Source organism: Pseudomonas flexibilis (genome assembly GCF_000806415.1).
GTDB classification, from domain to species: domain Bacteria; phylum Pseudomonadota; class Gammaproteobacteria; order Pseudomonadales; family Pseudomonadaceae; genus Serpens; species Serpens flexibilis.
In genome coordinates this window covers 1-56364 of sequence record NZ_JTAK01000009.1, presented here as the reverse complement: position 1 = coordinate 56364, position 56364 = coordinate 1, and the positions used below count along the sequence as shown (strand labels likewise).

Genomic DNA, 56364 nt, shown 5'->3' with positions numbered 1-56364 from the left:
GATTGTTCAGCCCGGCAAACACGCCCTGGTCCGCGTGGAACACCGGGCTGGTCTTGCCATGCATGGCTACCCGCGCGCGCACCACCTTGCCGCCGAACGCCTGGCCGATGCTCTGGTGGCCCAGACATACGCCGAGGATCGGCAGCTTGCCGGCGAAGTGCAGGATGGCCTCGATGGACACACCCGCCTCGGTTGGCGTGCAGGGCCCCGGCGAGACCACGATGCGCTCGGGCTGGAGCGCCTCGATTTGCGCGACGGTCAGCTCGTCGTTGCGGATCACGTGGACATCGGCACCCAGTTCGCCCAGGTACTGCACCACGTTGTAGGTGAAGGAGTCGTAGTTATCGATCATCAACAGCATGGCTCACGCTCCTTCCACGTCGGACGAGGCCAGCGCCACCGCACGGAACATGGCGCGGCGCTTGTTCAGGGTTTCTTCCCACTCCAGCGCGGGCACCGAGTCGGCGACGATGCCGGCGCCGGCCTGCACATGCAGCTCGCCGTCCCTGATCACCGCGGTGCGGATGGCGATGGCGGTGTCCATGTTGCCGTTCCACGCCAGGTAGCCCACCGCACCGCCGTAGATGCCGCGCTTGACCGGCTCCAGTTCGTCGATGATTTCCATGGCGCGCACCTTCGGCGCCCCGGACAGGGTGCCGGCCGGCAGAATGGCGCGCAGCGCATCCATGGCCGACAGCCCGGGTTTCAGCTGACCGGTGACATTGGAAACGATGTGCATCACGTTGGAATAGCGTTCGATCACCATCTTCTCGGTGACCTTCACCGAGCCGGTGTTCGACACCCGGCCCACATCGTTGCGGCCCAGGTCGATCAGCATCAGGTGCTCGGCCAGCTCTTTGGCGTCGGACAGCAGGTCCTGCTCCAGGGCGCGGTCGGCCTCCTCGTTGGCGCCGCGCGGACGGGTGCCGGCGATCGGCCGCACGGTGACCTCGCCGTCCTCGACGCGCACCAGCACTTCCGGCGAGGAGCCCACCACGTGGAAGTCGCCGAAGTTGAAGAAGTACATGTAGGGGGTGGGGTTGAAGCAGCGCAGCGCGCGGTAGAGATCGATGGGGGCGGCCTGGAAGGGAATCGACATGCGCTGGGAGATCACCACCTGCATGCAGTCCCCGGCCAGGATGTATTCCTTGATCTGCCGAACCGCCTGCTCGAAGGCCTCCTGGCTGAAGCTGGAGCGGAACACCGGCTCAGGCCCCTTCGCCCGGTCGAAGTCCAGCCCCGGACGTGGCGTGATCGGCTGGCGCAGCCGCTCGCGCAGGGCCTGCAGACGCTGCATGCCGGCGTCGTAGGCATCCGCCTGCGCCGGATCGACCAGCACGATGCAGTGCAGCTTGCCGGCGAGGTTGTCGAAGACGACCACCGAGTCGGACACCATCAGCAGGATATCCGGGGTGCCCAGCGGATCGGGATTCGGGCATTGCGCGAGCTTGCGCTCCACGTAACGCACGCTGTCGTAGCCGAAGTAGCCCACCAGGCCACCGTCGAAGCGCGGCAGGCCGGGCAGGGTCGGCACGCGATAGCGCGCCTTGAACTGCTCGACGAAGTCCAGAGGATCGTCGACCTCGGCCTCTTCGACCAGCGCGCCGTTGTCGTGCACCTGAACCTGGTGGCCGTGCACGCGCAGCACGGTGCGGCTGTACAGACCGATGATGGAGTAACGCCCCCATTTCTCACCGCCCTGCACGGATTCGAGCAGGTAGGTATGTGGCTGGTCGGCCAGCTTGAGGTAGAGGGAAAGCGGGGTATCGAAATCAGCCAGCGTCTCGAACGCCAGCGGGATGCGGTTATAGCCGTCGGCGGCCAAACGCAGGAATTCTTCGCGGGTCATGTCAGCCTCGTGGTCGGAGGGGCAAAACAAAAGGTCGGGCAAACGGGCCGGCACAGCCGGCAGGAGAAAGTCAGGCGCGCCAGCGCCAACGGGCCAGGGCCTTGATGACTTTCATCCACTGTTTGCGGGTGACCACCACGATCTGATTCTCTTGCGGGAGGTGACACAGTGCGGGCCACACTAGCGCAGCCCCGGAGCGCTGGCAACCAGCAGGCGCAGATCGTCGAGTACCCGGTCGGGCGATTCCTCGGCAATGGGCCGGCCGTGGTTGTAACCGTAGCTCAAGGCCACGCAGCGCACGCCGGCTGCGCGGGCAGCAAGCACGTCGTTGCGCGAATCGCCGATGAACAGGGCGTCGGCGGCTGGCACGCCGGCCTTGTCCATCACCCAGAACAGCGCAGCCGGATCGGGCTTCTGCACGGGCAGTGTGTCGCCGCCCACCGTCCAGCGAAAGTGCCGCGCCAGCCCCTTTTCCTCCAGAAGCGGCGCGACGAACCGGCTCGGCTTGTTGGTGATCACCGCCAGCGGGACGTCATTGGCGCTCAGCCATTCCAGGCATTCCGGCACGCCGGGGTAGACGCGGGTCAGCGTATGGCTGCCGGCGTAGGCCTCGGTGAACAACGCCAACGCCATGCTGGCGTCATTGGCGGACACCTCGGCGTGGTCCAGCCGCCCGGCCAGCGCGCGGCGCACCAGTACCGGCGCGCCGTTGCCCACCCAGTCACGCACCCGCTCGATGCCGGCGGGCGGCCGACCCAGCTGGCGTAGCATGCTGTCCACGGCGGCGGCTAGGTCCGGTACGGAATCCACCAGCGTGCCGTCCAGGTCGAACATCACCAGGCGCGGCAGCCGGCCGCCGAACAGCGCTTCCAGCAGGGTCATCGCACGACCTGCGCCAGTTCCGCGTGCATGGCGTCGATCACCGCCTTGTAGTCGGGCTGGTTGAAGATCGCCGAGCCCGCCACGAAGGTATCGGCGCCGGCCTCGGCGATGGCTCGGATGTTCTGCACGTTCACGCCACCGTCGATCTCCAGGCGGATGTCGCGGCCGCTGGCGTCGATCAGCGCGCGTGCCTCGCGCAGCTTGTCCAGGGTGCCGGGGATGAACTTCTGTCCGCCGAAACCGGGGTTGACGCTCATCAGCAGGATCATGTCGACCTTGTCCATCACGTACTTCAGGCAGTCCAGGGGGGTGGCCGGATTGAACACCAGGCCAGCCTTGGCGCCGCCGCTCTTGATCAGCTGCAGGGAACGGTCGATGTGCTCGCTGGCTTCAGGGTGGAAGGTGATGTAGCTGGCGCCCGCCTCGAGGAAGTCGCCGATCAGGCGGTCCACCGGCTTGACCATCAGGTGCGCGTCGATGGGCGCGGTGATGCCGTACTTGCGCAGCGCACTGCAGACCATCGGGCCGATGGTCAGGTTGGGCACGTAGTGGTTGTCCATCACGTCGAAGTGCACGATGTCGGCGCCGGCGGCGAGCACCTTGTCCACCTCTTCGCCGAGGCGGGCGAAGTCGGCGGAGAGAATCGACGGAGCGATGGCGAAGGGTTGCATGGGACGGACCTCGGCAGGGCAATTCCGGAAAAGCGCGCATTGTACTCCCGCTGGCGGGCTTGCGCTGTCCGCCGACACCTTGCCTGACAAGCCGGCAATTGCCCTTTAGACTGCGTGCGTCTCCCCATCGCCGGTTCGTTGCCATGCTGCGCCACCCTGCCGCCCTGCTTTCTCCTCTGACCCTGGCTGTGCTGTTGCACGGCCTGCCAGCCCTGGCCGAGGACAACGCAGCCACCGCCCCTGAAGCCGCGCCTCTCAGCGTTGAGCCCGCGCCACGCAGCGTGCCGCCGCGCCCCATGCTGGACAGCCGCAGCGAGGCGCAGCAGCAGGCCTTGCAGCGCCAGTTGCCGGCGCGCCAGCAACTTACCCTCGACGGTGGCGCCGATCCGTTCCTGTCCCTGTGGCTGCCGGCCAACCAAGCGCAGCCCGCCGGGCTTGTGATCCTCCTGCCGGGCGAGGGCGAAACCGCAGACTGGCCCACCGCAATTGGTCCGCTGCGCCGCCAGTTGCCGGACCTCGGCTGGAGCACCCTGAGCCTGACCCTGCCGGACGGCCCGAACGCCGGTGTGAAAGCACGCAAGGGCAAGCCGGTGACCGTGATGCTGGAAGGTGTGGAAAAAGTGGAAGCACCCGAAGCGCTGGAAACGGAGGGCGAGCCGGCAGCCGAAACGGCCCGCGCCGAGCAGGAGGCAAGCACCCCGACCGTTGCCGCCGAATTCACTCCCGACACAGCCAGCGCCAGCGCGGCGCTGGACGACCTGGCCCCGGCGGAACCGGACCACGCCCAACGTGTGCAGGCACGCCTGCGCGCCGCACTGGAGTTTGCGCGCCAGCAGCAGCCGCGCACGCTGGTCCTGCTCGGCCACGGCACCGGCGCCTACTGGGCCGCGCGCTTCCTTCAGGAGCAGCAGCCGGGCGAGGTGGCGCAACTGGTGATTGTCTCCCCCCGCGAACCCGGGGACGCCAAGACAGGACTCGACGAGCTGCTGCCGCAGCTGCGCCTGGCGACCGCCGATTTCTACTACCGTGACCAGGCGCACCAGTCGACTGCCGCCCGTGAACGCCTGAACGCCGGCAAGCGCCAGCAGCATCCGGCCTATATGCAGGTCGGCTTGCAGAGCCTGCCGAGCGACGCTCGCGCCGAGCAGGAGCAGTTGGTACGCCGCGTGCGCGGCTGGCTGGAGCTGGACGCACGCTCGGCGCAGCGCTGAACCAGGGCAGACCGCTTAGAACCCGTGGCGCTCGCGCACCAGCGTGTAGGCGCTGTGCAGTTCGCGGGTCTTTTCGGTGGCCTGGCGCACCGCGTCGGAGCTGGCGCCGGCGCCGGCCAGCTTGTCCGGGTGGTACTGACTGAGCAGGCGACGGTAGGCGCGCTTGATCTCCCCGGACTCGGAGGTTTCCCGCACACCGAGCAGCTGCAGGGCTTCCTCGTAGGGGTTACGCGCGCGCGGCGCCACCGCCGATTCACGCGCCTTGCCGGGATTGTGCTGGCTGGCGGTCGGCTGCAGATCCAGCACCTCGCCCGGTGTGCAGCCGGCCCAGCGGCCCCAGAGCAGAATCAGATTGCGCTTGCGCTCGCTGATCTGCGGCTCGGCAGCCGCCAGCCGCCAGCAGCTGGAAAGCACACTGCGGACCTTTTCGGGCCGCTTGCGCAGCCGACGCAACGGCAACAACAGGCCGTCGTCGCCGGTCTTACCACGATTGAACGCTTCGATGGCGCGGCGCTGCTGCTCGGTGTCCAGGCTCAGGCGGCGCATTTCCGCACGGGTCTGGGCGATGTGCGCCTCCTGGACCCGCCCGTCGCTCTTCGCCAGGCGCCCAAGCAGGATGAACAGCAGATCATTGTCATCCAGCTCGCCACCGCTCCAGCCCAGGCGCTGGATAAGGCCCTTCCAGGAGCGGATCTGCAGACGGCGATCCAGGCTATGGCCGAGCACGCCACCCAACAGCGCGCCGGGAATGCTCGCCAGCGCCAATCCGGCGGCTGCGCCCAACAGGGTGACAGGCCAACGCATGTTCAAGACTCTCCCGCCAGCAGGCGCTCCGCCTGCGCCAGACGCTCATGGGTGCCGACGTCGATCCAGCGCCCGGTGAAATGTTCCGCACTGGCCGCTCCTTCAGCCTGCGCGCGGCGCAGCAGCGGAGCCAGTTTGAAAGCTCCTTCCGGACTGCCCGCGAACAGCCGGGGATGCAGCACCGCGATACCACTGTAGGTCAGTCGCGCCACATCCTCCCGGTCCGCCACCAGCCGACCCGCGCGCCAGGCGAAATCCCCATCGGCATGATGCTCAGGGTTATCGACCAGAACCAGATGGACTGAAGCGACCTCAATGTCGCGCAGCCGGGCGAAATCGTAGTCGGTGAAGATGTCGCCGTTGACCACCACGAAAGGCTGGTCGCCGAGCAGCGGCAAGGCCTTGCGGATGCCGCCGCCGGTTTCCAGCGGCTCGCCTTCGGCGGAGTAGGCGATACGCACGCCAAAGCGCGCGCCATCACCCAGATACTCTTCGATCTGTGCGCCAAGCCAGGCATGGTTGATCACCAGCTCGCGGAAACCGGCGTGGGCCAGCGCCTCGATGTGGTACTCGATCAGCGGCTTGCCACCGACGCGCACCAGCGGCTTGGGGGTATGCAGGGTCAGCGGGCGCAGGCGTTCGCCCTTGCCGGCGGCCAGGATCATCGCCTTCATGCAGAACACCCAGCCGGTCGCCCCGACAGCTCTTCCAGCAGCTCGCGCAGTTCCGCAAGCTCCGGGCGCCGCGCCGTCACGGCATCGATATAGGCGAAGAAGCGCGGCACGTCGCCCAGGTACCTGGGCTTGCCATCGCGATGGCAGATGCGCGCGAAGATGCCGATCACCTTGAGGTGACGCTGCACGCCCATCAGGTCGCAGTCGCGCAGGAAATCCGCAAACCGTTCCGGCACCGCGATGCCGGTTTCGCGCGCCCGCAGCCAGTAGCGCTCCAGCCAGGCATCCACGCGGTCCAGCGGCCAACTGAGGAAGGCGTCCTTGAACAGGCAGGTGATGTCGTAGCTGACTGGGCCGTAGACGGCGTCCTGGAAGTCCAGCACGCCGGGATTCGGCTCGCTGAGCATCAGGTTGCGCGGCATGTAATCGCGGTGCACCAGCACGCGCGGTTGCGCCAGGGCACTGTCGATCAGCACGCGGCAGCTGCGCTCCCAGGCCGCCTGCTGTGCAACACTCAGGCTCACCTGCAGCTCGCAGGCCAGGTACCAGTCGGGGAACAGCTGCAGCTCGCGGCGCAGCAGGGCTTCGTCATAGGCGGGCAGACCGGCATCCTGCGGCAGCCGCTGGAAGGCCAGCAGCGCGCGGACAGCGTCGTCGAACAGGCGATCCGCGTTCTGCGTGTCGATCACCTCCAGGTAAGTCTGGCGGCCCAGGTCATCGAGCACCAGGAAGCCCTCTTCGAGATCGCTGGCCAGCACGCGCGGCACATGCACACCGGCAGTGGCCAACAGGCCGGCTATCTTCACGAAGGGGCGGCAATCTTCCTGCGGCGGCGGCGCATCCATGAGGATCAAGGTGCGCTCACCACCCTGCCAGCGGAAATAGCGGCGGAAACTGGCGTCGCTACTGGCCGGGGTCAGCTCACCCGGAATCACGTCTCCCCAGCCCTGCGACGCGAACAGTGCAGGCAAAAGCCGGTCGAACCAGGCACTCAGCCGCTGGAGGCGGACATCGTGATCAATCATTCGGGAGTCTCCGACGGCGCTGGCCGTTGTGCAGGTCATGTTTTATCATCCAACGCCTTTTATCAGCCCATCGAGAAGCATGCGACAGCTCTTCGCAGGCCCATCGCGCAAAGCAGTCGGACCCGAAAGATGGCCGTAAGAATCTTCGCATTTCGCAGGAAATTTCCCTTGCTGGCCGGCGGTCTGCTGGCGCTGCAACCACTGACGAACAGCTTCGGGGCGGAGGAACAATTCGATTGCCGAAGCGCCGAAGATGGCACCTGGGTCTGTGCCGCCGAGCCTGCTCCGGCCGACCTTCCGCCGCGGCCGGAGCATAGCAGTTCCGATGGCGCGTCGGCAGCTGCGCCAGCGCCGCAACGCGCGCCCTCCTCACGCCCGTCGTTCAACCCGCACCAGCATCTGGACTGGGTGCCACGTGACCAGCTGACGGCCGAACAGCAGGCCGAAATCGGCCCCTGGTGCCGGGGCGGCTATGTGGAGCCGGCGCGCCCGGGCATGGATGACCGCACCCCCGCCGACGAAGCCCCGACCTACGCCTCGGCGGACAGCTCCAGCTACGATCAGCGCAACGAACGCACCGTCCTGCAGGGCGATGTGGTGCTGCGCCAGGCCGGCCTGCAGGCCGAGGCACAGACCGCCACCCTCGACCAACAGACCGGCCAGGGCGAACTGGAGGGCCAGGTGCGCCTGCGCGACCGGGGCATGCTGGTGCTGGGCGATCGGGCCGAGCTGCAGCTCGACTCAGGCCAGGCCCGGGTGGACAACGCCGAGTACGTCATGCATCCCGCCCACACACGGGGCACCGCGCTCTATGCCACCCGCGACGAAAACGCGGTAATCCGCCTGAAGGACGGCACCTACACCAGCTGCGAACCGGGCGAGAACACCTGGGAGCTCAGGGGCAACAACGTCACCCTCAACCCGGCCACCGGCTTCGGCACCGCCACGAACGTCACGTTGCGGGTCAAGGACATCCCGGTCTTCTACACGCCCTACATCTATTTCCCGATTGATGACCGGCGCCAGTCCGGCTTCCTGCCGCCGAGCCTCAGCAGCACGGACGATAGCGGCATCGCGCTGCAGACGCCCTACTACTTCAACCTGGCGCCGAACTACGACGCCACCCTGTATCCGCGCTACATGACCGAGCGCGGCCTGCAGATGGAAGGCGAGTTCCGCTACCTGACCCGCGACAGTCGCGGCCAGATGGGCGCCGCCTGGCTGGATGACGAAAACGACGACCGCCGCCTGCAGTCGGAGTACGAAGCCACCCGCTGGCTGTACAGCTGGCAACACACCAGCGACTTCACACCGCGCCTGCGTGGAGAGGTGGATTACACCACCATCAGCGATCCCTACTATTTTCAGGATCTGGATACCAATCTGGGAATCAGCACGCCGGACTACCTTAACCAGCGCGCCGGATTGAACTGGCGAGGTGACAGCTACACCGCAGCTCTGAACGTCCACGCCTTTGAGCGCACCTCGGTAGAGGACGTCACCCCATACGATCGTCTTCCGCAACTCACCCTGAACGGCCGTCTGCCGTTCAACCCGGGCGGATTGGCGCTCAACTATGAAACGGAATATGTGCAGTTCCAGCGCAGCCTGCGCAGCGGGAATTTCACGGCGGAAGACGGCAGCACATCGCCCTGGTACGACAATAACCTGACTGGACTGAAGCGCGCCGAAGGCTCCCGAATCCATCTTGAGCCAAGCCTCAGTCTGCCGCTGGAGTGGACCTGGGGCTTCCTCAAACCAACCGTCAAATACGCCCATACACAGTACGACCTGGACCTCGATCAGCGCGGCTTCGACACACTGCCCGCCGGAACGGCTTTCAACGACTCCCCAGACCGCGGCCTGCCTATCGCCAGCCTGGACGCCGGTCTGTTCTTCGACCGCGACACCCGTCTGTTCGGCCAGGATTTTCGCCAGACGCTCGAACCGCGCCTGTTCTACCTCTACGCCCCCTACGAGGAGCAGGATGAGATTCCGATCTTCGATACGGGCGAGACAACGTTCAGCTACTCCTCGCTGTGGCGCGACAACCGCTTTGCCGGCAAGGACCGCATCGGCGACGCCAACCAGTTGTCCCTTGGCCTGACCAACCGCTGGATCCAGCCCAACGGTTTCGAGCGCCAGCGCTTCTCCATAGGGCAGATTCTGTACTTCCAGGATCGCGAAGTGCAGATGCCGGATATCGACTACCGCACCCGCGACGACGCACAGGCGTCGGTATCGCCCTACGCCCTTGAGTACCAGTACCGCTTCAATCAGGACTGGCGACTGACGGCCAACTTCAACTGGGATCCGGACGTGCACCGCACGCGCTCGGGCAGCGCATTCTTCCATTACCAGCCCGCCGATAACCCCAACAAGATCTTTAACCTGGGTTATCGCTACAGCAACGAGACCACGCGTCTCGATCCCCTGACCGGGCGCTATGTGACCGACCCGGACTACGGCACCCCAGGACAGGACAATTACATCAAGGACTACTACAAGGTCAGCCAGCATGATTTCTCGGTGGTCTGGCCGATCGTCCCGCAATGGAGCCTGCTGGCCCGCTGGCAGTACGACTACGGGCGCGAACGCACGCTGGATGCCATCAGCGGCTTCGAATACGACAGCTGCTGCTGGAAACTGCGCATGGTCTACCGCCAGTGGATCGACCGCGACGAAACCAGCCTCAATCCGGCGCTGAACGAGGAAACCGATCACGGTTTCTTCGTGCAGATCATTCTCAAGGGGCTCGGCGGCGTGACCGGCAACAGGTTAGAGTCCTTCCTCGATCAAGGCATTCAAGGTTACCGAAGACGTGAAGAACAAGCTCGCTGACTGTCTGCGCCCGCTGCTGCTGGGTGCCCTGCTGTTCACCGCCGCCGCCGGCGCCGAGGTACGTCCGCTGGATCGTGTGGCCGCCATCGTGGACGGTGATGTCATCATGCAGAGTCAGCTTGAGGCCCGCCTGCGCGAAGTGCAGCAGACCATCGGCCGGCGCGGCGCGGCCCTGCCGCCCGAGCATGTGCTCACCCAGCAGGTGTTGGAACGCCTGATCATCGAGAACATCCAGCTGCAGATCGGCGAGCGCTCCGGCATTCGCATCGGCGATGCCGAGCTCAACGAGGCCATGGCCAGCATCGCCCAGCGCAACGGCCTGAGCCTGGACCAGTTCCGTGCTGCACTGGCGCGCGACGGGTTGTCCTATGAGGACGCTCGCGAGCAGGTGCGCCGCGAGATGATCATCAGCCGCGTACGCCAGCGCCGCGTCGCCGAGCGTATTCAGGTCAGCGACCAGGAAGTGAAGAACTTCCTCGCCTCCGATCTGGGCAAGCTGCAACTGTCCGAAGACCTGCGCCTGGCCAGTATCCTGATCCCGCTGCCTGAAGGCGCCTCCAGCAGCGCCATCCAGAACGCCGAGCGCCAGGCGCGCGAGATCCATGCCCAACTGCGCCGTGGCGCCGACTTTGCCCAGCTGGCCATTGCCCGCTCGGCCGACGAGAACGCCTTGGAAGGCGGCGAGATGGGTTGGCGCAAAGCTGCCCAGCTGCCCCCGCCGCTGGACGCCATGGTCTCCTCCCTGAAAGTCGGCGAAGTGACCCAGCCACTGCGTACGCCGGGCGGCTTCATTCTCATCAAGCTGCTGGAGCGCCGCGGCGGCGAAGGCGAGCAGATGCTGCGCCAGGAAACCCGTGTGCGCCACATCCTGATCAAGCCCAGCGAAATCCGCAGCCTGGAAGACAGCCAGCGCCTGGCGGAGCGTCTCTACCAGCGCATCCAGAATGGCGAGGATTTCGCCACCCTGGCACGCCAGTTCTCCGAAGACCCGGGCTCGGCCCTCAATGGCGGGGACCTCAACTGGGTCGACCCGAATGCGCTGGTGCCGGAATTCCGCAGCGTCATGGGCAACACCCCGGTGGGCCGTCTGTCGCGACCGTTCCGCAGCCCGTTCGGCTGGCACATCCTCGAAGTGCTGGACCGCCGCTCGGTGGACAGCAGCGACCAGTTCCGCGAGCAGCAGGCGCTCAACGCCTTGCGTGGCCGCAAGTATGACGAGGAACTGCAGACCTGGTTGCGGCAGATCCGCGACGAGGCGTATGTCGAGATCAAGATCTAGCTGCCAGGCCGTTTCACCTCTCCCCCGGCCCCTCTCCCCCGATCAGGGAGAGGGGATTCTGCAACAGCCTGGCTCCGTCGGTCAGCGCCCTCCACTGAGCCCTGACGTCAATCCAAGCCGGCCGGCATCCGCTGGCCTTACGGGTATCCATCATGTCCTGCCGCCTCTTTGCCCTCACCCCCGGCGAGCCCGCCGGCATCGGTCCCGACCTCTGCCTGCTGCTGTCCCGCGAGGCGCAGCCCCATGCCCTCGTGTCCATCGCCAGTCGTGAGCTGCTGCGCCAGCGGGCCGGCGAGCTGGGCCTGGAGATCACCCTGCTCGACGTCGGCCCGGGGCGCTGGCCGCAGGAACCGGCCCCGGCCGGCAGCCTGTATGTCTGGCACACGCCGTTGCAATCCCCGGCGCAGCCCGGCCGCCTCGACCCGGCCAACGCCGGCTATGTGCTGGAAACCCTGCGCCGCGCCGGTGAAGGCTGCGTGGCCGGGACCTTCGCCGGCATGATCACCGCGCCGGTGCACAAGGGCGTGATCAACGAAGGCGGCGTACCCTTCTCCGGGCACACCGAGTTTCTCGCCGAGCTGACCCACACCGAACAGGTGGTGATGATGCTCGCCACCGAAGGTCTGCGCGTCGCCCTGGTGACCACCCACCTGCCGCTCAAGGACGTGGCGGCGGCCATCACCCCCGAGCGCCTGACGCGCGTCACGCGCATCCTGCATGCGGACCTGCGCGACAAGTTCGGCATCGCCCGGCCACGCATCCTGGTCTGCGGCCTCAATCCGCACGCGGGCGAGGGCGGGCACCTGGGCCGCGAGGAGATCGAGGTCATCGAGCCGACCCTGGAGCAGCTGCGCCAGGAAGGCATGGATCTCGTGGGTCCGCTGCCGGCCGACACCCTGTTCACGCCCAAGCATCTGGAGCACTGCGACGCGGTGCTGGCCATGTATCACGACCAGGGCCTGCCGGTGCTCAAGTACAAGGGCTTCGGCGCAGCGGTGAATGTCACTCTGGGATTACCGATCATTCGCACCTCGGTGGATCACGGTACCGCCCTGGACCTGGCCGGCAGCGGACGCATCGATACCGGCAGCCTGCGCGTGGCATTGCACACCGCCTACCTGATGGCGGACAGCCGGCCATGCTGAAAACGCAGCGGCGCTCTGGCGCCGCTTTTCCGTCAGCCGATCTCACCTGTTAAACTGCGCCCCTTTCGCTTTGCGCAGTCAGCTTCCGGAACCCTGTCATGTCCGACTACCAACACCGCGCCCGCAAGCGCTTCGGCCAGAACTTCCTGCATGACATGGGAGTGATCGACCGCATCCTGCGCGCCATCCGCCCGCGTGCCGGCGAGCGGCTCGTGGAAATCGGCCCCGGCCAGGGCGCGTTGACCGAGGGCCTGTTGGACAGCGGCGCCAACCTGGAAGTGGTGGAGCTCGACCTGGACCTGATCCCGATCCTCAACAGCCGCTTCGCTGGCCGGCCGAATTTCCACATCAACCAGGGCGATGCGTTGAAGTTCGACTTCGCCACCCTCGCCGATGGCCCGCACAGCCTGCGTGTGGTCGGCAACCTGCCGTACAACATCTCCACTCCGCTGATCTTCCACTTGCTGGATCACGCCCATCTGATCCGCGACATGCATTTCATGCTGCAGAAGGAAGTGGTCGAGCGCCTGGCTGCCGAGCCGGGTGGCGGTGACTGGGGCCGCCTGTCGATCATGGTGCAGTACCACTGCCGCGTGGAGCATCTGTTCAATGTCGGCCCGGGCGCGTTCAATCCGGCGCCCAAGGTGGATTCGGCCATCGTTCGCCTGGTGCCCCACGAAACCCCGCCGCACCCGGCGCAGGATCCGCGCCAGCTCGACCGCGTGGTGCGCGCGGCCTTCAACATGCGCCGCAAGACCCTGCGCAATACCCTCAAGGGGTTGCTCAGCGCCGAGGACATCGAGGCGGCTGGCGTGGAGGGTTCTCTGCGCCCGGAACAACTGGATCTGGCCGCCTTCGTGCGCCTGGCCGACCGCCTGGCCCTGCAGGCGCCCCGCGACGAAACTTCCTAGTCCCGACCACAGGCAGATATCCCACGCGCATGACCGAAAGCCCTCGCATCGACATCCAGGTCGTCACCCGCTACCTCTCCGATCGCTCGCAACCGGAGTCGCAGCGCTATGCCTTCGCCTACACCATCACGCTGCACAACAGCGGTCAGATCGGCGCCCAGTTGCTGGGCCGCCACTGGATCATCACCGACGGCGACGGGCAGGTTCAGGAAGTGCGCGGCGAGGGTGTGGTCGGCCAGCAACCGCATCTGCAACCCGGCGAGAGCTACACCTATACCAGTGGCACCCTGCTGCACACCGAGGTGGGCAGCATGTATGGCAGCTATCAGATGCTCGCCGACGACGGCTCCCGTTTCGAAGCGCCGATCCCGCCCTTCCGTCTCGCTGTTCCCGGAGCGTTGCACTGATGGCCCTGTACGCCGTGGGCGACATCCAGGGCTGCCTGGAGCCCCTCAAGTGCCTGCTCGAACGGGTGGATTTCCAGCCCGCAAGGGATCACCTGTGGCTGGTTGGCGACCTGGTCAACCGCGGCCCGGACTCGCTGGGCACCCTGCGCTTTCTCTACGCCATGCGCGATTCGATCACTACGGTGCTGGGCAATCATGATCTGCACCTGCTGGCTGCCGCCTACAACATCGAGCGTCTGAAGAAGCACGACTCGCTGCGCGAAATCCTCGAGGCGCCCGATCGCGATGACCTGCTCGACTGGCTGCGCCGGCAGAAGCTGCTGCACTACGACGCCGAGCGCGACATAGCGCTGGTGCATGCCGGCATTCCCCCGCAGTGGACGCTGAAGAAGGCCCTGCTGCGCGCCGCCGAAGTGGAAGAAGTCCTGCGGGACGACAACCGCATCCGGGAATTCCTCGACGGCATGTACGGCAACGAGCCCGCTAGGTGGAGCAAGAATCTGCACGGCATCGAGCGCCTGCGGGTCATCACCAACTACTTCACGCGCATGCGCTTCTGCACCGCAGACGGCACGCTGGACCTGAAGAGCAAGGAAGGCCTGTCCAGCGCACCGGCGGGCTTCGCCCCCTGGTTCAGCCACCCCAAGCGCAAGGCCCGCGGGCAGAAGCTGATCTTCGGCCACTGGGCGGCACTCGAGGGGCGCTGCGATGAGCCCGGCCTGTATGCGCTGGATACCGGCTGCGTATGGGGCGGCGCCATGACCCTGCTCAACGTCGACAGCGGCGAACTGCACCACTGCGATTGCCAGAAGCCGAAGCGGGAAAGCCACGACGAGCCTTCTGCCTCGCCACCCCAGCCGGAACAGGGCGAGGGCACCTCCCTGCTCGCGACCGGCCTCAACCACCTGTCCCGCCTCTTCAGGAGCCGTCCATGACCGACACCTTCCAGCGCATCGCCCCCGAGCAGGCCCGTGAACTGCTGGAGCAGGGCGCGCAACTGGTCGACATCCGCGATGCACAGAGTTTCGCCAACGGGCACATCCCTGGCGCCCGCCACCTGGACAACCACTCGCTGCACGACTTCATCGCCCAGGCAGACTTCGACCAGCCGCTGATCGTCAACTGTTACCACGGTATCTCCAGCCAGAGCGCCGCGAACTACCTGGCCCACCAAGGCTTCAGCCAGGTGTACAGCCTGGACGGTGGCTTCGAGCACTGGCGCAGCCTCTATCCGCAGGCGGTGAGCCGCGGCAACGACTGAGCCCTGCCCCCTTCCGGCCGCCCTCCCGGGCGGCCACCCGCCGACCGCTTCGGACGGCCCGCCATTGACCGCCACGATTACGAACTATCCTTGCTCCCAGACCATCGAAAAATGGAAGAGCCGGTCCACCGGCTCCCGGCGTAAGCGACCTTAGGTTCTGGGGGATTTGACCTGACCGAGTCCTCGGCAGGCAGCCAGCACCCGCAAGAACGAGCCGCGCCGGCTCTATCAATCGAGCGAGGTGACGTCATGAGCATTTTCAGCCACTTCCAGCAGCGATTCGAAACGACTCGCGAGGAAGAATATTCCCTGCAGGAGTATCTGGACCTCTGCAAGCGCGACCCCAGCGCCTACGCCAGTGCTGCCGAGCGCCTGCTGCTGGCGATCGGCGAGCCCGAACTGGTCGATACCGCCAGCGACCCGCGCCTGTCGCGCATCTTCTCCAACAAGGTCATCCGCCGCTATCCGGCCTTCGCCGACTTTCACGGGATGGAAGAAAGCATCGAGCAGATCGTCTCGTTCTTCCGCCATGCTGCCCAGGGTTTGGAAGAGAAAAAGCAGATTCTCTACCTGCTGGGTCCGGTGGGCGGCGGCAAGTCCTCACTGGCCGAGAAGCTCAAGCAACTGATGGAAAAGGTGCCCTTCTATGCCATCAAGGGCTCGCCAGTGTTCGAATCGCCGCTGAGCCTGTTCAACGCCAGCGAGGATGGCGCCATCCTCGAAGAGGAATACAACATCCCGCGCCGTCTGCTGAGCAACATAATGTCGCCGTGGGCCACCAAGCGGCTGCAGGAATTCGGCGGCGACATCAGCCAGTTCCGGGTGGTCAAGCTGCACCCCTCGATCCTCAACCAGATCGCCATCGCCAAGACCGAGCCGGGCGACGAGAACAACCAGGACATCTCCTCGCTGGTCGGCAAGGTGGACATCCGCAAGCTGGAGGACTTCCCGCAGAACGACGCCGACGCCTACAGCTACTCCGGCGCCCTGTGCCGGGCCAACCAGGGGCTGATGGAGTTCGTCGAGATGTTCAAGGCCCCCATCAAGGTGCTGCACCCGCTGCTCACCGCCACCCAGGAAGGCAACTACAACAGCACCGAGGGACTCGGGGCGATTCCGTTCAACGGCATCATCCTCGCCCACTCCAACGAGTCGGAATGGCACAACTTCCGCAACAACAAGAACAACGAGGCGTTCATCGACCGTATCTACATCGTCAAGGTGCCCTACTGCCTGCGCGTCACCGACGAGATCAAGATCTACGACAAGCTGCTGGCCAGCAGCACGCTGTCGCGCGCCCACTGCGCCCCGGACACCCTGAAGATGCTCGCTCAGTTCTCGGTGCTGTCGCGCCTCAAGGAGCCGGAGAACTCCAACATCTATTCGAAGATGCGCGTGTACGACGGCGAGAACCTCAAGGACACCGATCCCAAGGCCAAGTCGATCCAGGAATACCGCGACGCCGCCGGCGTCGACGAGGGCATGACCGGCCTGTCCACCCGCTTCGCCTTCAAGATCCTCTCCAAGGTGTTCAACTTCGACCCGCACGAGATCGCCGCCAACCCGGTGCATCTGCTCTACGTGCTGGAACAGCAGATCGAACAGGAACAGTTCCCGCCGGAGGTGCGCGAGCGCTACCTGCGTTTCCTCAAGGAATACCTGGCGCCGCGCTACATCGAGTTCATCGGCAAGGAAATCCAGACCGCCTACCTGGAGTCCTACAGCGAGTACGGGCAGAACATCTTCGACCGCTACGTGCTGTACGCCGACTTCTGGATCCAGGACCAGGAGTACCGCGACCCGGAAACCGGCGAGATCCTCAACCGCATGGCCCTCAACGAGGAACTGGAGAAGATCGAGAAGCCCGCCGGCATCAGCAACCCGAAGGACTTCCGCAACGAGATCGTCAACTTCGTGCTACGCGCGCGCGCCAGCAACAACGGCAAGAACCCCAGCTGGCTGAGCTACGAGAAGCTGCGCGTAGTGATCGAGAAGAAGATGTTCTCCAACACCGAGGACCTCCTGCCGGTCATCAGCTTCAACGCCAAGGCCAGCAAGGAAGACCAGAAGAAGCACAACGACTTCGTGGTGCGCATGGTCGAGCGTGGCTATACCGAGAAACAGGTGCGCCTGCTGTCCGAATGGTATCTGCGGGTACGTAAATCGCAGTAACGCAGCTGACGCCTGAAGCTGGACGCCTGTGCGCACCGCAGCGCACTGCCAGCTTCCGGCCTGCAGCTTCCCGCTAGCCCGGAGCGCGTATATGAGCTACGTCATCGACCGCCGCCTGAACGGCAAGAACAAGAGCACGGTGAACCGCCAGCGGTTCCTGAGCCGTTACCGTGGCCATATCAAGAAAGCCGTCGAGGAAGCCGTCGGCCGGCGTTCCATTACCGACATGGAGCACGGCGAGCAGATCACCATCCCCGGCCGCGACATCGACGAACCCATCCTGCACCACGGCCGCGGCGGCCGGCAGACCAGCGTGCACCCGGGTAACAAGGAGTTCGTCGCCGGCGAGCGCATCCCCCGTCCGCAGGAGGGCGGCGGGGGCGGCGGCGGCCGGGGCCAGGCCGGCAACAGCGGCGAAGGCATGGACGACTTCGTGTTCCAGATCACTCAGGAGGAATTCCTCGATTTCATGTTCGAGGACCTGGAACTGCCCAACCTGGTCAAGCGCCACATCACCGGCGCCGACAGTTTCAAGACCGTGCGTGCCGGCATCAGCAACGAAGGCAACCCATCGCGCATCAACATCGTGCGTACCCTGCGCTCGGCCCATGCGCGGCGCATCGCGCTGTCCGGCAGCAGCCGCCTCAAGCTGCGCGCCGCGCGCGCGGAACTGGAGCGCCTGCGCCGCGAGGAGCCGGATAACTTCAGCGACATCCAGGCCACCGAGGCGCTGATCGAAAAACTGCGGGCGCGCATCGACCGCATTCCGTTCCTGGATACCTTCGACCTCAAGTACAACCTGCTGATCAAGCAGCCCAACCCGACCTCCAAGGCGGTGATGTTCTGCCTGATGGACGTCTCCGGGTCGATGACCCAGGCCACCAAGGACATCGCCAAGCGCTTCTTCATCCTGCTGTACCTGTTCCTCAAGCGCAGCTACGACAAGATCGAGGTGGTGTTCATCCGCCACCACACCAGCGCCAAGGAGGTCGACGAGGAGGAGTTCTTCTACTCCCGGGAAACCGGCGGCACCATCGTGTCCAGCGCCCTGAAATTGATGCAGGAGATCATGGCCGCCCGCTACCCGGTGCACGAATGGAACATCTATGGCGCCCAGGCCTCCGACGGCGACAACTGGAACGATGACTCCCCCCTGTGCCGCGAGCTGCTGGAAGAGAAGATCATGCCGTTCGTCCAGTACTTCACCTATGTGGAAATCACCCCGCGCGAACACCAGGCGCTCTGGTACGAGTACGAGACGGTGCATGAAGTCTTCCCAGACAGCTTCGCCCAGCAGCAGCTGATCTCGGCGGCCGACATCTACCCGGTGTTCCGCGACCTGTTCCAGCGGAGGATGGCCTGATGAACAGCCGCAAACGCCAGCCGATCTCAACCGGCTCGGAATGGAGCTTCGAGCTGATCCAGGCCTACGATCGCGAGATAGGCCGGCTTGCCGCCGGCTTCGGCCTGGACACTTACGCCAACCAGATCGAGGTGATCACCGCCGAGCAGATGATGGACGCCTACGCCTCGGTGGGCATGCCCATCGGCTACCACCACTGGTCCTACGGCAAGCATTTCCTGGCCACCGAGAAGGGCTACACGCGCGGGCAGATGGGCCTGGCCTACGAGATCGTCATCAACTCCGACCCGTGCATCGCCTACCTCATGGAAGAGAACACCATGTGCATGCAGGCCCTGGTGATCGCCCACGCCTGCTACGGCCACAACAGTTTCTTCAAGGGCAACTACCTGTTCCGCAGCTGGACCGACGCCAGCTCGATCATCGACTACCTGGTATTCGCCCGGCAGTACATCAGCGAGTGCGAGGAGCGCCACGGCATCAAGGCGGTGGAGGATCTGCTGGACTCCTGCCATGCGCTGATGAACTACGGCGTGGACCGCTACAAGCGCCCCTACCCGATCTCCGCCGAGGAGGAGCGGCTGCGCCAGAAGAGCCGCGAGGAACACCTGCAGAAGCAGATCAACGACCTGTGGCGCACCATTCCACGCGCCGCCGACAAGGGATCGCAGCGCGACGCCAACCAGCGCTTCCCGGTCGAACCGCAGGAAAACATCCTCTACTTCGTCGAAAAGCACGCGCCGCTGCTGGAGCCCTGGCAGCGCGAAGTGGTGCGCATCGTGCGCAAGATCGCCCAGTACTTCTACCCGCAGCGCCAGACCCAGGTGATGAACGAGGGCTGGGCCACCTTCTGGCACTACACGCTGATGAACGCGCTGTACGACGAGGGGCTGGTCACCGACGGCTTCATGATGGAGTTCCTGCAGAGCCACACCAATGTCATCTATCAGCCCGCCTTCGACAGCCCCTACTACAGCGGCATCAATCCCTACACGCTGGGCTTCGCCATCTACAGCGACCTGAGGCGCATCTGCGAGCACCCCACCGACGAGGATCGCCGCTGGTTCCCGGACATCGCCGGCGGCAACTGGCTGGAAACGGTCAAGTTCGCCATGGCCAACTTCAAGGATGAAAGCTTCATCCAGCAATTCCTCTCACCCAAGGTGATCCGCGATCTGCGTCTGTTCAGCGTGCTGGACGACGATCAGCAGGACGAGTTGCTGGTGCCGGCCATCCACGATGAGGCGGGCTACCGGGCGATTCGTGAACAGCTGGCCGCGCAGTACAACCTGGGCAACCGCGAACCGAACGTGCAGGTGTGGGACGTGGACCGACGGGGCGACCGCTCGCTGACGCTGCGTCACATCCAGCATGAACGCAAGCCGCTCGGCGATTCCACCCAGGAAGTGCTGAAGCATCTGCATCGTTTGTGGGGTTTCGATGTCCATCTAGAGACGGTGCGCGGCGACAAGGTCATCCAATCCCAGCACATGCCCCCGCAGGGGACCGGCGAGGAGTACCCGCATCTGGACCTTGCCCTGCCGCCGATCTGACCGGGCTCCGGCCGGAGCCCTCCCGAGGAGGCTCCCATGCGCCATACCGCCGTCCTCCTGCTCGGCATCGGCCTGTACGCCTGCAGCACGCCCGATCCCGCCCAGGTACAAATCCTCCACGACGCCAGCGACTTCGGTGCCCGGCGCGAGTACCAGCTCATCGCACCCTATGCCGACATGCCCGGCGCCGAAGCCACCCTGCTCGCCGAGTCGCTGCAGCGCAGCCTCGCCCGCCATGGCTATCGACAGGGCGGCAGCGATGCGCCGCTGCTCATCCAGTATCGATTGACCAGCGCCAGCCAGCCGCTGACCTACCCGGTCGATGTGCCACCACCCAGCCCGCTCGGCCCGTATCAGGCGATCCATCGCTTCGAGGACGTGCGCGGCCTGTTGCACCTGCGTGTGACCGATCGCAACGAACAGCTGCTCTGGGAGGGCGCCGCACGCACCGAGCTGAGTCCGGAGCGCCAGCGCCAGCAACAGATCGACCGGGCCGTGGACGCCCTGGTGCAAAAGCTGCCGGTAGCGCGCTGAACCTCTGCCGGCCGCGCCTGTTATCCTGCGCGGCCACGGAGGTGAGCGATGCAAATCTACAAAGTCGGCGGCGCGGTGCGCGACCGCCTGCTGGGCCGGCCGGTCAGTGAAATCGACTGGGTGGTGGTCGGCGCCAGCGCCGAGGAAATGGCCGCGCTGGGCTACCGCCCGGTGGGCGCGGACTTTCCGGTGTTCCTGCACCCGCAGACCGGTGAGGAGTATGCGCTGGCGCGCACCGAGCGCAAGAGCGGGCGCGGCTACGGTGGCTTCACCTTCCACGCCAGCCCCGAGGTCACCCTCGAACAGGACCTGCTGCGCCGCGACCTGACCATCAACGCCATGGCCGAGGACGAACACGGCCAGGTCATCGACCCCTATGGCGGACTGGGCGATCTGCAGGCGCGAGTGCTGCGCCATGTGGCGCCGGCCTTCGCCGAGGATCCCTTGCGAGTGCTGCGGGTGGCGCGCTTTGCCGCCCGTTACGCGCCGCTCGGCTTCACGGTGGCCCCGGAAACCCTGGCGCTGATGCGCCAGCTCAGCGAATCCGGCGAGCTGCGCGACCTGACCCCGGAACGCAGCTGGAAAGAAATATCCCGGGCGCTGATGGAGTCGCGTCCGGACGTCTTCGTGCAGGTGCTGCACGACTGCGGTGCGCTGGCTGAGCTATTGCCGGAAGTGGATGCGCTCTTCGGTAGCGACCGGGCTGAAGCGCTATTGAAAACGCTGCGCGCCTGCGCCGAGCGCGAGCAGCCGCTGGCGGTGCGCTGGGCCTGCCTGCTGCTGGATACCGGCGCGGAACAGATTGCCGCCATCAACAGCCGCTGCAAGGCACCGCGTGAATGCGCCGAGCTGGCCTTGCTGGCCCGTCAGCATCGCGGTGCATGGCAGGACGCGCTGGAACTGTCCGCCGAGGCGTTGCTGGCCTTGCTGCAGGGCTTCGACGTGTACCGCCGTCCGCAACGCTTCGAACAGTTCCTGGCCGCCTGCGAAATGGCGGCGCGCGGTGCCGGACAGGAGCATGAGTTTAGGCAGTCCGCCTACCTGCGCGGCGCCGCCGACTGCGTGCGGGGCCAGGCCATCCAGCCGCTACTGGAACAGGGCTACCAGGGCGCCGCCCTGGGGCAGGCCCTGGCGCGTCAGCGCCTGGAGGCGCTGCAAGGCTACCGGAAAACCGGGCACGTGTAGGGTGGTCAAGGCTCTGCCTTGGCCACCGCTCGGCGGCCAGGAAAAGCGCTGCCCCCCTACCGAGCTGATCAGGCTGGACGCGGATACCGTTCGACCAGCGCCGCCGGCGTCAGCTCGCGGCCACGCCACTGGAAGGGCACCGGCCACAGCTGTTGGTCGATGCGCGCCTGCGCCCACAGCTCGGCGAAGGTCTGGCCGGCCACCGGGTGGCGGCGTTCGGGCGCCAGGAGCGCCAGCGGCCAGAGCACGAAGGCGTTACGCAGGATTTCGGCGCGCGGCAGGATCAGGCCATGGAAGTCGCCGATGCAGTCGTCGAACAACAGCACGTCGATATCCAGGGTCAGGCCCTTGCGCTCCGGGGCATAGCGGCCGTTGTCGGCTTCGATGAACTTCAGCCGGCGGTCCAGCTCCGTCAATGGCAGGCGGCTGGTGCCGCTGACCACCATGTTCAGGAACGGCCCGCTGCGGATGCCCACCGGCAGGCTCTCGAACACCGGCGAGCAGCGCAGGTCGTCGAGCACCTCATCCAGCGCCTCCAGACCGGCGCGCAGATGGATTTCCCGGTCCGTGTTACTGCCCAGGCCGAGCAGCACCTGGTTCAGCGACATCCGCGTTCGATCTCCACACCCACCCCGGCAGCTGCCGGCACGGCGCCCGGCTTGGTGATCTTCAGGCGCAGCCAGGGGATCTGGAAATCGGCCATCAGCACGGCAGCCAACTGCTCGGCGAACGTTTCCACCAGTTGGTAGCGCGCCTGGGCGGCGAAGGCCTGGATGCGCTCGGCCAGCGCGGCGTAATCCAGCGCCAGATTCAGATCGTCGCCCGCAGCGGGGCGGCGATTGTCCCAGGCGCAGACCAGGTCCAGACGCAAGCACTGGCGGATCTCCCGTTCCCAGTCGTAGACGCCGATGACGGTGTCCACTTCCAGACCCTCGATAAACACATTGTCCAACTGCGCTCTCCGCGGCACGACAAGGGGCGTGCGACCCCGCTAGAATCGGGACTCCCTCGCCCCGGATCGGCTCTCATGTTCTGGTTGCTGGCAATCCTGGCCTACCTGTTGGGCTCGCTGTCCTTCGCCATCCTGCTCAGCCAGCTGAGCGGCGGCCCGGACCCGCGTGCACAGGGTTCCGGAAATCCCGGGGCCAGCAACATGTTGCGGGTCGCCGGTCGGCGCCTGGCCATCCTCACCCTGCTCGGCGACCTGCTCAAGGGCTGGCTGCCGGTGGTGCTTGCCCAACTCGCCGGGCTCAGTATCCAGCAGCAGGCCTGGGTCGGCGTGGCCGCCGTGCTTGGGCACCTGTTCCCGGTGTTCTTCCGCTTCCGCGGCGGCAAGGGCGTGGCCACCGCAGCCGGCCTCTTCATCGGCCTGTACCTGCCCGCCGCCCTGCTGGCGATCGCCACCTGGCTGCTGGTGTTCATACTGACGCGCATCAGCTCGCTGGCGGCATTGATCGCCACGCCCTTGACCCTGCCGCTGCTGGCCTGGCAACTGCCGGCGGCACTCTTGCCTGCGTGTGTGCTGACGCTCCTGATCGTCTGGCGCCACCGCGCCAACCTGCGCGATCTGCTGGCCGGCCGCGAACGGCATTTCTGATCAGGTTAGATCGCCGGCAGGGTGTCCATTGGCCAGCGCGCCCGCACGTCGATGCCCGGCCCGTCCTGCTGGCCGGCCAGCAGCCGCTGACAGCCGGCGTAGGCGATCATGGCGCCGTTGTCGGTGCAGAAGCGCGGGCGGGCATAGAACACCTGCCCCTTCATGTCGCCGAGCATCTTTTCCAGCGAGCGACGCAGCGCCTGGTTGGCGCTGACGCCGCCGGCGATCACCAGGCTCTTCAGGCCAGTCTGCTTGAGGGCGCGCTTGCACTTGATGGTCAGGGTCTCGACCACGGCGGTCTGGAAGGCCAACGCCACATCACAGCGACTCTGCTCGATATCGCCACCCTCGGCCAGGCAGCGCTGCCAGGTGTTCAGGGTGAAGGTCTTCAGGCCGCTGAAGCTGAATTCCAGGCCCGGCCGATCGGTCATCGGCCGGGGGAACACGAAGCGTCCCGGGGTGCCGCGCTCGGCCAGCCGGGCGATCTCCGGGCCGCCCGGGTAGGGCAGCCCCATGAGCTTGGCGGTCTTGTCAAAGGCCTCGCCGGCGGCGTCGTCCAGGGACTCGCCGAGCAGCTCGTATCGGCCGATGCCATCGACGCGCACCAGCTGGGTGTGACCGCCGGAGACCAGCAAGGCGACGAACGGGAACTGCGGCGGCTGCTCTTCCAGCATCGGCGCCAGCAGGTGGCCTTCCATGTGGTGTACGCCGACCGCCGGGATGCCCCAGGCGAAGGCCAGCGCCTGGGCGCAGGAGGCACCCACCAACAGGGCGCCGACCAGGCCCGGACCCGCGGTGTAGGCGATGGCGTCGATGGATTCCGCCGCACAGCCGGCCTCGTCGAGCACCTGACGGATCAGCGGCAGCATGCGCTTGACGTGGTCGCGCGATGCCAGCTCGGGCACCACGCCGCCGTAGACGCGGTGCAGGTCGATCTGACTGAACAGCGCATCGGCCAGCAGGCCCTGCTCGCTGTCATAGAGGGCGACGCCGGTTTCGTCGCAGGAGGTTTCCAGTCCCAGCACGCGCATGGGGTACACCGCTTCCAGCCTGGCAAATAATGGAGGCGCGCATGATAATCCCCACCCCCAGCCCCGACCAGCGCTTTTCGATGAAGGCCCTTTGCATTCCGCAGGGCGAAGGGGTAACATCCGCAACCCTTGAAAACCGACGTCCTCCAGTGCCGCTTGCAGGAGAGCGTTCACCACACCTGGTAATTGAAAGGTACGACCTGGATGCCCGCCGTCAAAGTTAAAGAGAACGAACCCTTCGACGTAGCCCTGCGTCGCTTCAAGCGCTCCTGCGAAAAGGCTGGTGTTCTGGCCGAAGTCCGCAGCCGCGAATTCTACGAAAAGCCGACCGCCGAGCGTAAGCGCAAGGCTGCCGCAGCCGTGAAGCGTCACGCCAAGAAGGTTCAGCGCGAACAGCGCCGTCGCGAGCGCCTGTACTGAGTTACAGCGCTGGCTGACCACAACGCCCGGCCCCGCCGGGCGTTGGCATTTCTGGATGCCACGCAAGCCTCGTCCTGCGGACGAGGCTTTTCCGTTTCCGTCTGCACGAGCGTATCCTGACGCCCCATGGCCGGCCTGATCCCACAGTCCTTCATCGATGATCTGCTCAACCGCACCGATATCGTCGACGTGGTGGGTTCGCGCGTCCAACTGAAGAAGACCGGCAAGAACTACAGCGCCTGCTGCCCGTTCCACAAGGAAAAGACCCCCTCCTTCACGGTCAGCCCCGACAAGCAGTTCTACTACTGCTTCGGCTGCGGCGCCGGCGGCAATGCCCTGGGCTTCGTGATGGACCACGACCACCTGGATTTTCCCCAGGCAGTCGAGGATCTGGCCAAGCGCATCGGCATGGACGTGCCCCGCGAGGAGCGCGGCCCCGGGAATCGTTCCCGGCAGCCGGTCGACTCGCCGCTCTACCCGCTGCTCGCCGCCGCCAGTGACTATTACCGCCAGGCACTCAAGAGCCATCCGGCACGCAAGGCGGCGGTGGACTACCTCAAGGGTCGCGGCGTGTCCGGGATCATCGCCCGCGACTTCGCGCTCGGCTTCGCCCCACCTGGCTGGGACGGCCTGCTCAAGCACCTGGGCGAAGACCCACTGCAGCAGAAGGCGATGATCGACGCCGGCCTGCTGATCGAAAACACCGAAACCGGCCGGCGCTACGATCGCTTCCGCGACCGCATCATGTTCCCGATCCGCGACAGCCGCGGCCGGGTGATCGCCTTCGGCGGCCGCGTGCTGGGCGATGACAAGCCCAAGTATCTCAACTCGCCGGAAACCCCGGTGTTCCACAAGGGCCAGGAGCTCTACGGCCTGTTCGAGGCGCGCCAGCACAACCGCAACCTCGACGAGATCATGGTGGTCGAGGGCTACATGGACGTCATCGCCCTGGCCCAGCTCGGCCTGCGTAACGCCGTGGCCACCCTGGGCACCGCCACCAGCGAGGAGCATCTCAAGCGCCTGTTCCGCCTGGTCCCCAGCGTGCTGTTCTGTTTCGACGGTGACAGCGCCGGCCGCAAGGCGGCCTGGCGCGCACTGGAAGCCACCCTGCCCAACCTGCAGGACGGACGGCGCGCGCGCTTCCTGTTCCTGCCTGAAGGCGAAGACCCGGACAGCCTGGTACGCCGCGAAGGCACCGAGGCTTTCCAGGCGCGCATCCATCAGCAGGCGCGCTCGCTGGCCGACTATTTCTTCGAGCAGCTCAGCGAGGAGGCCGACCCGCGCTCGCTGGAGGGCAAGGCACACCTGGCGACCCTGGCTGCACCGCTCATCGAAAAGATTCCCGGCGCCAACCTGCGCACCCTGATGCGCCAGCGCCTATCCGACCTGACCGGGCTCGGCGGCGAGGCCCTGCAGCAGCTGCAGCCCGCCCCTCCGGCACCCCCGCAAGCTGCGCCGATGGATTCCCCGCCGCCCTACGGGCAGCCGCGCAGCGAACGACCGTCCATGGGGCAGCGCCGTTCGTCGCCACGTGCCTCGCGTGCCGCGAGCGGCGTCGAACCCCCGAACCTGAGCGCATTGCGCACTCTGCTGCATCACCCGGAATTGGCTCAGAAGGTAGAGAACGCCGGCAGCTTCGCCGCCGAGGACGATACCTATGCCCAGTTACTGGTGGCGCTGCTCGAAGCCCTGCAGAAGAATCCGCGCTTGCGGGCCCTGCATCTGATCGCCCGCTGGCATGGCACCGAACAGGGTCGCCTGCTGCGCGCACTGGCCGAGAAGGAGTGGCTCATTGCGCCGGACAACCTTGAACAACAGTTTTTCGACACTATAACTAGGCTCGTAACCCGCCAGCGCGAACGCCGCCTTGAACATCTGCTGCAGAAAGCACGTCTAACCGACCTGAGCGCAGATGAAAAAGACCAGTTGCGCAGGCTGTTGAGCCGCGACAACGAAGCCGCCCCCGCAAGCACATCTGGCTTGTAAGCGCGGTTTTCGGCTATAATCCCCGGCTTGTTTTCAGCCCGCCAGACCGTCAGTGGATAGGGTGCCATGTCCGTAAAAGCGCAACAGCAATCTCGCCTGAAAGAGTTGATCGCCCGCGGCCGCGAGCAGGGTTATCTAACCTATGCCGAGGTCAACGACCACCTGCCGGAGGATATTTCCGATCCGGAACAGGTGGAAGACATCATCCGCATGATCAACGACATGGGGATCAACGTCTTCGAAACGGCCCCCGACGCGGACGCCCTCCTGTTGGCCGAAGCCGATACCGACGAAGCTGCCGCTGAGGAAGCGGCGGCCGCGCTGGCGGCTGTGGAAAGCGACATCGGCCGCACCACCGACCCTGTGCGCATGTACATGCGTGAGATGGGTACCGTGGAGCTGCTGACCCGCGAAGGCGAGATCGAGATCGCCAAGCGTATCGAGGAAGGCCTTCGCGAAGTGATGAGCGCCATTGCCCACTTCCCCGGCGCCGTCGACGGCATCCTCGCCGAGTATCAGCGCGTAGTCAGCGAAGGCGGCCGCCTGTCCGATGTTCTCAGCGGCTACATCGACCCGGATGACGGCACCCTGCCGGCCGAGGAAGTCGAGCCGGTCATCGTCAAGAGCGGAACCCCCGCCGCCAAGGACGACGAGGACGAGGAAGAAGAAAGCAGCGAGAGCAGCGACGACGAAACCGAGACCGATGGCGGTCCGGATCCGGAAGAAGCCGCCCGCCGCTTCAATGCCGTTGCCGAGCAGCTGGCCGTCGCCAAGAAGGCTCTGGCCAAGCATGGCCGCAGCCATCCGACCAGCGTTGCAGAACTGCTCGCCCTGGCCGAGCTGTTCATGCCGATCAAGCTGGTTCCCAAGCAGTTCGACGCCCTGGTCGAGAAGGTGCGCAGCGCACTGGAGCGCGTGCGTCAGCAGGAACGCGCGATCATGCAGCTGTGCGTGCGCGATGCACGCATGCCGCGTACTGATTTCCTCAAGCTGTTCCCGGGCAACGAAGTCGACCTCGACTGGAGCACCCAGATCGCCAAGGGCAAGGCCAAGTACGCCGAAGCCATTGGCAACCTGCAGGACGACATCAAGCGCAACCAGCAAGTGCTGATCGATCTGCAGAACGAGGTCGATCTGACCATCGCCGAGATCAAGGACGTCAACCGCCGCATGTCCATCGGCGAGGCCAAGGCCCGTCGCGCCAAGAAGGAAATGGTCGAGGCGAACCTGCGCCTGGTGATCTCCATCGCCAAGAAGTACACCAACCGCGGCCTGCAGTTCCTCGATCTGATCCAGGAAGGCAATATCGGCCTGATGAAGGCGGTGGACAAGTTCGAATACCGTCGCGGCTACAAGTTCTCGACCTACGCCACCTGGTGGATTCGCCAGGCGATCACCCGCTCGATCGCCGACCAGGCCCGCACCATCCGTATCCCGGTGCACATGATCGAGACGATCAACAAGCTCAACCGCATTTCCCGGCAGATGCTGCAGGAAATGGGTCGCGAGCCCACGCCGGAAGAGCTGGGCGAGCGCATGGAGATGCCCGAGGACAAGATCCGCAAGGTGCTGAAGATCGCCAAGGAACCGATCTCCATGGAAACCCCGATCGGTGACGACGAAGACTCGCACCTGGGCGACTTCATCGAGGACGCCACCATGCAGTCGCCCATCGAGGTGGCCACGGTGGAAAGCCTCAAGGAAGCGACCCGCGACGTGCTCTCCGGCCTTACCGCCCGCGAAGCCAAGGTGCTGCGCATGCGTTTCGGCATCGACATGAACACCGACCACACCCTCGAGGAAGTCGGCAAACAGTTCGATGTCACCCGCGAGCGGATTCGCCAGATCGAGGCCAAGGCGCTGCGCAAGCTGCGCCATCCGACCCGCAGCGAACACCTGCGCTCGTTCCTCGACGAGTGATCGACAAACCCCCGGCCCTGCCGGGGGTTTTCGTTTGTGGCTCAAGCAGTTGGCCCCGGGCGAGGCGACCGTTATACTCCGCCCCTCCTGCTGAGGGCCTGTAGCTCAGTCGGTTAGAGCAGAGGACTCATAATCCTTTGGTCCTGGGTTCGAGTCCCAGCGGGCCCACCATCTTCAAAGCCAGTTCACAGTCGCGCATCACCCCCACGCCCTGACCTCAAGCTGTAACCTGCGTCCTGTACATACGCTGCCAACATTCCTGGCAGCGCACGCAGTTATGAGCACGCTTACCGAACTGGCCCAGCACATCGCCCAGCTTTACCCTCTCACCGACAAGGCCGCCGGCCGCCGCTATCGCATCGTCAGCCAGCTGGCCGGCCTCACCGAACTGGAGGACACCAGCGGCCGGCCCCGCTACGTCGCCTCGCGGCAGCTGCGGGACCGCAGTCGCTGGGATATGGCCAGCTAGAAGCCCCAGGTCAGCGACAGGTTGGCGCCATGCTGGCGCTCTTCGGCGTCGCGCAGCTGATAGGCCAGACGCACCTGGAAGGCCTGACCAATCTCGGTGGCCACGCCAAGGGTCGCCAGGGTGTGGTCGCGATGCGGGGTGTAGCCCTGCAGGCCGTAGTCGAAGCCGGGCACCGACACCAGCCCCATGTCGACCACCCGCGCTTCGTCCTCGAACTCCCGCTCCCAGGCCACCTCACCGAACAGCTCGGAACGGCTGCCAATGCCAATGCGCGCCTCCACCCCGACACCGGCGCGCTTGCTGTCCCGGGTCTGGTCGTCGTAGCGCAAGGCGCTGGAGCTGTCGCCGCGTTCCCGCCAGGCATCCATCTCCACCCGCGCATACTCGGCGCTGATGAACGGGCTGAACGACCAGGCCCCACGGCGCCCCAGGGCATAACCCAGACGCAGCGTGGCGCCGCCTACCGCACCGTCCGTCTCGCTCTTTTCCACCCGCTCGCTGATGCCCAGCGCGAAGCGCCGCTCCAGGTCGCGGTAGTCGAGCTTGCCGTAGGTCAGGCCGACATCGGCCCACAGCCGGCTGCGCTGGTACTGCAGGAAGGTGCTCAGCAGGTAGGCATCCAGCTTGTAGCTGGAGTCGCTCGGCGTTTCCAGGCGCTGATCCTGCAGGCCCAGCGAGAAGCCCCAACGCCAGGCGTCGGCCAGCCGGTAGCTGCTGCCGAGGGTGATGCCCAGGCCGTCGTTGTCCGCCTCGCTCACCGCGGCGCCCGACTCGAAATCGCGGCTGTGGCCGGTGGCCGCGACAAAGGTGTGCCAGTCACCCCGACGCTGCCAATCGCCACGCGCAGACTGCCACTCGTGACGCAGCTGCTGCTGATGGGACATCAGACCGCCCAGCGCAATCTCGGGCAGCAGGCTGATTTCCCACGGTGCGGAGAGGATCGAATGGATGTAGTCGGCATTGATGGCATGCACGGCGGTGGTGGGGTGCACGCCGTCGTAGAACATCAGCCGATCGGGATCAGCGGTCGGACTGGTGATACCCCAGGTGGGATCCATCTGGCACTGATTGCCGTTGAAGCAGACATCCGTCTGTACCACGGCGGGATCGAAGCCGAAGCGCGCCGGATCGGCGACCACCTCCGCCACCAGCCCACGTACGTTGAGGAGAATGACCGAAGCTCCCTGGGCAGCCAGCTGGTCGCGTAGCGACTGGTTGAAGGCAGCGGAAAGACTGCTCCACTGGGCACGATCGCCGGACGCGGCGCCGGCAGGCGTCAGGCCCACGTCCGGCAGATCCGAGACAATGATGTAGCGCGCTCCGGCCTGGCGTAGCGCCGCGACCCCGGTCACCAGGTCGGCAGACGCGACCGCAGCGCTGGCGGCATCCACCACGCGACCCTGGAACAGGTCGTTGCCACCGCCGTTGATCAGGAACAGGGTGTTGGGGTCGACCCTCGGCTTATCGACCAGGTAGCCGTCACGCTCGCGCAAGGTGACACCGGCGCGCTCCACCACCGAGCCATCGGGCTCGATGATCGAATCGAGGATGTTGTCGGTACGATAGCCGGCCACGGCATAGTTGGTGCCGTCGGGGTTGTCGTTGTTCTGCAGCGCCGGAGTGGACGGCAATGCCGCCAGGCCCAGACGTTGCGCCAGATACTGCGGCGCGACGGCGGCGAATGCCTCGTCTCGATTGTCGCGATAGGTGGGACCGGTGCGGTTGGTCATGCGCAGCCCGCCGATGGGCTCGACGCCATCCAACGGACCAAGCAGGTCCGGGAACTGTCCGCTGTCGCTCAGCGAATCGCCGAAGATCACCAGCTGGGAATAGGGGGAGGCCAGGGAAAGCGTGGGCAGGACCAGCAGCAGGCTGAGGCCCAGAGGGTGTCGGAAGGGCATGAAGCGACTCCTGTCAGGGTTGTCGGAACAACTTCCAGAGCGTTGTTCGTAACGCACTCACCCAGACTAGACCCTTGTTCGCCCCGCACAATTCATCCGACCCACCGGTGCGTCCCCGTCAGCCCGGCACGCCCAGCTCCGCAACAGGCTGCGCCTGCTGCACTCCCAGAAAGGCGCGTAGCGCATCCCGCCGCGCCATCGCATCCCGGTAGCCAAGCTCCATGAGTTCGTTGCAGTAGCCCGGCTCGAACAGCAGGTAACTGAGCACGCCGGCGCCACCCGCCTGGGTCGCGCCCGGCCCGCGCAGGAAGGTGCGCAGCGAGCGTGGCAGGGCCTTGCGGTGCCGCGCGGCGATGGGCTCCAGGGGCTGGCTGGGGTTGATCACCAGCACATCCACGTTGCGCAAGCCCAGCTGCCGCCTCTCGCGCCCTGGCGGCAGGATCTGCCCGATATGGTTGAGGCGCTCCAGCAGCTCGATGTCCGACTCCAGGTTGTCGACGAAGGTGCTGTTGAGCAGGTGGCCACCGATGCGCGCCAGGCTCGGCGGCTGGTTGCTGGCCGGGGCCGCGGCGTCGTCCCGCTCCGGGTTGCTGCTTACCCCCACCACCAGGATGCGCGTGGCGCCCAGGTGCAGCGCCGGGCTGATCGGCGCCACCTGGCGCACCGCACCGTCGCCGTAGTACTCGTGGTTGAGACGCACCGGAGGGAATACCAGGGGAATCGCCGCACTGGCCAGCAGATGATCCGCGCCGAGGCGCGTCGGCACACCGACCCGCCGATGGCGGAACCAGGGATCGATCGCGCCCCACCCCTGGTAGAAGGTCACCGCATGGCCGGAATCGTAGCTGAACGCGGTGACCGCCACCGCCCGCAGGCTGCGCTGGCGGATCGCCGCGGCTATGCCATTGAAATCCATCTCCCGCTCGATCATGCCGCGCAGCGGGGAGCTGTCGAGCAGCGACAGGGGCTTGTCGCGGCGCATCCCGAGAAGGCCACGTCGCACGAAACGCCCGGCCTGCAGGAACAGACCAGGCCAGTCGCTACGAAACACCTGATCGCAATGCAGGTTGTGCCAGACCGTGCGGATGCGCTCTACCGCCTCGCCAAACTGCAGCGCGCCACAGGCCAGCCCCACGGCGTTGATCGCCCCGGCCGAGGTACCGACGATGACCGGAAAGGGATTGTGCGTGGCATCGGGCAGCAGCTCGGCAATTGCCCTCAGCACGCCGGCCTGATATGCCGCGCGCGCGCCGCCACCGGACAGCACCAGGCCGGTGACGCCGGTGTCGTAGCTTCCTTCGCGTTCCATCTGAATCCGACCTGTGACTGAATGTTCCGGAGGCGGATTCTATGCACGAACACAAGAGTTATGGCATTACGCCATGGTCGAGCCAGGTGCGACACAAACTGACGCGCCGACCAGTTAGCCTGCACTCACTGGCCAATCAAGGAATCCTGGATGCCGATCAAACCCACCCCGCTGGCCTTCGACTGCACGATCTGCGGCTGGCGCAAGACCACAGCCCCAAACAGCGATGTGATCGCCTCAGACGATTTCTTCACCTGCTGCTCGGAGTGTGGCAATCGCGACCTAGTCGTTCGCGAAGCCTCGCCGTGGGCCGCCTGGCTGACGCGCCTGCGGAAGAAATGGACCACCCACGTCTGAATTGCCTACCACCCCATCGGAGGGAACAGAAATGCTGAAAAACATCCTCGCCACCATCGGCCTGCTCGTCGTCGCCAAGAAGGGTTACGAGCACTATCAGGAATACAGCGCGCTCAAGCGCGAGAAGCAGGAGCGCAACGGCGACGTTTGAGTCGGCCTTCACGGAGGTATCAACATGCCCATCCCCCCCCCTCCGATGACCTTTCGCTGCCCGGCTTGCGGCTGGAAGCAAACCACTCACCCACGCAGCGATGCACTGGCAATAGGCATCGACTGCTTCGACCGCTGCCCCCGGTGTGGCCATGAGGACATCGAATGTGAATATGGCGACAAGACAGTAACGGTACTGCAACGGCTGATACGCTTGCTGAGCAGGTAAATCATAGTGGCAATGAGACATTGCCGACGATAAGCTCCCTAACAGTGTGTTAGCGGCGCCAGCGACGGCAAAACGGAGACAAGGAGTACCATGTCCGCCACCGATACCCTTTCCAGGCGCCTGGCCCTGCTGGCGTTGCTGCCCCGCTATCCCGGCGAGATCACTGCCGCCGAGCTGCATAAACGACTCGACAGGGAGGGCTTCGAGGTCGATCTACGCACCGTGCAGCGCGACCTCAACCAGCTTGCCCTCGGCCAGCAACTCACCTGCGATGAAAGCCGGCTGCCCTACCGCTGGAGCCTGACGGCCCAGGCGCCGCTCAATCTGGCCAACCTCGATACTCCCACCGCATTGGCTTTGAATCTGGCCGAGCGGCATCTGGAAACGCTGCTGCCGCACAGCGTGCTGCAGCAACTGCGCCCCCATTTCGCCAATGCCCGCAGACACCTGGACGGCCTGCAACAGAACGGCCTCGCCCACTGGGCACGCCGCGTGCGCGCACTGCCCAACGGCAAGACACTGCTACCGGCGGAGGTCGATCCCAACGTCTGGCAGCGGGTCTCCACCGCCCTGATGGAGCGCCGCCAGCTACAGGTGGAGTACCTGAGCCGCAGCAAGGCTGAGATCAAGACCCTGCGCCTGCACCCGGCCGGCATCGTCTCGCGTCACTCCATTACCTACCTGATCGGCACCGCCAACGACTACGACGACCTGCGACAGTTCGCCCTGCACCGCATCCAGTGCGCCGAACTACTGGAAGAGCAGGCGCATGAACATCCGGATTTCGACATCGACGACTACATCGCCGGAGGCGCCTTCGGCGGAGGCCGATCAGAAGGCGAAGTGGAACTGGTGGCGGATGTTTCGCCGCAGATTGCGTGGCTGTTGAAGGAGACGCCCATCAGCACGCGGCAACGGCTTGAACCGCTGCCCGATACCGATTGGCAGCGACTGCATGCCTGGGTGCCGATGGATCAGGAGACGTTGTGGTGGGTGTTTGGGTTGGGGGAGAACGTGCAGGTGAGGGAGCCGACGAGCTGGAAGACCAACATCCGGAAACGAGCCATACAACTGCTGGAACTCGACGAATAACAACGCACTGGGACTGCCCCAGCGCCAAATTGAGGTGTCGGGAGAAGGATTTCGCTTCCATCCACACGACGGCGACACAGACTGCCGCGACAGCTGATTAATCGTAATAGACTCGGTAAGAGGGGAAACCTCCATTCTTAAAAACATTCTCGCTGCGAGCTACCAGATCGTAATCGCCAAGAAAAACTACAAACCCTACCTAGAAATTCACCGCGTTGAAGCGTGAAGAGGAGCGTAACGGCGGCGCCTGAGTCGCGATCCTGGTACAGACCATGCCAATCCAGCCGGACATCGTGATACAGCAATCGAGGCATTTGCTGAGTCACTGACGAGCAATGGCATTAAGATATTGACTGCAGACAAGATAGATATCACCATGCCATCACCCAAAATGATTGCCAAGCCGGAGACCTACCACAGAAAGTCTACTGTTCCGCCAGGAGCACTTATACCCGGACCAGTTAATCGAAAGCCCGGCTAACCATCACTCTTCAAAAAACGAATAAAAATCTGGCAGCACTATATGACGTTTCCTTGCACCCAATGTGGACTCTGCTGTAAGCACGTCGACAAAAGTCTACTCACGTCTTCACTAGACAGAGGAGATGGAGTCTGCAGGCATTACAACTTCCAAAATAGGAAATGCAGTATTTACGAAGCAAGACCGGAAATTTGCAGGATTGATAAATCATACATTCATTTCTCCAAATTCCTGACCTTGAATGAGTATTACAAAGCCAACGCCGAAGCTTGCAACTCTTTGCAACTTCAAAGCAACCTAAACACTTCATTCAGAATAGCAATTCAGGAGTAAGAAATGCCTATTCCATTCATCATTGGCGGAGCCGCGCTTGCGGCTGGTGTATTCGGAGCTAAGAAAGGCATCGACGCTAAGAAAAACTATTCCGCAGCAAAGGATATGGTCCGGAGCGCTACAGAAGATTTTGAGAGCGCGAAGGAGCATCTCGAAGCCCAGAAAAACGATCTTTCCAACTATCTGGAAGAGCTTGGCCGCCTGCGCCTCCAAGTAGAAAGCGACTCGATGAGCCGTTTTGTGGACTTGTGCAAAAAGATCAACAACGTAGCGTACAAAAATATCACCCTGGACAGTCGAAAGGTCGAAGTCGCTCCTCCAGACCTGAACGAAATCCAAGTGGGCGCTTACCGGGCTGCCGACTTACTCAAGGATGGAGCGACTGCCATCTCTTCAGGTGTTCTCACGGGCATCGGTGCGGGGGGCCTGGCCACCTCAATCGGAGTCGCCTCGACCGGTACGGCGATCAGCTCTTTGAGCGGTGCAGCCGCCACCAACGCCACACTGGCCTGGCTGGGCGGTGGCTCGCTCGCTTCTGGAGGGTTCGGCATGGCGGGAGGCACCATGGTGCTGGGCGGCGCCATTGCTGGCCCGATGATCGCTGCGCTCGGTTACGCTGCGGCCAAAAAGTCCGAACGCGCGCTCACCGAAGCCACAATGCATGAAGCCGAAATTCGCGAGGCCATTGAACAAATCGAGAGCGGAATTGTGGTTCTTGGCTCGATTGAACAACGCGTACTCGAGGTGGGCTCGGTCACCCACGAATTGAATATACGGCTGCAGAAAGCCATCGACTCCATCGAGGAAATCATCAATTTCCACTACCAAAACATCGGAATTTTCAAGCGAATCTGGATGAAGATCACTCGAAAGAAGCAACACTTCATTGACTTCAACCTTTTTTCGGATACCGAAAAAAATACGTACTCGATTTTTACCCTGCTTGGCTACGGGCTGTACGGTCTGCTGAAGGTTAAGATCATCGACGACAGCGGCCTTGTTAGTGAAGAGAGCGAGAAACTGGTGCAAGACGCCTACCAGATCATCGAGGCAACCGCATGAAAGAGCTATTCATGAGCGCAGGAAAATTCTTCGCAGCCGCGGGATCCAAGAAGTCCGGAAAGGGGGCTCCCACCAGCTCGTCCGCCACAGATCTGGCGAAGGCAATGAGCGGCCTCCCGGTTCATGTAGTGAGCGGAGTGACTGATCTGGTAGGCCAGGTTACGGACTATTTGAAAATCGCCGAGCAAGAGCAGACGCGCCGCACCGATATCATTGCAAAGCGGGACGTGGCGCTCGCTGCCATGCAGCATCAGCGGGAGATCATGTCCGAGATGATACGGTTTACATTCCAGGAACGCGCCGCCGTACTGCAGAAGCAGTTTCAGGCCCTGGATCAGGCATTAGCAGAAAATCGTCCAGAGCTGGTAAACGCCGCCTTGAACTCCATGGTGAATGTTATTCAAAGTTCACCTTTCAAAAGCGTCCAGGAAATGCAGCAGGCGCTAGGTACCAAGGATTTCGTTATCCGGCTTGAATAGCCAGCGGCAGAAGATCAACGCGGTACTTACCGGACCGTTTGCTTTGGCGACGGTCCGGTAAAGAACCTCCAGCAGGGTCTTCAGCGACTAGGTTCTGTACGAAAAGTACCGCCGTAGACACCGCAGCGTGCAAGCCAATGTGACCATGGCGGCGAAACTTCTTGCCAGTTTGTCGTAGCGGGTGCCGATCCTGCGGCTTTCCTTCAGCCAGCCGAACATCCGCTCGATGATGTTGCGTTGTCGATACTTGGGCCGATCGAACAGCCGGGGCAATCCCGGCCTGGCCTTGCGCTTCATGCTCCGCAGCGGAATCACAGGCTGCATCCGATAACGGTCGCGGTATTGGCGCAGGTGTTCGGCATCGTAGCCTTTGTCCGCCAGCAACCAGCGGCAGCGCTTACGAGGCCGCCCCGGTTTGCCGGGGATGCGTACCTGATCCAGTACCGCCTGAGCATTCGAGATGTCGCTGGCCTGCCCCGGGGACAACAAAAAGCGCAGTGGAATGCCGTTGGCATCGCAGACCATGTGGATCTTGGTGGTCAGGCCACACCGGCTGCGTCCCAAGGCATGGTCTACCGGTTCTTCAGGCCCCCTTTTTTCCCGGCGCCAGACGCGGCTCGGGTTGCTTTCACCGCTGTCGAATCGATCATCCAGGTATCCAGATCAATCAGACCCTCCTGGTTCAAGCGAACATGTAACCGCTCAAGAACCTGCTCGAATGTGCCGTCATCGCGCCAGTCACGAAACCGTTGATACACCGTCGACCAAGGGCCAAAGCGCTCTAGCAGGTCTCGCCAGGCTGCGCCCGAGCACAGGACCCAGAAGATGCCATTGAGCATCAAGCGATCATCGCTGCGGGGGCGTCCCATTTTCTGCGCGGGGGAAACCAGATCCGCGATCAGCTCCCAAGCAGCATCGGGAAGTTCGTAACGCTTTGCCATGCGGGTCTCCAGCCTTTCATGGCATCGATTCTACCCGTTCGGACTTTTCGTACAGAACCTAGGTCAACCTGGTACCAATACTCCTGGACATCAGCATTCCGTCCTGACGCTTGATGAATTCGCCGGCGTTGATCGGGTGACTGAAGAATGGGATCAGGAAGCTATTGCGGAAGTCGAGACCGCGTGCCGAATAGTTTACTCCAGACGGATAGGACCCTTGGCATCGAGGATCATGTTGGTCAGATCGCCTTTGCTGCTCGCGGTTGCTGGGCCGCTTATATCAGCAATCTCGGAACTGCTGGCCAAGCCAACCCTTACACACAGCAAACCGATGCCTCACCCCTGCCACAATGCCGCACCTCGACCAAAGATAATGGCTAACTGCCATTAGAGCGCGCTAGTGTTCCCGCCCGGCTTGGATTGCCGGCCTCCCGCAGCCAGACAAGAGGGAACGTCGATGTTGGCAGCATTCTTCCGTGTTACCCGTTCATGCCGGTTGCGCGTGCGCAGCCCGGCGATCCTGGCCGTTTCTCTTCTGATCCAGTTGCAGGTCGCGCCCGCCCACGCCTCCCCGGCTCTGGTGGTCGCCAACTGGAACGACTATATCCATCCCGATCTGGTCGCCCAGTTCACCGCGGAAACCGGCATCCCGGTCGACTACCGCACCTTCGAAACCGATGAAGACGCCGATGCCTTGCTGCGTCAGGAGTTCCCGCCGGATGTGCTGGTGCCGGACAGTCATTACCTGCCAGGCCTGATCCGAGACGGCTTGCTGAAGCCCATCGCGGTACGCTCGCTGCCGATGTACGAAGACATCGATCCGCTGATCCTCAGCCGCTTGAGCAGCACCGATCCCGGTCGGCGCTACGCCATGCCCTATCTCTGGGGCCGCGTCGGCATCGTCATGGATCGCGAACGCGTCGCGCAGGCGCTCGGCCATGCACCGGGTACCTCGTGGGGCCTGTTGCTCGATCCGCAAACCCTGGCGCGATTGTCCAGCTGTGGCGCGTCCATCCTGGATGCTCGGGCGGAGTTCTTCACCATCTGGATGAACTGGCGCGGCGCGCTGGCCGAGCGGCCTTCCGGACGCGACCTGCATGCCTTCCAGCAAGCCCTGGTCGATCTGCGACCGCACCTGAACAAGGTGGATAACCTGGCCTATCTGGAGGACGTCCCTGCCGGTCGCCAGTGCATCGCCATGGCCTGGGAGGGCGATGCCCGCGCCATGCTCAGTGCGCATCCGCGCCTGGAGTTCTTCATCCCCGACGAGGGCAGTACCCTGTATGTCGATGCCCTGGTGGTGCCGGCCAAGTCGCGAATGGCCGAGCAGGCCTGGCGCTTCATCGAGTTCATGTCGCGGCCGGAGATCGCCTACCGCAATGCCGAGCATGTGCAGTACAACTCGCCGTACAAATCGGTGAACCGTCGCCTGGTGCGCGCCAAGGGCGACCAGGCGGGCTGGCGCAATCTGCGCCCGGTCGGCGCCGGCAAGTCGGTGAGCCTGCCGATCGGCGCGGGCGAGCGCCGGCAGGACGTGAGCGACTCCTGGGCTGCGTTCGTGGGCCAAAGCGAAGAAGGCCTGGCAGTGGGCGCGCGGGATTGAGTACTCGCGCAAAGTGGCGCGGCTTGCGCAGGGCATGGGGCATGGGGCATGGGCAAAACATCGCGCCTGAACGCCAGCGCCACGAAGATCCGCCCTTGCCAATAAGCATAAAAAAACCGCCGGTATCGCTACCGGCGGTTTTTCATTTCAGCCCTGGCCGAATCAGACCTTGCTGCGCTCGAAGCGCTTGCGATCGTTTTCGTTCAGGTACTTCTTGCGCAGGCGGATCGACTTCGGCGTCACTTCCACCAGCTCGTCGTCGTCGATGAACTCCAGCGCCTGTTCCAGGCTGAACTTGATCGGCGGCACCAGGGCGATGACTTCGTCCTTGCCGGACGCACGCATGTTGTCGAGCTTCTTGCCCTTGGTGGGGTTGATCACCAGGTCGTTGTCGCGGCTGTTGATACCGCACAGCTGGCCTTCGTAGATCTCCTGGCCGGGCTCGAGGAACAGCTTGCCGCGGGCCTGCAGGGTTTCCAGCGAGTAGGTCAGCGCGGTACCGGTAGCCATGGAAACCAGTACGCCATTCTGGCGGTTGGTCACTTCGCCGGCCTTGATCGGACCGTAGTGGCTGAAGGTCGAGGTCAGGATGCCGGTGCCCGAAGTCAGGGTCAGGAAGTTATTGCGGAAGCCGATCAGGCCACGCGCCGGGATGGTGTACTCCAGGCGAACACGGCCCTTGCCGTCGGGCATCATGTTGGTCAGATCGCCCTTGCGCAGGCCCATCTGTTCCATCACCGGGCCCTGGTGCTGCTCTTCGATGTCGATGGTGACGTTCTCGTAGGGCTCCTGCTTTTCGCCGGCCTCGTTCTCGATGATCACCACTTCCGGACGGCCAACGGCCAGTTCGAAGCCTTCACGGCGCATGGTTTCGATCAGCACCGACAGGTGCAGTTCGCCGCGACCGGAAACCTTGAACTTCTCGGGAGAATCACCCGGCTCGACGCGCAGCGCCACGTTGTGCAGCAGTTCCTTCTCCAGGCGATCCTTGATGTTGCGGCTGGTGACGAACTTGCCTTCCTTGCCGGCGAACGGCGAGTCGTTGACCTGGAAGGTCATGCTCACGGTCGGCTGGTCGACGGTCAGCGGCGGCAGTGCCTCGACGTTGTTGATGTCGCACAGGGTGTCGGAGATGAACAGCTCTTCCATGCCGGACACACAGACGATGTCACCGGCTTCGGCTTCCGGCACCTCCACACGCTGCAGACCGGAGTGACCCATGATCTTCAGGATGCGGCCCTGGCGCTTCTTGCCGTCGGCGCCGATGGCGACCACCGGGGTGTTGGCCTTGATCTTGCCGCGCTTGATGCGGCCTACGCCGATCACGCCGAGGAAGCTGTTGTAGTCCAGCTGGGAGATCTGCATCTGGAACGGGCCGTCCAGGTCGACCTGGGGCGCCGGCACGTGGTCGACGATGGCCTGGAACAGGGGGTCCATGTTGTCTGCCAGGTTCTCATGGTCCAGACCGGCGATGCCGTTCAGGGCGCTGGCGTAGACAATCGGGAAGTCCAGCTGTTCGTCGGTGGCGCCCAGGTTGTCGAACAGATCGAAGATCTGGTCGACAACCCAGTCCGGACGCGCGCCGGGCCGGTCGATCTTGTTGACCACCACGATCGGGCGCAGGCCGGCCTTGAAGGCCTTCTGGGTCACGAAGCGGGTCTGCGGCATGGGGCCGTCCTGGGCGTCGACCACCAGCAGCACGGAATCCACCATGGACATCACGCGCTCGACTTCACCGCCGAAGTCGGCGTGGCCGGGGGTGTCCACGATGTTGATGTTGTAGTCATTCCATTTCAGCGCGGTGTTCTTGGCCAGGATGGTGATGCCACGTTCCTTTTCCTGGTCGTTGCTGTCCATGACGCGCTCGTTTTCCAGCTCCTTGCGGTCCAGGGTACCGGACAGGCGCAGCAGCTTGTCGACGAGGGTGGTCTTGCCATGGTCGACGTGGGCGATGATGGCGATGTTGCGGAGTTTTTCGATCACGGTTCTATCTCGATGTAAACGGCGGGCAGGCGGCCCCCCGTCTGAAGGCGTTCTCCCCGCTCGACATGAGCGGAGGCCAGATCAACAGGGTTCAGGACAGGTCGGGAGGGCGGTGGCGAATGCTGCCACCGAACAGGCCCGGCTGCTTAGGCCGGACGGTAAACGCGCACATTGGCATGCCCCTCGCTGAGCAGGTGGTGGGCATGCAGGCGGCTCATCACGCCGCGATCGCAATACAGCAGGTACTGGCGATTGGCGTCGAGATCCTTGAACTGGCTGTTGACGGCATAGAACGGCATGGCCCTGACTTCGACGCCCGGCAACTGCAGGGGTTCGTCCTCGGCGGCATCCGGGTGGCGGATGTCCAGCACGATCTGCCCGGGCAGCGCTTCGCGGACCTCCTCCACGGGCACATCCTGGCCGAGTTCGTCGATGACCTTGTCGATGGCCACGAAACGGGCGCGCTCGATGGCCCGTTCGAGGATGGCCATATCGAACTGGCTTTCCTCGTATTCGACCCGGCTGCGCTTGGCACGGGTGGTCGGGTTCACCGAGATCACGCCGCAGTATTCGGGCATGTGCTTGGCGAACTCGGCGGTGCCGATGCGCGTGGCGGTGTCGATGATGTCCTGCTTGTGCGCGGCGATCAGCGGGCGCAGCACCAGGGTGTCGGTGACCGAATCGATCACCGACAGGTTCGGCAGCGTTTGGCTGGACACCTGGGAAATCGCCTCGCCGGTCACCAATGCGTCGATGTGCAGGTTCTCGGCCACCTGGCTGGCGGCGCGCAGCATCATGCGCTTGAGCACCACGCCCATCTGGCTGTTGTCGACCTTGCCGAGGATCTCGCCGACTACTTCCTCGAATGGCACGCTGACGAACAGCACGCGGTGCGAGCGGCCGAATTTTTCCCACAGGTAGTGGGCGACTTCCATCACCCCCAGCTCGTGGGCGCGGCCGCCGAGGTTGAAGAAGCAGAAGTGGCTGAGCATGCCGCGGCGCATCATCTGGTAGGCGGCCACGGTGGAATCGAAGCCACCGGACATCAGCACCACCACCTGCTCCACCGAGCCCAGCGGGTAACCGCCCAGGCCTTCGTGCTGCGCATGGATGATCAGCAAACGGTCGTAGCGCACCTCGAAGCGCACCTCGACATCAGGATGCTTCAGGTCGATACCCGCTGCGCCGCACTCGCGGCGCAGGCGGCTGCCCACATGGCTGGCCAGCTCCACCGAGGTGAAATCGTGGGTATTGCCGGCACGCTTGCAGCGCACGGCGAACTGCTTGCCGGCCAGCTGATCGCCATAGTGCTCGCGGCACTTCTCGAAGACGTCGTCGAAGTCCACATAAGGGTATTCATGCACTTCGAGGAAATGCGCGATGCCTGGCATGTTGCGCAGGCGCTCGAACATAGCCTGGTGCACACGGCGATCCTGGACGGCGGTGATCACGTCCAGGTTGTCCCACTCGCCTTCGACGCTGAGGGCCGGGTCCAGGTCCTTCAGCACCGCGCGGATATTCTTGGCCAGCTGCCGGATGAACTGCTTGCGCACCGGACGGCTCTTGATGGTGATTTCCGCGAAGGGCTTGACGATGAGTTTCATGAAGAACGCTGGCGGGAAGGGCCGAAAAAGAGGGGCGCGGAGTATACCGGAAATTGCTCACCCCTTGATCAAGAATTTGCAGGGGCCCATGGGCCGCACCAATTTGCGCCGGACCTTTACGGGGCGCACCAGCTTGGTGCGTTTATCGTGCGTGCGCAGGCGCGGAAAGCGCATCAGAACCGCGCCACCCGCCAACTCCGGTGCATTCGGGTGCGCTGGCACACTAATTGCTCCCTTGTGAGGCAGGTTGCCCTGACGGATGATCCCGCCCCGGCATCACCTATCCCCTGGGGCGTCAGCCTGGTTGGCGAACCCCCAGATCGATTCCCCTGGAGGACACCATGTCGAAGTCGCTTCAACTGATCAAAGAACACGATGTGAAGTGGATTGACCTGCGCTTCACCGATACCAAAGGCAAGCAGCAGCACCTGACCATGCCGGCCCGCGACGCGGATGACGACTTCTTCGAGCATGGCAAGATGTTCGACGGTTCCTCCGTCGCCGGCTGGAAGGGCATCGAGGCCTCGGACATGATCCTCCTGCCCGACGACAGCACCGCCGTGCTCGACCCCTTCACCGAAGAACCGACCCTGATCCTGGTCTGCGACATCATCGAGCCGAGCACCATGCAGAGCTACGATCGCGACCCGCGCGCCATCGCCCGCCGCGCCGAGGAATACCTGAAGTCCACCGGCATCGGCGACACCGTGTTCGTCGGTCCGGAGCCCGAGTTCTTCATCTTCGACGAAGTGAAGTTCAAGTCCGACATCTCTGGCTCGATGTTCAAGATCTTCTCCGAGCAGGCTTCCTGGAACACCGACGCCGACATCGAAGGCGGCAACAAGGGCCACCGTCCGGGCGTGAAGGGCGGCTACTTCCCGGTACCGCCGGTCGACCACGACCACGAAATCCGTACCGCCATGTGCAACGCCCTGGAAGAAATGGGCCTGGTCGTCGAGGTGCACCACCACGAAGTGGCCACTGCCGGTCAGAACGAAATCGGCGTGAAGTTCAACACCCTGGTCGCCAAGGCTGACGAAGTGCAGACCCTGAAGTACTGCGTGCACAACGTCGCCGATGCCTACGGCAAGACCGTGACCTTCATGCCCAAGCCCCTGTATGGCGACAACGGCTCCGGCATGCACGTGCACATGTCCATCTCCAAGGATGGCAAGAACACCTTCGCGGGCGAAGGCTATGCCGGCCTGTCCGAGACCGCCCTGTACTTCATCGGCGGCATCATCAAGCACGGCAAGGCCCTGAACGGCTTCACCAACCCGTCGACCAACTCCTACAAGCGTCTGGTCCCGGGCTTCGAAGCCCCGGTCATGCTGGCCTACTCGGCCCGCAACCGTTCCGCTTCCATCCGTATCCCGTACGTCACCAGCCCGAAGGCCCGCCGCATCGAGGCGCGCTTCCCGGACCCGGCGGCCAACCCCTACCTGTGCTTCGCCGCCCTGCTGATGGCCGGCCTGGACGGTATCCAGAACAAGATCCACCCCGGCGACGCCGCCGACAAGAACCTGTATGACCTGCCGCCGGAAGAATCCAAGCAGATCCCGCAGGTGTGCGGCAGCCTGAAGGAAGCCCTGGAAGAGCTGGACAAGGGCCGCGCCTTCCTGACCAAGGGCGGTGTGTTCTCCGACGACTTCATCGATGCCTACATCGAGCTGAAGTCCGAGGAAGAGATCAAGGTGCGCACCTTCGTGCACCCGCTGGAATACGACCTGTACTACAGCGTCTGATCGCCTCCCCGGCATGACGAACCCCCGCCCGGCCCTGCCGCGCGGGGGTTTGTTTTATCTCCACCACATTCCGCGCCGGGCGTCCTTGCCAGTCCCGCCTGCCGGTGCAAGGCTTGTCCCGAATCCGTGGAGATGCCCCATGCGCCTGTTCACCGCCTGCCTGCTCGGCCTGCTGGCCGCACCGGCCGCCGCCGAGATCTACCGCTACACCGACGCACAGGGCCGCACGGTGTTCAGCGACCGCCCGCCGCAAGGGCAGCCCGCCCAGCGCGTCGAACCGTCGCCCCTCACCCCCATCGCCCCACCTGCGCCGAGCACACCCGCCGAGCGCCCCGCCCTGCCAACAACCCAGCGCTACGCACGGCTGGAGATCATCAACCTGCCGGATGACGAGGCACTGCGCGCCAACAACGGCACCTTCGATGTCGAGGTCGCCGTGGAGCCACCGCTGTTCCGGGGACACAGCCTGCGCCTGCTGCTGGATGGCAATCCGCACGGACCCGCGACCCAGGGCACGCCCCTGACAGTCCGCCAGGCCGACCGCGGCACCCACAGCCTGGTGGTGCAGGTGCTGGACGCCCGCGGCCGGCCGATTCAGCAAAGCGATGCACTGACCTTCACGGTGCAGCGCATCAGCGTGAACAGCCCGGCGCGACCAGCCCCGCCCCGTCCGACCCCAAACCGGCCCGCCCCCTGATGCGTCACACTCTCTGGTTACTGGCCCTGCTGCCCGGGATCACCCTGGCCCAGGTGTACAGCTATCGCGACGCCAGCGGCGCCCTGATGTTCAGCGACCGCCCGCCCCACGATGGCGCACAACCGCTGGCCCCGCGTCCCATCAACCGGATGCCCGCGCTGTCCGCACCCGCAGCGCCCACCACGACACCCAACCTGCACACGCAGCAACGCTCGCCCTATCGGCACCTGGCCATCCTTTCCCCGCGCCCGGACGCCGCCCATCCCGACGTTTCCGGCGACCTGCGGGTGGAACTGGGCAGCGAGCCGCCGCTGCTGCCCGGCCATGCCTATCGGCTGATGCTCGATGGTCAGCCGCAGTCCGGCCTGCAGCTGCGCAACCTGGACCGCGGCAGCCATCGACTGGTCGCACAGATCATCGATGAAACGGAACGCGTGCTGGCCGCCAGCGCCGAACAGATCGTCCATATCCAGCGCCCCTCGCTGATCCAAAAGCGCCGACTGCGGCCCTGCGCGGCGGATGGCGAGGATCGCAAGCGCCCCGAATGCAATCCCCGCCATCTCCCGCCGACGAAACCCGCACCATAAACAGGCATCGCGCACCATCGTGGTGCATGATTATTCGCGACCTGACCGGCGATGCACATCCATCAGGCTTGCCGGCGCCGATTTGCGCCCTTTTCGGGCCTGCTGGTTTGCTTCTTGCATTTTTACGAGGCCTCGAACGAGATAAGCGATCGCCATGTCCAACGACGCCCCACACCGGCTGCTGCTCGACAACCTGAACACCGCCACGCTTCTGCTGGACGAACGGCTGTGCCTGGAATACATGAACCCGGCCGCCGAGATGCTGCTGGCCGTCAGTGGGCAGCGCAGCCATGGGCAGTTCATCAGCGAGCTCTTCACCGAATCGCCGGAAGCGCTGGGCGCCCTGCGCCAGGCGGTCGAACAGGCGCACCCGTTCACCAAGCGCGAGGCCACCCTGGTCACCCTCGGCGGCCAGCCGCTGACCGTCGACTACGCTGTCACGCCCATCGTCGAGCACGGTCGCAACCGCCTGCTAGTGGAAGTACACCCGCGGGATCGCCTGCTGCGCATCACCAAGGAAGAGGCGCAGCAATCCCAGCTGGAGACCTCGCGGATGCTGGTGCGCGGCCTCGCCCACGAGATCAAGAACCCGCTGGGCGGCATTCGCGGCGCGGCGCAGCTGCTGGCCCGCGAGCTGCCCGACGAGGCGCTGCGTGACTACACCAACGTGATCATTGAAGAGGCCGATCGACTGCGCAATCTGGTGGACCGCATGCTCGGCACCAACAAGCTGCCGCAGCTGCGCCCGGCCAACATCCACGAGGTGCTGGAACGCGTCGCCAGCCTGGTCGAGGCGGAAAGCCAGGGACGCGTGCCGCTGCTGCGCGACTACGACCCGAGCATTCCCGAGGTGCTGATCGATCAGGAGCAGATGATCCAGGCGGTGCTCAACATCGCCCGCAACGCCCTGCAGGCCCTCGGCGATAGCCGCCAGCCGGCGCCGCAGATCACCCTGCGCAGCCGCGCCCTGCGCCAGTTCACCATCGGCCACCAGCGCCACCGCCTGGCGGTGCGCATCGAGATCATCGACAACGGCCCGGGCATTCCGCCCGAGCTTCAGGAAACCATCTTCTACCCCATGGTCAGTGGCCGCCCGGACGGCACCGGCCTGGGCCTGGCCATCGCCCAGAGCATCATCAGTCAGCACCAGGGATTGGTGGAATGCGAGAGCCAGCCCGGGCATACCGTGTTTTCCATCAGCCTGCCGCTGGAACAAGGAGCAGCCCCCTCATGAGCCACAGCGAAACCGTCTGGATCGTCGACGACGACCGCTCCATCCGCTGGGTACTGGAAAAGGCCCTGCAACAGGGCGGCCTGACCACCCAGAGCTTCGACAGCGCCGACAGCCTGCTTGGCCGGCTCAGCCGCCAACAGCCGGACGTGATCATTTCCGACATCCGCATGCCGGGCACCAGTGGCCTGGAAATGCTCGCGCAGATCCGCCGCCAGCATCCGCGCCTGCCGGTCATCGTGATGACCGCCCACTCTGACCTCGACAGCGCGGTGGCCTCCTACCAGGGGGGCGCCTTCGAGTACCTGCCCAAGCCGTTCGACGTGGACGAGGCCGTATCGCTGGTCAAGCGCGCCAGCCTGCACGCCCGCGAGCAACAGAGCCAGGCCGCTCCGGCCGTACAGCCGCATACCCCGGAAATCATCGGCGAGGCGCCGGCGATGCAGGAGGTGTTCCGCGCCATCGGCCGCCTGTCGCAGTCCAACATCACCGTGCTGATCAACGGCGAATCGGGTACCGGCAAGGAGCTGGTAGCGCATGCGTTGCACCGCCACAGTCCGCGCGCCCATTCGCCGTTCATCGCCCTCAACATGGCCGCGATTCCCAAGGACCTGATGGAGTCCGAGCTGTTCGGCCACGAGAAGGGCGCCTTCACCGGCGCCGCCAACCAGCGCCGTGGCCGCTTCGAGCAGGCCGATGGCGGCACGCTGTTCCTCGACGAGATCGGCGACATGCCTGCCGACACCCAGACCCGCCTGCTGCGCGTGTTGGCCGATGGCGAGTTCTACCGGGTCGGCGGCCACACGCCGGTCAAGGTGGATGTGCGCATCATCGCCGCCACCCACCAGGACCTGGAAACCCTGGTCCGAGAAGGCAAGTTCCGCGAGGACCTGTTCCACCGCCTGAACGTCATCCGCATCCACATCCCGCGCCTGGCCGACCGCCGCGAGGACATTCCAACGCTGGCCCGGCACTTCCTGGCGCGCGCAGCCCGCGAACTGTCCGTGGAGCCCAAGCTGCTCAAGCCGGACACCGAGGAGTACCTGAGCAACCTGCCATGGCCCGGCAACGTGCGCCAGCTGGAGAACACCTGCCGCTGGATCACCGTGATGGCCTCCGGTCGCGAGGTGCACGTCGATGAGCTGCCGCCTGAGCTGCTCAGCCAGAACCAGGAGCCGCAGCCCGCTGGCAACTGGGAACAGGGTCTGCGCCTGTGGGCCGACCAGGCGCTGGCGCGCGGCCAGAGCAACCTGCTGGATGTCGCCGTGCCAGTGTTCGAGCGCATCATGATCGAGACCGCCCTCAAGCACACCGCAGGCCGCCGCCGCGACGCCGCACTGCTGCTCGGCTGGGGCCGCAACACCCTCACGCGCAAGATCAAGGAACTGGGCATGAACGTCGCCGGCGGCGACGAGGATGACGCGGACGAGGTCTAGGCTCGTGCGAACTTTGCTTTTGTAGGAGCGACTTCAGTCGCAAGCTTCTGGCTGCGGCCCGCCTCAAAAACATCGCGGCCAAGCCGCTCCTGCGGATGCCCCGCCGTATCCCCTGTGGGGCCGGCTTTACGCCGGTCGACGCTCGTAGGCACGGCATCCAGGTGCGAGATGCGGGCCTCGCCGGCCGGCGTAAAGCCGGTCCCACAGGTCTACAGCAGTGCGCCATTCCCCGCGCCATGCACCCAAAGCGTGCGAAGCCATTTCTGCCTGAACCAACAACCCGGCGCCATTCGCGCATCCAGCGCCGATGCCAGCTGTCACGAAACTGGCACATTCTCTGCTTAATATCCTGCGTCAGTTTCTGGGGACCTCGGTACTAGGCAGGCCGGGACTCCCCCTTTTATTCCGCACCAGCGAGGCGCAACTCCAGGCGCCACTGGCCGCCGCGCGCCTCGCCCCGCCACTCGGCCCGCAGCGGCCGGGTGGCGACGAAGGACAGCAGGAGCGCCGAATCCGCCATTCGCAACCGCCAGCGCACTTCGCCCTGGTCCAGCGCCAGGCGTCCTGCCTGGGCAGCGCCCTGGGCATCGTCCAGCTGCACCAGCAACGCACCATCCAGCGTTTGCAGACGCGGCGCCAGCGGCTCGCGATCGAACCACAGCACCAGCCCATTCGGCGCTTCGCGCACCTCCAGCAGGTAGGCCGGTCCCGGGCTAAGCCATTTGCCGAGCATCAGGCCCACCAGCAGCCCGGTGGCTGCCAGCCCCAGCAGAAAGCGCGGCCAGACGCGCCGCCGCGGATCCACTTCGGCGCTAGAATGCGCACCTTCCTCGCGTCCCGAGTCCTGCATGTTCCACGTCATCCTGTTCCAGCCGGAGATTCCACCGAACACCGGCAACATTATCAGGCTGTGCGCCAACAGCGGCAGCCACCTGCACCTCATCGAGCCCCTGGGTTTCGAGACCGACGACAAGCGCCTGCGGCGCGCCGGCCTCGACTACCACGAGTTCGCCACGCTCAAGCGTTACCCCGACCTGCAGCGCTGCCTCGACAGCCTCGGGCTGACGCTCGGCGCGCCTGCCCAGCCGGATGCGCCGCGCCTCTACGCCTTCACCACCAAGGGCTCGCAGCCGTTCCATGCGGTACAGTACCGACCCGGTGATGCCTTTCTGTTCGGACCGGAAAGTCGCGGGCTGCCCCCGGAGATCCGCGAAGCCCTGCCGCCCGAACAGCGCGTGCGCCTGCCCATGCGCCCGGGCTGCCGAAGCCTCAACCTGTCCAACACCGTGGCGGTGACGGTCTATGAGGCCTGGCGCCAGCAGGGCTTTGCCGGCGGCGAATGAAGGTGCCGTGCCCGGCCCACTGCCGCCGGGGCATAAACGAAAAAAGCGCCCGCAGGCGCTTTTTTCTTCAGCGAAACCCTTACTGCTGGGTCGCACCCTGGGCTTCGGCGTTGACCCGCGCCATTTCCTGCGCGTACAGGGCGTCGAAGTTCACCGGCGCCAGCATCAGGGCCGGGAAGGAGCCACGGGTCACCAGGTTGTCCAGCGCCTCGCGGGCATAAGGGAACAGGATGTTCGGGCAGAAGGCGCCGAGGGTGTGGCTCATGGACGGTGCGTCCAGGCCCTTGATCAGGAAGATCCCGCCCTGCTGCACTTCGGCGATGAAGGCCGTTTCCTCGCCGGTCTTCACGGTCACGGAGAGGGTTAGCACCACTTCGTGGAAATCGTTGTCCAGGGTCTTGGTGCGGGTGTTGAGGTCCAGCTGAACGCTCGGGTTCCATTCCTGGCGGAAGATCTCCGGGCTCTTCGGGGCTTCGAAGGACAGGTCCTTGACGTAGATGCGCTGCAGGGAGAACTGCGGAGTTGCTTGTTCGGTCATTGGCTGAGCCTTGTTGTCATTGAGGTTGAGCGAGCAGCGCGTCCAGACGGCCGGCGCGCTCCAGCGCATGAAGATCGTCGCAACCACCCACGTGCTGCTCACCGATCCAGATCTGCGGCACCGAGGTGCGGCCGGCCCGGGCGGCCATTTCCGCGCGCAGGCTCGGGTTGCCATCCACGGCGATCTCCTTGAAGGCCACGCCCTTGCGCTGCAGCAGTTGCTTGGCGCGGATGCAGTAGGGGCACCAGGCGGTGGTATAGATCACCACGTCGTTCATGTCATTTCACCACGGGCAGGTTATCGCCACGCCAGCTGCCCATGCCGCCCGCCAGCTTGGCCACGGTGAACCCGGCCTTTTTCAGCTGGGCGCACGCCGGACCGGCCGTCTGGCCCATGGCGCACACGACGATCAGGGTCTTGTCCTTGTGCTTCTCCAGCTCGACCATGCGGGTGGCCAGCTTGTCGTAGGGGATGTGCACGGCGCCGACGATATGGCCGGCGTCGAAGTCCTTCTTGGCGCGGATATCCAGCACCAGGCCCTGGTCGCTGTTGACCAGCGACGTCAGCTCGCGGTTGCTCAGGCTGCGGCCGCCCTTGTTCAGCTCGTTGAAGGCAAACAGGATCAGCAGCACGACCAGCAGGGTGCTCAGTACATAGTGGTTAGAGACGAATTCAATCAGCTGCGCAAGCATCTACAGGTTCCCGGACGGTAAAATGCCGGCAGTATACACAGGGCCCCTGGCGGGCGGCACCCTGCCCCTGCCGTGACGCAGCGCGCTACAGCGCTTAGAATCCCCGCCCTTCGCATCCACGTGCAGCCGCCGAGCGAGTCGACCCATGCCTACGCCCAAACCCCTGGTTCTGATGATTCTGGATGGCTTCGGCCACAGCGATCGCCCCGAGTACAACGCCATCCACGCGGCCAGCACGCCGGTCTACGACCGTCTGCGTGCCACCCAGCCGCATGGGCTGATTTCCGGCTCGGGCATGGACGTGGGCCTGCCGGACGGGCAGATGGGCAACTCCGAGGTCGGCCACATGAACCTGGGCGCCGGCCGGGTCGTCTATCAGGACTTCACCCGCGTCACCAAGGCGATCCGCGACGGCGAGTTTTTCGAGAACCCAGCCATCTGCACCGCCGTGGACAAGGCGGTGACCGCCGGCAAGGCAGTGCACATCATGGGCCTGCTCTCCGATGGCGGCGTGCACAGCCACCAGGACCATCTGGTCGCCATGGTCGAGCTGGCCGCCCGCCGCGGCGCCCAGCACATCTATCTGCACGCCTTCCTCGACGGTCGTGACACTCCGCCGCGCAGCGCGCAGCCGTCCATCGAGCTGCTCGACGCCACCTTTGCGCGCTTGGGCAAAGGCCGCATCGCCAGCCTGATCGGCCGCTACTACGCCATGGACCGCGACAATCGCTGGGACCGCGTGGAGCAAGCCTACAACCTGATCGTCGACGGCCAGGGCCAGTTCCAGGCCGCCAGCGCCGTGGCCGGTCTGGAAGCCGCCTACGCCCGCGAGGAGAGCGACGAGTTCGTCAAGGCCACCGTGATTGGCGCACCGGTGCGCGTGGAAGATGGCGACGCCGTGGTGTTCATGAACTTCCGCGCCGACCGCGCCCGCGAGCTGACCCGCGCCTTCGTCGAGAAGGACTTTGCCGGCTTCGCCCGCGCCCGCGTGCCGCAACTGGCGGGCTACGTGATGCTCACCCAGTACGCCGCCAGCATCGACGCGCCGAGTGCCTTCGCGCCGGAGCCGCTGACCAACGTGCTGGGCGAGTACCTGGCCAACCAGGGCAAGACCCAGCTGCGCATCGCCGAGACCGAGAAGTACGCCCATGTGACCTTCTTCTTCTCCGGCGGCCGCGAGGAACCCTTCCCCGGCGAAGAGCGCATCCTGATCCCCTCACCGAACGTCGCCACCTACGACCTGCAGCCGCAGATGAGCGCGCCGGAAGTCACCGACCGGATCGTCGACGCCATCGAACACCAGCGCTACGACGTGATCATCGTCAACTACGCCAACGGCGACATGGTCGGTCACACCGGCGTGTTCGAGGCGGCGGTCAAGGCGGTGGAATGCCTGGATGAATGCATGGGCCGCATCGTCGCCGCACTGGACAAGGTCGGCGGCGAAGCGCTGATCACCGCCGACCACGGCAACGTCGAGCAGATGGAAGACGAAGTCACCGGCCAGGCGCACACCGCCCACACCTGCGAGCCGGTGCCCTTCATTTATGTCGGCAAGCGCAACGTCAGCATCCGCGCAGGCGGCGTATTGGCCGACGTGGCGCCGACCATGCTGAAACTGCTGGGCCTGCCGCAGCCCAAGGAAATGACCGGCACCAGCATCATCGAACTGCACTAAGCTGGAAGGCCGAGGGGGATTGCCCCCTCGGCCCGCTACGTCGCCGGCTTGCCGCTCAGGCTGCGTTTGCAGGCATACTTGACGCCCCAGATCCAGGTGCCGTGTCCTCCATGTTCCGAGCCCTTTTCCTTGCCCTTCTGACCTGCCTCGCGCTGCCCGCTGGCGCCGATTCCAAGGTGCAGACCGAGCAGCAGCTGGAAGCCGCCCGTAAGGAAGTGCTGGAGCTGAAGAAAATGCTCGAGCAGTTGCAGCGGGAAAAATCCCAGGTGCAGCAACAACTGCGCCAGACGGAAACCGAGGCGGGCGCGCTGGAGAAGCAGATCCGCGACCTGCGCCGCGAAGCCGGCGACAACCAGAAGCAGCTTGATGACCTCGAGCGGCAGAAAAAAAAAATCGATGAATCGCGCCGCGAACAGCAACGACTGATCGGCCAGCAGGCCCGCTCGCTGTACCAGAGCGGTGGCGCCGAACCCCTCAAGTTGCTGCTCAACCAGCAGGATCCCGCCACCTTCTCCCGCACCCTGACCTATTACGAGTACCTGAACCGGGCACGCCTGGAGCAGCTGGCCGACTACGCCCGCACCCGCGAACAGCTGGGCGAGCTGGAGCGCCAGCGCACTGTCCACAGCGAGGCCCTGGCCCGCCAGCAGCAGGCGCTGGGCGAGCGCCAGGCGCGCCTGGCCGAGGTGCGCAAGGAACGCCAGCAGGTGCTGGCGCGCCTGAACCGCGACAGCGCCAACCGCGCCGACCGCCTGCAGGAACGCCAGCGTGAACAGGCCGAGCTGCAGCAGGTGCTCAAAACCATCGAGGAAACCCTGGCCCGCCAGGCCCGTGAACGCGAGGCGGAAGCCGCGCGTCAGCGGCAGCTTGCCGAGCAGCGCCGCCAGGCACCCGCCGACGAGGCGCCCTGGCTGAGCAATACCGCGGTGCGCTATTACGGCGGCCCCTTCGGACAGGCCCAGGGCAAGTTGCCCTGGCCGGTGGAAGGAAGGCTGATCGCCCGTTTCGGCGCGCCACGCGGTGAGGACTCGCGCACCACCTGGGACGGCGTGCTGATCGGCGCATCGGCCGGCCAGCCGGTGCGCGCCGTGCACGGCGGCAAGGTGGTATTCGCCGAATGGCTGCGCGGCGCCGGCCTGCTGCTGATCCTCGACCACGGCGGCGGCTACCTGAGCCTCTACGGCCACAACCAGGCGCTGCTCAAGGAGGCCGGCGACATCGTTGCCGCCGGTGATACCATCGCCACCGTCGGCAGCAGTGGCGGGCAGAGCGTTCCCGCGCTGTACTTCGCCATTCGCCAGCAAGGTCGCCCGAGCGACCCGGCCCAGTGGTGCCGCGCGCAAGGCTGAGCGCGCCATCCCGCAAACCTGGAGTTTCCCCATGCAGCAGCGCCCCATTTTCCGCACTACTACACAGAGCCTGGCCCTGTGCCTGGCGCTGGCAGCAGGGGGAGCCCACGCGCAGAGCAGCGCACCCACCGATCCGTCCACCAGCACGGCCGCCCGCGCGCAGTTGCCGCTGGACGACTTGCGCACCTTCGCCGAGGTCCTCGACCGCATCAAGAGCGCCTACGTCGAGCCGGTGGACGACAAGACCCTGCTGGAAAACGCCATCCGCGGCATGCTCAGCAACCTGGACCCGCATTCCGCCTACCTGGACCCGCAGGCCTTCCAGGAATTGCAGGAAAGCACCAGCGGCGAATTCGGCGGACTGGGCATCGAAGTGGGCATGGAGGACGGCTTCATCCGCGTCGTCTCGCCCATCGACGACACTCCCGCGTCGCGCGCCGGCATCGAGGCGGGCGACCTGATCGTGCGCATCGATGGCCAGCCGACCAAGGGCATGAGCATGCAGGAAGCCGTGGACATGATGCGTGGCAAGCCCGGCAGCAAGGTGGAGCTGACCATCGTGCGCGAAGGCGGCCAGCCGTTCGACGTGACGCTGACCCGCGCGGTCATCAAGGTGCAGAGCGTGCGCACCGAGATGCTCGAGGACGGTTACGGCTACCTGCGCATCACCCAGTTCCAGGTCAACACCGGCGCGGAAGTCGGCAAGGCCCTGGCCAGCCTGCGCAAGGACAACAAGGCGCCCCTGAAAGGCCTGGTGATGGACCTGCGCAACAACCCCGGCGGCGTGCTGCAGGCGGCGGTGGAAGTCGCCGACCATTTCATGACGAAAGGGCTGATCGTCTACACCCAGGGTCGCATCGCCAACTCCGAGCTGCGCTTCTCGGCCGACCCGGCCGATGCCAGCCAGGGCGTGCCGCTGGTGGTGCTGATCAACGGTGGCAGCGCCTCGGCCGCCGAGATCGTCGCCGGCGCCCTGCAGGACAGCCGCCGCGCCGTGGTGATGGGCACCGACAGCTTCGGCAAGGGCTCAGTGCAAACCGTTCTGCCGCTCAACAACGACCGCGCCCTGAAGCTCACCACCGCGCTGTACTACACCCCCAACGGACGCTCAATCCAGGCCCAGGGCATCGTGCCCGACATCGAGGTACAGCGTGCGCGCCTGACCCGCGAGGACGAAATGGCCGGCGTAAAGGAAGCCGATCTGGCTGGTCACCTGGGCAACGGCAATGGCGGCGCAGACCGTCCCAGCAACGGCAAGGCCGTCCGCACACCACGCCCGCAGGATGAGGATTACCAGCTGGGTCAGGCGCTGAATCTGCTCAAGGGGCTGAATATCACCCGCGGTCAGTGATGGGCGGCCTGTTGCGGCGGCCGTGGCGGCCGATACAGAGGCAATTCCGTCACGAATGAGGTTTCCTATGCCTTGGCGCGCGTTGTGTGTCGCGCTCGGCCTGCTGTTCGCGGCCGTTACCCAGGCAGCACAGCCGGTGCGCCTGAGCCTGATCATCGATGACCTGGGCCATGACCCGGAGCGCGACCGGCGCGTGCTGGCTCTGCCCGGCCCGGTCGCCCTGGCCATACTGCCGGACGCGCCGCACGCGACCAGCCTGGCCCGCGATGCCCACCGCGCCGGGCGCACGGTGATGCTGCACATGCCCATGGCCCCCGCCGACGGCGCCTTCGCGTGGCTGCCCAACCAACCGCCCTTCGTCTGGCTGGAGCGCCTGGAGGCGGCACTGCGCGAAGTGCCGCATGCCAGCGGGCTGAACAACCACATGGGCAGCCGCATGACGGCCGATGACGCCGCCATGCAGGTGCTCATGCCGGAACTGCAGCGCCGCCACCTGTTCTTCGTTGACAGCCGTACCACGCCGAAGACCGTGGCTGCAGCCAACGCCCAGCGCATTGCGCTGGCCAGTCTGTCCCGCGATCTGTTTCTGGATCACGACAGCCGCCCGGAAGCAGTCGCCGCCGCCTTCCAGCGCGGCCTCGACATCGCCCGCCGCGAGGGCTCCGTGGTCATGATCGGCCACCCGCACGCCAGCACCCTGGCGGTGCTGGAACGCGAGCTGCCCAAACTGGCCGCCCAGGGCATCGACTGGATCGACGTGCCGCCGATGATTGCCCTGCGCGGCAACCAGGCCATGCCGGCGCATGGGCGCAACGGCCAGTATCAGTAGGATTGAGGTCGAAAAGGGCGTCCAGGGGACGTAGATACCGTCTTGCTCCCTACCGCGCAAGCGCCAGTTTGGGGTCGAAGGGCTGGCCGGATTTGAGCACCCCATAGGCGATGTGCAGCAGCTTGCGCATCGCCGCGCAGACGATCTGCTGTCGTTTATAAACATCTCCGAGCC

General features: G+C 65.0%; 53 protein-coding genes and 1 tRNA gene (1 of these 54 only partly in view). 35 read left to right on the top strand and 19 right to left on the bottom strand.

Features of this window, described 5'->3' with window-relative positions; genetic code table 11:
• The 4 genes from PT85_RS16755 to rpe form a co-directional block, all read right to left on the bottom strand.
• Positions 1-361, bottom strand: the 5' portion of a protein-coding gene (locus tag PT85_RS16755) for an aminodeoxychorismate/anthranilate synthase component II (protein WP_039607291.1). Its footprint begins 236 nt before the window's first position; the window shows 361 of its 597 coding nt (coding positions 1-361); it begins with the start codon at positions 359-361; its stop codon lies beyond the left edge, outside the window.
• 3 nt (positions 362-364) lie between these two features.
• Positions 365-1849, bottom strand: coding sequence for an anthranilate synthase component I (gene trpE, locus PT85_RS16750; protein WP_039607290.1), 1485 nt, complete (start codon positions 1847-1849; stop codon positions 365-367).
• Between the two features lie 180 nt (positions 1850-2029).
• The gene (locus PT85_RS16745; RefSeq protein ID WP_039607289.1) at positions 2030-2731 is read right to left on the bottom strand and encodes a phosphoglycolate phosphatase; all 702 of its coding nucleotides are present in this window, start codon (positions 2729-2731) and stop codon (positions 2030-2032) included.
• Positions 2728-3402, bottom strand: a complete 675-nt coding sequence (gene rpe / locus PT85_RS16740) for a ribulose-phosphate 3-epimerase (RefSeq protein WP_039607288.1) — start codon at positions 3400-3402, stop codon at positions 2728-2730. The genes PT85_RS16745 and rpe overlap by 4 nt, the downstream gene beginning before the upstream one ends.
• A gap of 143 nt (positions 3403-3545) precedes the next feature.
• On the opposite strand from rpe, the gene PT85_RS16735 reads away from it, so the two are divergent.
• The gene (locus tag PT85_RS16735; protein ID WP_027590641.1) at positions 3546-4613 is read left to right on the top strand and encodes a DUF3530 family protein; all 1068 of its coding nucleotides are present in this window, start codon (positions 3546-3548) and stop codon (positions 4611-4613) included.
• A gap of 15 nt (positions 4614-4628) precedes the next feature.
• Here PT85_RS16735 and PT85_RS16730 read toward each other — a convergent pair whose 3' ends face one another.
• Genes PT85_RS16730 through PT85_RS16720 form a run of 3 tightly spaced genes read right to left on the bottom strand, consistent with a single transcriptional unit; the run spans position 4629 to position 7116 of the window.
• Entirely contained in the window at positions 4629-5417 is a 789-nt protein-coding gene (locus PT85_RS16730; protein WP_027590640.1) for a DnaJ domain-containing protein, read from the bottom strand.
• A 2-nt stretch (positions 5418-5419) separates the two neighbouring features.
• Complete coding sequence (murU, locus tag PT85_RS16725) at positions 5420-6091, bottom strand: N-acetylmuramate alpha-1-phosphate uridylyltransferase MurU (RefSeq protein WP_039562628.1); 672 nt, start codon at positions 6089-6091, stop codon at positions 5420-5422.
• Positions 6088-7116 (bottom strand): aminoglycoside phosphotransferase family protein, encoded by a 1029-nt coding sequence (locus PT85_RS16720; RefSeq protein ID WP_039607287.1) that lies wholly within the window; start codon positions 7114-7116, stop codon positions 6088-6090. The genes murU and PT85_RS16720 overlap by 4 nt, the downstream gene beginning before the upstream one ends.
• Before the next feature lie 129 nt (positions 7117-7245).
• Between PT85_RS16720 and PT85_RS16715 the strand changes: the two genes are divergently transcribed.
• From PT85_RS16715 to PT85_RS16660, 12 genes are all read left to right on the top strand, one after another.
• Complete coding sequence (locus tag PT85_RS16715; RefSeq protein ID WP_039607286.1) at positions 7246-9957, top strand: LPS-assembly protein LptD; 2712 nt, start codon at positions 7246-7248, stop codon at positions 9955-9957.
• Complete coding sequence (locus PT85_RS16710; protein ID WP_027590636.1) at positions 9938-11236, top strand: peptidylprolyl isomerase; 1299 nt, start codon at positions 9938-9940, stop codon at positions 11234-11236. The genes PT85_RS16715 and PT85_RS16710 overlap by 20 nt, the downstream gene beginning before the upstream one ends.
• A gap of 152 nt (positions 11237-11388) precedes the next feature.
• The gene (gene pdxA / locus PT85_RS16705) at positions 11389-12381 is read left to right on the top strand and encodes a 4-hydroxythreonine-4-phosphate dehydrogenase PdxA (RefSeq protein ID WP_039562622.1); all 993 of its coding nucleotides are present in this window, start codon (positions 11389-11391) and stop codon (positions 12379-12381) included.
• A 98-nt stretch (positions 12382-12479) separates the two neighbouring features.
• Positions 12480-13292, top strand: coding sequence for a 16S rRNA (adenine(1518)-N(6)/adenine(1519)-N(6))-dimethyltransferase RsmA (gene rsmA / locus PT85_RS16700; RefSeq protein WP_039607285.1), 813 nt, complete (start codon positions 12480-12482; stop codon positions 13290-13292).
• 29 nt (positions 13293-13321) lie between these two features.
• Positions 13322-13699, top strand: a complete 378-nt coding sequence (gene apaG / locus PT85_RS16695) for a Co2+/Mg2+ efflux protein ApaG (RefSeq protein WP_039562620.1) — start codon at positions 13322-13324, stop codon at positions 13697-13699.
• Positions 13699-14634 carry a symmetrical bis(5'-nucleosyl)-tetraphosphatase gene (locus tag PT85_RS16690; RefSeq protein WP_082013096.1) on the top strand — a complete coding sequence of 312 codons (936 nt, stop codon included), beginning with the start codon at positions 13699-13701 and terminating at the stop codon, positions 14632-14634. Before apaG ends, PT85_RS16690 begins: the two co-directional genes overlap by 1 nt.
• Positions 14631-14960 carry a thiosulfate sulfurtransferase GlpE gene (gene glpE / locus PT85_RS16685; protein WP_039562619.1) on the top strand — a complete coding sequence of 110 codons (330 nt, stop codon included), beginning with the start codon at positions 14631-14633 and terminating at the stop codon, positions 14958-14960. Before PT85_RS16690 ends, glpE begins: the two co-directional genes overlap by 4 nt.
• 249 nt (positions 14961-15209) lie before the next feature.
• Positions 15210-17132, top strand: coding sequence for a PrkA family serine protein kinase (locus PT85_RS16680; protein WP_039562618.1), 1923 nt, complete (start codon positions 15210-15212; stop codon positions 17130-17132).
• Between the two features lie 91 nt (positions 17133-17223).
• Complete coding sequence (locus PT85_RS16675; RefSeq protein ID WP_027590631.1) at positions 17224-18495, top strand: YeaH/YhbH family protein; 1272 nt, start codon at positions 17224-17226, stop codon at positions 18493-18495.
• Positions 18495-20048 (top strand): SpoVR family protein, encoded by a 1554-nt coding sequence (locus PT85_RS16670; RefSeq protein WP_039607284.1) that lies wholly within the window; start codon positions 18495-18497, stop codon positions 20046-20048. Before PT85_RS16675 ends, PT85_RS16670 begins: the two co-directional genes overlap by 1 nt.
• A gap of 36 nt (positions 20049-20084) precedes the next feature.
• Positions 20085-20582 carry a DUF4136 domain-containing protein gene (locus tag PT85_RS16665; protein WP_039607283.1) on the top strand — a complete coding sequence of 166 codons (498 nt, stop codon included), beginning with the start codon at positions 20085-20087 and terminating at the stop codon, positions 20580-20582.
• Positions 20583-20630: 48 nt separating this feature from the next.
• On the top strand, positions 20631-21767 hold the full coding sequence (locus tag PT85_RS16660; RefSeq protein WP_039607282.1) for a multifunctional CCA addition/repair protein: 1137 nt from the start codon (positions 20631-20633) through the stop codon (positions 21765-21767).
• 68 nt (positions 21768-21835) lie between these two features.
• Here the strand turns inward: PT85_RS16660 and folK are convergent, their stop codons facing one another.
• On the bottom strand, positions 21836-22375 hold the full coding sequence (gene folK, locus PT85_RS16655) for a 2-amino-4-hydroxy-6-hydroxymethyldihydropteridine diphosphokinase (protein ID WP_027590627.1): 540 nt from the start codon (positions 22373-22375) through the stop codon (positions 21836-21838).
• On the bottom strand, positions 22366-22719 hold the full coding sequence (gene folB, locus PT85_RS16650; RefSeq protein WP_027590626.1) for a dihydroneopterin aldolase: 354 nt from the start codon (positions 22717-22719) through the stop codon (positions 22366-22368). The genes folK and folB overlap by 10 nt, the downstream gene beginning before the upstream one ends.
• A 75-nt stretch (positions 22720-22794) precedes the next feature.
• On the opposite strand from folB, the gene plsY reads away from it, so the two are divergent.
• On the top strand, positions 22795-23364 hold the full coding sequence (gene plsY / locus PT85_RS16645; RefSeq protein ID WP_027590625.1) for a glycerol-3-phosphate 1-O-acyltransferase PlsY: 570 nt from the start codon (positions 22795-22797) through the stop codon (positions 23362-23364).
• Between the two features lie 5 nt (positions 23365-23369).
• On the opposite strand, the gene tsaD is transcribed toward plsY, so the two are convergent.
• The gene (tsaD, locus tag PT85_RS16640) at positions 23370-24395 is read right to left on the bottom strand and encodes a tRNA (adenosine(37)-N6)-threonylcarbamoyltransferase complex transferase subunit TsaD (RefSeq protein WP_039607281.1); all 1026 of its coding nucleotides are present in this window, start codon (positions 24393-24395) and stop codon (positions 23370-23372) included.
• A gap of 204 nt (positions 24396-24599) precedes the next feature.
• On the opposite strand from tsaD, the gene rpsU reads away from it, so the two are divergent.
• The 5 genes from rpsU (at position 24600) to PT85_RS16615 (ending at position 29190) form a co-directional block, all read left to right on the top strand.
• On the top strand, positions 24600-24815 hold the full coding sequence (gene rpsU, locus PT85_RS16635) for a 30S ribosomal protein S21 (RefSeq protein ID WP_003085057.1): 216 nt from the start codon (positions 24600-24602) through the stop codon (positions 24813-24815).
• Between the two features lie 126 nt (positions 24816-24941).
• Positions 24942-26801: a DNA primase gene (gene dnaG, locus PT85_RS16630; RefSeq protein ID WP_039607280.1), complete on the top strand. Its 1860-nt coding sequence runs from the start codon at positions 24942-24944 to the stop codon at positions 26799-26801.
• Between the two features lie 66 nt (positions 26802-26867).
• Entirely contained in the window at positions 26868-28721 is a 1854-nt protein-coding gene (rpoD, locus tag PT85_RS16625; RefSeq protein WP_027590622.1) for an RNA polymerase sigma factor RpoD, read from the top strand.
• A 94-nt stretch (positions 28722-28815) separates the two neighbouring features.
• Positions 28816-28892 (top strand) — tRNA-Ile (locus PT85_RS16620).
• Positions 28893-28998: 106 nt separating this feature from the next.
• Positions 28999-29190 (top strand): hypothetical protein, encoded by a 192-nt coding sequence (locus PT85_RS16615; protein WP_039607279.1) that lies wholly within the window; start codon positions 28999-29001, stop codon positions 29188-29190.
• Here the strand turns inward: PT85_RS16615 and PT85_RS16610 are convergent.
• On the bottom strand, positions 29187-31091 hold the full coding sequence (locus PT85_RS16610; protein WP_039607278.1) for an autotransporter domain-containing SGNH/GDSL hydrolase family protein: 1905 nt from the start codon (positions 31089-31091) through the stop codon (positions 29187-29189). The two genes, PT85_RS16615 and PT85_RS16610, sit on opposite strands and share 4 nt — an antisense overlap.
• 118 nt (positions 31092-31209) lie before the next feature.
• The gene (locus PT85_RS16605; RefSeq protein ID WP_027590619.1) at positions 31210-32400 is read right to left on the bottom strand and encodes a patatin-like phospholipase family protein; all 1191 of its coding nucleotides are present in this window, start codon (positions 32398-32400) and stop codon (positions 31210-31212) included.
• Positions 32401-32550: 150 nt separating this feature from the next.
• On the opposite strand from PT85_RS16605, the gene PT85_RS16600 reads away from it, so the two are divergent.
• From PT85_RS16600 to PT85_RS16585, 5 genes are all read left to right on the top strand, one after another.
• Positions 32551-32757: a hypothetical protein gene (locus PT85_RS16600; RefSeq protein WP_039607277.1), complete on the top strand. Its 207-nt coding sequence runs from the start codon at positions 32551-32553 to the stop codon at positions 32755-32757.
• A 469-nt stretch (positions 32758-33226) separates the two neighbouring features.
• A complete protein-coding gene (locus tag PT85_RS16595; protein WP_039607276.1) occupies positions 33227-34228 on the top strand; it encodes a helix-turn-helix transcriptional regulator in 1002 nt (333 codons plus the stop codon).
• A gap of 523 nt (positions 34229-34751) precedes the next feature.
• On the top strand, positions 34752-35042 hold the full coding sequence (locus tag PT85_RS17860; protein WP_074467552.1) for a YkgJ family cysteine cluster protein: 291 nt from the start codon (positions 34752-34754) through the stop codon (positions 35040-35042).
• Positions 35043-35045: 3 nt separating this feature from the next.
• Positions 35046-36104, top strand: a complete 1059-nt coding sequence (locus PT85_RS16590) for a calponin homology domain-containing protein (protein ID WP_052237732.1) — start codon at positions 35046-35048, stop codon at positions 36102-36104.
• Entirely contained in the window at positions 36101-36583 is a 483-nt protein-coding gene (locus tag PT85_RS16585; RefSeq protein ID WP_039607275.1) for a hypothetical protein, read from the top strand. The genes PT85_RS16590 and PT85_RS16585 overlap by 4 nt, the downstream gene beginning before the upstream one ends.
• Positions 36584-36670: 87 nt before the next feature.
• On the opposite strand, the gene PT85_RS17855 is transcribed toward PT85_RS16585, so the two are convergent.
• A protein-coding gene (locus PT85_RS17855; RefSeq protein WP_139182075.1) for an IS5 family transposase occupies positions 36671-37524 on the bottom strand; the annotation gives its coding sequence in 2 pieces (ribosomal slippage) (positions 36671-37176 and positions 37176-37524; 855 coding nt in all).
• A 457-nt stretch (positions 37525-37981) separates the two neighbouring features.
• Here PT85_RS17855 and PT85_RS16570 point away from each other — a divergent pair.
• Complete coding sequence (locus tag PT85_RS16570; RefSeq protein ID WP_082013095.1) at positions 37982-39127, top strand: extracellular solute-binding protein; 1146 nt, start codon at positions 37982-37984, stop codon at positions 39125-39127.
• Between the two features lie 162 nt (positions 39128-39289).
• On the opposite strand, the gene typA is transcribed toward PT85_RS16570, so the two are convergent.
• Together typA and thiI are read right to left on the bottom strand one after the other, a co-directional pair.
• Positions 39290-41110, bottom strand: coding sequence for a translational GTPase TypA (gene typA / locus PT85_RS16565; RefSeq protein ID WP_027590618.1), 1821 nt, complete (start codon positions 41108-41110; stop codon positions 39290-39292).
• 146 nt (positions 41111-41256) lie between these two features.
• Positions 41257-42714, bottom strand: coding sequence for a tRNA uracil 4-sulfurtransferase ThiI (gene thiI, locus PT85_RS16560; protein ID WP_039607272.1), 1458 nt, complete (start codon positions 42712-42714; stop codon positions 41257-41259).
• Positions 42715-43055: 341 nt separating this feature from the next.
• Here thiI and glnA point away from each other — a divergent pair, with 341 nt between their 5' ends.
• The 5 genes from glnA (at position 43056) to ntrC (ending at position 48410) form a co-directional block, all read left to right on the top strand.
• Entirely contained in the window at positions 43056-44459 is a 1404-nt protein-coding gene (gene glnA, locus PT85_RS16555; protein WP_027590616.1) for a glutamate--ammonia ligase, read from the top strand.
• A 139-nt stretch (positions 44460-44598) separates the two neighbouring features.
• Positions 44599-45156, top strand: a complete 558-nt coding sequence (locus tag PT85_RS16550; protein ID WP_039562553.1) for a DUF4124 domain-containing protein — start codon at positions 44599-44601, stop codon at positions 45154-45156.
• Positions 45156-45743: a DUF4124 domain-containing protein gene (locus tag PT85_RS16545; RefSeq protein ID WP_052237730.1), complete on the top strand. Its 588-nt coding sequence runs from the start codon at positions 45156-45158 to the stop codon at positions 45741-45743. The genes PT85_RS16550 and PT85_RS16545 overlap by 1 nt, the downstream gene beginning before the upstream one ends.
• Before the next feature lie 154 nt (positions 45744-45897).
• Entirely contained in the window at positions 45898-46977 is a 1080-nt protein-coding gene (gene glnL, locus PT85_RS16540; protein ID WP_027590614.1) for a nitrogen regulation protein NR(II), read from the top strand.
• Positions 46974-48410 (top strand): nitrogen regulation protein NR(I), encoded by a 1437-nt coding sequence (gene ntrC, locus PT85_RS16535; protein ID WP_027590613.1) that lies wholly within the window; start codon positions 46974-46976, stop codon positions 48408-48410. Before glnL ends, ntrC begins: the two co-directional genes overlap by 4 nt.
• A gap of 400 nt (positions 48411-48810) precedes the next feature.
• On the opposite strand, the gene PT85_RS16530 is transcribed toward ntrC, so the two are convergent.
• A complete protein-coding gene (locus tag PT85_RS16530) occupies positions 48811-49260 on the bottom strand; it encodes a hypothetical protein (protein WP_039562546.1) in 450 nt (149 codons plus the stop codon).
• On the opposite strand from PT85_RS16530, the gene PT85_RS16525 reads away from it, so the two are divergent.
• Positions 49259-49753 carry a tRNA (cytidine(34)-2'-O)-methyltransferase gene (locus PT85_RS16525; protein WP_027590611.1) on the top strand — a complete coding sequence of 165 codons (495 nt, stop codon included), beginning with the start codon at positions 49259-49261 and terminating at the stop codon, positions 49751-49753. The two genes, PT85_RS16530 and PT85_RS16525, sit on opposite strands and share 2 nt — an antisense overlap.
• Positions 49754-49832: 79 nt before the next feature.
• Here PT85_RS16525 and secB read toward each other — a convergent pair whose 3' ends face one another.
• From secB to PT85_RS16510, 3 genes are read right to left on the bottom strand one after another with little or no spacing between them, the layout of a single operon-like run.
• On the bottom strand, positions 49833-50360 hold the full coding sequence (secB, locus tag PT85_RS16520) for a protein-export chaperone SecB (protein WP_267882112.1): 528 nt from the start codon (positions 50358-50360) through the stop codon (positions 49833-49835).
• Complete coding sequence (gene grxC / locus PT85_RS16515) at positions 50308-50568, bottom strand: glutaredoxin 3 (protein ID WP_027590609.1); 261 nt, start codon at positions 50566-50568, stop codon at positions 50308-50310. Before grxC ends, secB begins: the two co-directional genes overlap by 53 nt.
• 1 nt (position 50569) lies before the next feature.
• Positions 50570-50983: a rhodanese-like domain-containing protein gene (locus PT85_RS16510; RefSeq protein ID WP_027590608.1), complete on the bottom strand. Its 414-nt coding sequence runs from the start codon at positions 50981-50983 to the stop codon at positions 50570-50572.
• Positions 50984-51128: 145 nt separating this feature from the next.
• Here PT85_RS16510 and gpmI point away from each other — a divergent pair, with 145 nt between their 5' ends.
• The 4 genes from gpmI (at position 51129) to PT85_RS16490 (ending at position 56190) form a co-directional block, all read left to right on the top strand.
• Positions 51129-52661, top strand: coding sequence for a 2,3-bisphosphoglycerate-independent phosphoglycerate mutase (gene gpmI / locus PT85_RS16505; RefSeq protein ID WP_027590607.1), 1533 nt, complete (start codon positions 51129-51131; stop codon positions 52659-52661).
• 110 nt (positions 52662-52771) lie between these two features.
• Complete coding sequence (locus PT85_RS16500; protein WP_039562542.1) at positions 52772-54010, top strand: murein hydrolase activator EnvC family protein; 1239 nt, start codon at positions 52772-52774, stop codon at positions 54008-54010.
• Between the two features lie 31 nt (positions 54011-54041).
• Positions 54042-55361, top strand: coding sequence for a S41 family peptidase (locus PT85_RS16495; protein ID WP_039607271.1), 1320 nt, complete (start codon positions 54042-54044; stop codon positions 55359-55361).
• A gap of 67 nt (positions 55362-55428) precedes the next feature.
• Positions 55429-56190 carry a divergent polysaccharide deacetylase family protein gene (locus tag PT85_RS16490; RefSeq protein ID WP_139182074.1) on the top strand — a complete coding sequence of 254 codons (762 nt, stop codon included), beginning with the start codon at positions 55429-55431 and terminating at the stop codon, positions 56188-56190.
• The last annotated feature ends 174 nt before the right edge of the window (positions 56191-56364 follow it).

Excerpts from the sequence above, each read along its gene's own strand:
- PT85_RS16690 (WP_082013096.1), top strand. The coding sequence starts at position 13,699 with ATGGCCCTGTACGCCGTGGGCGACATCCAGGGCTGCCTGGAGCCCCTC.
- PT85_RS16610 (WP_039607278.1), bottom strand. The coding sequence starts at position 31,091 with ATGCCCTTCCGACACCCTCTGGGCCTCAGCCTGCTGCTGGTCCTGCCC.
- apaG (WP_039562620.1), top strand. The coding sequence starts at position 13,322 with ATGACCGAAAGCCCTCGCATCGACATCCAGGTCGTCACCCGCTACCTC.
- PT85_RS16715 (WP_039607286.1), top strand. The coding sequence starts at position 7,246 with ATGGCCGTAAGAATCTTCGCATTTCGCAGGAAATTTCCCTTGCTGGCC.
- grxC (WP_027590609.1), bottom strand. The coding sequence starts at position 50,568 with ATGAACGACGTGGTGATCTATACCACCGCCTGGTGCCCCTACTGCATC.
- PT85_RS16735 (WP_027590641.1), top strand. The coding sequence starts at position 3,546 with ATGCTGCGCCACCCTGCCGCCCTGCTTTCTCCTCTGACCCTGGCTGTG.
- PT85_RS16545 (WP_052237730.1), top strand. The coding sequence starts at position 45,156 with ATGCGTCACACTCTCTGGTTACTGGCCCTGCTGCCCGGGATCACCCTG.
- murU (WP_039562628.1), bottom strand. The coding sequence starts at position 6,091 with ATGAAGGCGATGATCCTGGCCGCCGGCAAGGGCGAACGCCTGCGCCCG.
- PT85_RS16530 (WP_039562546.1), bottom strand. The coding sequence starts at position 49,260 with ATGCAGGACTCGGGACGCGAGGAAGGTGCGCATTCTAGCGCCGAAGTG.
- PT85_RS16570 (WP_082013095.1), top strand. The coding sequence starts at position 37,982 with ATGTTGGCAGCATTCTTCCGTGTTACCCGTTCATGCCGGTTGCGCGTG.
- PT85_RS16745 (WP_039607289.1), bottom strand. The coding sequence starts at position 2,731 with ATGACCCTGCTGGAAGCGCTGTTCGGCGGCCGGCTGCCGCGCCTGGTG.
- rpe (WP_039607288.1), bottom strand. The coding sequence starts at position 3,402 with ATGCAACCCTTCGCCATCGCTCCGTCGATTCTCTCCGCCGACTTCGCC.
- folK (WP_027590627.1), bottom strand. The coding sequence starts at position 22,375 with ATGTCGCTGAACCAGGTGCTGCTCGGCCTGGGCAGTAACACGGACCGG.
- PT85_RS16675 (WP_027590631.1), top strand. The coding sequence starts at position 17,224 with ATGAGCTACGTCATCGACCGCCGCCTGAACGGCAAGAACAAGAGCACG.
- secB (WP_267882112.1), bottom strand. The coding sequence starts at position 50,360 with ATGCGCTGGAGCGCGCCGGCCGTCTGGACGCGCTGCTCGCTCAACCTC.
- glnL (WP_027590614.1), top strand. The coding sequence starts at position 45,898 with ATGTCCAACGACGCCCCACACCGGCTGCTGCTCGACAACCTGAACACC.
- PT85_RS17860 (WP_074467552.1), top strand. The coding sequence starts at position 34,752 with ATGACGTTTCCTTGCACCCAATGTGGACTCTGCTGTAAGCACGTCGAC.
- PT85_RS16720 (WP_039607287.1), bottom strand. The coding sequence starts at position 7,116 with ATGATTGATCACGATGTCCGCCTCCAGCGGCTGAGTGCCTGGTTCGAC.
- plsY (WP_027590625.1), top strand. The coding sequence starts at position 22,795 with ATGTTCTGGTTGCTGGCAATCCTGGCCTACCTGTTGGGCTCGCTGTCC.
- PT85_RS16730 (WP_027590640.1), bottom strand. The coding sequence starts at position 5,417 with ATGCGTTGGCCTGTCACCCTGTTGGGCGCAGCCGCCGGATTGGCGCTG.
- rsmA (WP_039607285.1), top strand. The coding sequence starts at position 12,480 with ATGTCCGACTACCAACACCGCGCCCGCAAGCGCTTCGGCCAGAACTTC.
- PT85_RS16595 (WP_039607276.1), top strand. The coding sequence starts at position 33,227 with ATGTCCGCCACCGATACCCTTTCCAGGCGCCTGGCCCTGCTGGCGTTG.
- dnaG (WP_039607280.1), top strand. The coding sequence starts at position 24,942 with ATGGCCGGCCTGATCCCACAGTCCTTCATCGATGATCTGCTCAACCGC.
- pdxA (WP_039562622.1), top strand. The coding sequence starts at position 11,389 with ATGTCCTGCCGCCTCTTTGCCCTCACCCCCGGCGAGCCCGCCGGCATC.
- PT85_RS16495 (WP_039607271.1), top strand. The coding sequence starts at position 54,042 with ATGCAGCAGCGCCCCATTTTCCGCACTACTACACAGAGCCTGGCCCTG.
- rpsU (WP_003085057.1), top strand. The coding sequence starts at position 24,600 with ATGCCCGCCGTCAAAGTTAAAGAGAACGAACCCTTCGACGTAGCCCTG.
- PT85_RS16525 (WP_027590611.1), top strand. The coding sequence starts at position 49,259 with ATGTTCCACGTCATCCTGTTCCAGCCGGAGATTCCACCGAACACCGGC.
- PT85_RS16510 (WP_027590608.1), bottom strand. The coding sequence starts at position 50,983 with ATGCTTGCGCAGCTGATTGAATTCGTCTCTAACCACTATGTACTGAGC.
- PT85_RS16660 (WP_039607282.1), top strand. The coding sequence starts at position 20,631 with ATGCAAATCTACAAAGTCGGCGGCGCGGTGCGCGACCGCCTGCTGGGC.
- gpmI (WP_027590607.1), top strand. The coding sequence starts at position 51,129 with ATGCCTACGCCCAAACCCCTGGTTCTGATGATTCTGGATGGCTTCGGC.
- PT85_RS16500 (WP_039562542.1), top strand. The coding sequence starts at position 52,772 with ATGTTCCGAGCCCTTTTCCTTGCCCTTCTGACCTGCCTCGCGCTGCCC.
- PT85_RS16550 (WP_039562553.1), top strand. The coding sequence starts at position 44,599 with ATGCGCCTGTTCACCGCCTGCCTGCTCGGCCTGCTGGCCGCACCGGCC.
- rpoD (WP_027590622.1), top strand. The coding sequence starts at position 26,868 with ATGTCCGTAAAAGCGCAACAGCAATCTCGCCTGAAAGAGTTGATCGCC.
- glnA (WP_027590616.1), top strand. The coding sequence starts at position 43,056 with ATGTCGAAGTCGCTTCAACTGATCAAAGAACACGATGTGAAGTGGATT.
- PT85_RS16670 (WP_039607284.1), top strand. The coding sequence starts at position 18,495 with ATGAACAGCCGCAAACGCCAGCCGATCTCAACCGGCTCGGAATGGAGC.
- trpE (WP_039607290.1), bottom strand. The coding sequence starts at position 1,849 with ATGACCCGCGAAGAATTCCTGCGTTTGGCCGCCGACGGCTATAACCGC.
- thiI (WP_039607272.1), bottom strand. The coding sequence starts at position 42,714 with ATGAAACTCATCGTCAAGCCCTTCGCGGAAATCACCATCAAGAGCCGT.
- PT85_RS16615 (WP_039607279.1), top strand. The coding sequence starts at position 28,999 with ATGAGCACGCTTACCGAACTGGCCCAGCACATCGCCCAGCTTTACCCT.
- PT85_RS16590 (WP_052237732.1), top strand. The coding sequence starts at position 35,046 with ATGCCTATTCCATTCATCATTGGCGGAGCCGCGCTTGCGGCTGGTGTA.
- PT85_RS16680 (WP_039562618.1), top strand. The coding sequence starts at position 15,210 with ATGAGCATTTTCAGCCACTTCCAGCAGCGATTCGAAACGACTCGCGAG.
- PT85_RS16585 (WP_039607275.1), top strand. The coding sequence starts at position 36,101 with ATGAAAGAGCTATTCATGAGCGCAGGAAAATTCTTCGCAGCCGCGGGA.
- PT85_RS16600 (WP_039607277.1), top strand. The coding sequence starts at position 32,551 with ATGCCGATCAAACCCACCCCGCTGGCCTTCGACTGCACGATCTGCGGC.
- PT85_RS16490 (WP_139182074.1), top strand. The coding sequence starts at position 55,429 with ATGCCTTGGCGCGCGTTGTGTGTCGCGCTCGGCCTGCTGTTCGCGGCC.
- glpE (WP_039562619.1), top strand. The coding sequence starts at position 14,631 with ATGACCGACACCTTCCAGCGCATCGCCCCCGAGCAGGCCCGTGAACTG.
- ntrC (WP_027590613.1), top strand. The coding sequence starts at position 46,974 with ATGAGCCACAGCGAAACCGTCTGGATCGTCGACGACGACCGCTCCATC.
- tsaD (WP_039607281.1), bottom strand. The coding sequence starts at position 24,395 with ATGCGCGTGCTGGGACTGGAAACCTCCTGCGACGAAACCGGCGTCGCC.
- PT85_RS16605 (WP_027590619.1), bottom strand. The coding sequence starts at position 32,400 with ATGGAACGCGAAGGAAGCTACGACACCGGCGTCACCGGCCTGGTGCTG.
- PT85_RS16665 (WP_039607283.1), top strand. The coding sequence starts at position 20,085 with ATGCGCCATACCGCCGTCCTCCTGCTCGGCATCGGCCTGTACGCCTGC.